The sequence below is a fragment of the Phyllobacterium sp. genome (assembly GCF_037994425.1).
Taxonomy (GTDB): Bacteria; Pseudomonadota; Alphaproteobacteria; order Rhizobiales; family Rhizobiaceae; genus Phyllobacterium.
Window position 1 is genome coordinate 1 of sequence record NZ_JBBNAM010000154.1, and the last position, 51,212, is coordinate 51,212.

50 protein-coding genes, 1 other RNA gene and 1 riboswitch are annotated in these 51,212 nt (G+C 58.1%); of the genes, 26 read left to right on the plus strand and 25 right to left on the minus strand.

Going from position 1 to position 51,212, the window contains the following annotated elements:
* The 8 genes from AAAB35_RS10915 to AAAB35_RS10950 all read right to left on the minus strand — a co-directional run.
* Nucleotides 1-631, minus strand: a 631-nt coding sequence (locus tag AAAB35_RS10915) for a DnaA/Hda family protein (RefSeq protein ID WP_340668348.1), incomplete at its 3' end; no start/stop codon positions are given.
* A gap of 898 nt (nucleotides 632-1,529) precedes the next feature.
* Entirely contained in the window at nucleotides 1,530-1,796 is a 267-nt protein-coding gene (gene rpsT / locus AAAB35_RS10920; protein WP_340668302.1) for a 30S ribosomal protein S20, read from the minus strand.
* A 155-nt stretch (nucleotides 1,797-1,951) separates the two neighbouring features.
* Nucleotides 1,952-2,725, minus strand: a complete 774-nt coding sequence (locus AAAB35_RS10925; RefSeq protein ID WP_340668303.1) for an enoyl-CoA hydratase — start codon at nucleotides 2,723-2,725, stop codon at nucleotides 1,952-1,954.
* A 22-nt stretch (nucleotides 2,726-2,747) separates the two neighbouring features.
* Complete coding sequence (gene mutM, locus AAAB35_RS10930; protein ID WP_340668304.1) at nucleotides 2,748-3,641, minus strand: bifunctional DNA-formamidopyrimidine glycosylase/DNA-(apurinic or apyrimidinic site) lyase; 894 nt, start codon at nucleotides 3,639-3,641, stop codon at nucleotides 2,748-2,750.
* Nucleotides 3,634-4,878 (minus strand): phosphopentomutase, encoded by a 1,245-nt coding sequence (locus tag AAAB35_RS10935; RefSeq protein ID WP_340668306.1) that lies wholly within the window; start codon nucleotides 4,876-4,878, stop codon nucleotides 3,634-3,636. Before AAAB35_RS10935 ends, mutM begins: the two co-directional genes overlap by 8 nt.
* An 87-nt stretch (nucleotides 4,879-4,965) precedes the next feature.
* The gene (locus AAAB35_RS10940; RefSeq protein WP_340668307.1) at nucleotides 4,966-5,586 is read right to left on the minus strand and encodes a TadE/TadG family type IV pilus assembly protein; all 621 of its coding nucleotides are present in this window, start codon (nucleotides 5,584-5,586) and stop codon (nucleotides 4,966-4,968) included.
* A 40-nt stretch (nucleotides 5,587-5,626) separates the two neighbouring features.
* A complete protein-coding gene (locus AAAB35_RS10945) occupies nucleotides 5,627-6,250 on the minus strand; it encodes a TadE/TadG family type IV pilus assembly protein (protein WP_340668308.1) in 624 nt (207 codons plus the stop codon).
* Between the two features lie 127 nt (nucleotides 6,251-6,377).
* Nucleotides 6,378-6,818: a pilus assembly protein N-terminal domain-containing protein gene (locus tag AAAB35_RS10950; protein WP_340668309.1), complete on the minus strand. Its 441-nt coding sequence runs from the start codon at nucleotides 6,816-6,818 to the stop codon at nucleotides 6,378-6,380.
* A 282-nt stretch (nucleotides 6,819-7,100) separates the two neighbouring features.
* Here AAAB35_RS10950 and AAAB35_RS10955 point away from each other — a divergent pair, with 282 nt between their 5' ends.
* The 9 genes from AAAB35_RS10955 (at nucleotide 7,101) to AAAB35_RS10995 (ending at nucleotide 16,000) form a co-directional block, all read left to right on the plus strand.
* A complete protein-coding gene (locus AAAB35_RS10955; protein ID WP_340668310.1) occupies nucleotides 7,101-7,301 on the plus strand; it encodes a Flp family type IVb pilin in 201 nt (66 codons plus the stop codon).
* A 6-nt stretch (nucleotides 7,302-7,307) separates the two neighbouring features.
* A complete protein-coding gene (locus tag AAAB35_RS10960; protein WP_340668311.1) occupies nucleotides 7,308-7,832 on the plus strand; it encodes a prepilin peptidase in 525 nt (174 codons plus the stop codon).
* A gap of 171 nt (nucleotides 7,833-8,003) precedes the next feature.
* Nucleotides 8,004-8,807, plus strand: coding sequence for a Flp pilus assembly protein CpaB (gene cpaB / locus AAAB35_RS10965; RefSeq protein WP_340668312.1), 804 nt, complete (start codon nucleotides 8,004-8,006; stop codon nucleotides 8,805-8,807).
* A gap of 4 nt (nucleotides 8,808-8,811) precedes the next feature.
* Nucleotides 8,812-10,419 (plus strand): type II and III secretion system protein family protein, encoded by a 1,608-nt coding sequence (locus tag AAAB35_RS10970; RefSeq protein ID WP_340668313.1) that lies wholly within the window; start codon nucleotides 8,812-8,814, stop codon nucleotides 10,417-10,419.
* Between the two features lie 14 nt (nucleotides 10,420-10,433).
* Nucleotides 10,434-11,123 carry a CpaD family pilus assembly lipoprotein gene (locus AAAB35_RS10975; protein ID WP_340668314.1) on the plus strand — a complete coding sequence of 230 codons (690 nt, stop codon included), beginning with the start codon at nucleotides 10,434-10,436 and terminating at the stop codon, nucleotides 11,121-11,123.
* Nucleotides 11,124-11,151: 28 nt separating this feature from the next.
* Nucleotides 11,152-12,429 (plus strand): CpaE family protein, encoded by a 1,278-nt coding sequence (locus AAAB35_RS10980; RefSeq protein ID WP_340668315.1) that lies wholly within the window; start codon nucleotides 11,152-11,154, stop codon nucleotides 12,427-12,429.
* An 18-nt stretch (nucleotides 12,430-12,447) separates the two neighbouring features.
* The gene (locus AAAB35_RS10985) at nucleotides 12,448-13,917 is read left to right on the plus strand and encodes a CpaF family protein (RefSeq protein WP_340668316.1); all 1,470 of its coding nucleotides are present in this window, start codon (nucleotides 12,448-12,450) and stop codon (nucleotides 13,915-13,917) included.
* 21 nt (nucleotides 13,918-13,938) lie between these two features.
* On the plus strand, nucleotides 13,939-14,952 hold the full coding sequence (locus AAAB35_RS10990) for a type II secretion system F family protein (RefSeq protein WP_340668317.1): 1,014 nt from the start codon (nucleotides 13,939-13,941) through the stop codon (nucleotides 14,950-14,952).
* 22 nt (nucleotides 14,953-14,974) lie between these two features.
* Nucleotides 14,975-16,000 carry a type II secretion system F family protein gene (locus tag AAAB35_RS10995; RefSeq protein ID WP_340668318.1) on the plus strand — a complete coding sequence of 342 codons (1,026 nt, stop codon included), beginning with the start codon at nucleotides 14,975-14,977 and terminating at the stop codon, nucleotides 15,998-16,000.
* Between the two features lie 66 nt (nucleotides 16,001-16,066).
* Here the strand turns inward: AAAB35_RS10995 and AAAB35_RS11000 are convergent, their stop codons facing one another.
* Entirely contained in the window at nucleotides 16,067-16,855 is a 789-nt protein-coding gene (locus tag AAAB35_RS11000) for a tetratricopeptide repeat protein (protein ID WP_340668349.1), read from the minus strand.
* Between the two features lie 181 nt (nucleotides 16,856-17,036).
* Between AAAB35_RS11000 and AAAB35_RS11005 the strand changes: the two genes are divergently transcribed.
* The 3 genes from AAAB35_RS11005 (at nucleotide 17,037) to AAAB35_RS11015 (ending at nucleotide 19,699) form a co-directional block, all read left to right on the plus strand.
* Nucleotides 17,037-18,407: a leucyl aminopeptidase family protein gene (locus AAAB35_RS11005; protein ID WP_340668319.1), complete on the plus strand. Its 1,371-nt coding sequence runs from the start codon at nucleotides 17,037-17,039 to the stop codon at nucleotides 18,405-18,407.
* Between the two features lie 66 nt (nucleotides 18,408-18,473).
* Nucleotides 18,474-18,824: a MarR family transcriptional regulator gene (locus tag AAAB35_RS11010; RefSeq protein WP_340668320.1), complete on the plus strand. Its 351-nt coding sequence runs from the start codon at nucleotides 18,474-18,476 to the stop codon at nucleotides 18,822-18,824.
* A gap of 68 nt (nucleotides 18,825-18,892) precedes the next feature.
* Nucleotides 18,893-19,699, plus strand: coding sequence for an NlpC/P60 family protein (locus AAAB35_RS11015; protein WP_340668350.1), 807 nt, complete (start codon nucleotides 18,893-18,895; stop codon nucleotides 19,697-19,699).
* Between the two features lie 44 nt (nucleotides 19,700-19,743).
* On the opposite strand, the gene AAAB35_RS11020 is transcribed toward AAAB35_RS11015, so the two are convergent.
* From AAAB35_RS11020 to AAAB35_RS11055, 8 genes are all read right to left on the minus strand, one after another.
* A complete protein-coding gene (locus tag AAAB35_RS11020) occupies nucleotides 19,744-20,235 on the minus strand; it encodes a 6,7-dimethyl-8-ribityllumazine synthase (protein WP_340668321.1) in 492 nt (163 codons plus the stop codon).
* A gap of 80 nt (nucleotides 20,236-20,315) precedes the next feature.
* Nucleotides 20,316-20,479: riboswitch (FMN riboswitch) on the minus strand.
* Nucleotides 20,480-20,532: 53 nt separating this feature from the next.
* Entirely contained in the window at nucleotides 20,533-21,492 is a 960-nt protein-coding gene (locus AAAB35_RS11025) for a glyoxylate/hydroxypyruvate reductase A (RefSeq protein ID WP_340668322.1), read from the minus strand.
* Nucleotides 21,489-23,117: an ABC transporter ATP-binding protein gene (locus AAAB35_RS11030; protein ID WP_340668324.1), complete on the minus strand. Its 1,629-nt coding sequence runs from the start codon at nucleotides 23,115-23,117 to the stop codon at nucleotides 21,489-21,491. The genes AAAB35_RS11025 and AAAB35_RS11030 overlap by 4 nt, the downstream gene beginning before the upstream one ends.
* On the minus strand, nucleotides 23,114-24,253 hold the full coding sequence (locus AAAB35_RS11035) for an ABC transporter permease (RefSeq protein WP_340668325.1): 1,140 nt from the start codon (nucleotides 24,251-24,253) through the stop codon (nucleotides 23,114-23,116). The genes AAAB35_RS11030 and AAAB35_RS11035 overlap by 4 nt, the downstream gene beginning before the upstream one ends.
* Complete coding sequence (locus AAAB35_RS11040) at nucleotides 24,253-25,356, minus strand: microcin C ABC transporter permease YejB (protein ID WP_340668326.1); 1,104 nt, start codon at nucleotides 25,354-25,356, stop codon at nucleotides 24,253-24,255. Before AAAB35_RS11040 ends, AAAB35_RS11035 begins: the two co-directional genes overlap by 1 nt.
* 189 nt (nucleotides 25,357-25,545) lie before the next feature.
* Complete coding sequence (locus AAAB35_RS11045; RefSeq protein WP_340668327.1) at nucleotides 25,546-27,417, minus strand: extracellular solute-binding protein; 1,872 nt, start codon at nucleotides 27,415-27,417, stop codon at nucleotides 25,546-25,548.
* A complete protein-coding gene (locus AAAB35_RS11050) occupies nucleotides 27,414-29,246 on the minus strand; it encodes an extracellular solute-binding protein (protein ID WP_340668351.1) in 1,833 nt (610 codons plus the stop codon). The genes AAAB35_RS11045 and AAAB35_RS11050 overlap by 4 nt, the downstream gene beginning before the upstream one ends.
* Before the next feature lie 191 nt (nucleotides 29,247-29,437).
* A complete protein-coding gene (locus tag AAAB35_RS11055; RefSeq protein WP_340668328.1) occupies nucleotides 29,438-30,127 on the minus strand; it encodes a cytochrome c family protein in 690 nt (229 codons plus the stop codon).
* 259 nt (nucleotides 30,128-30,386) lie between these two features.
* Here AAAB35_RS11055 and AAAB35_RS11060 point away from each other — a divergent pair, with 259 nt between their 5' ends.
* Together AAAB35_RS11060 and AAAB35_RS11065 are read left to right on the plus strand one after the other, a co-directional pair.
* Nucleotides 30,387-31,127, plus strand: coding sequence for a 3-deoxy-manno-octulosonate cytidylyltransferase (locus tag AAAB35_RS11060; RefSeq protein ID WP_340668329.1), 741 nt, complete (start codon nucleotides 30,387-30,389; stop codon nucleotides 31,125-31,127).
* Nucleotides 31,124-31,993 carry a prephenate dehydratase gene (locus tag AAAB35_RS11065; protein ID WP_340668330.1) on the plus strand — a complete coding sequence of 290 codons (870 nt, stop codon included), beginning with the start codon at nucleotides 31,124-31,126 and terminating at the stop codon, nucleotides 31,991-31,993. Before AAAB35_RS11060 ends, AAAB35_RS11065 begins: the two co-directional genes overlap by 4 nt.
* Before the next feature lies 1 nt (nucleotide 31,994).
* On the opposite strand, the gene nudC is transcribed toward AAAB35_RS11065, so the two are convergent.
* Nucleotides 31,995-32,927: an NAD(+) diphosphatase gene (nudC, locus tag AAAB35_RS11070; RefSeq protein ID WP_340668331.1), complete on the minus strand. Its 933-nt coding sequence runs from the start codon at nucleotides 32,925-32,927 to the stop codon at nucleotides 31,995-31,997.
* Between the two features lie 55 nt (nucleotides 32,928-32,982).
* Nucleotides 32,983-33,387, minus strand: a complete 405-nt coding sequence (locus AAAB35_RS11075; RefSeq protein WP_340668352.1) for an HIT family protein — start codon at nucleotides 33,385-33,387, stop codon at nucleotides 32,983-32,985.
* Nucleotides 33,388-33,456: 69 nt separating this feature from the next.
* On the opposite strand from AAAB35_RS11075, the gene ffs reads away from it, so the two are divergent.
* The 10 genes from ffs (at nucleotide 33,457) to AAAB35_RS11125 (ending at nucleotide 43,922) form a co-directional block, all read left to right on the plus strand.
* An RNA gene (ffs, locus tag AAAB35_RS11080) (signal recognition particle sRNA small type) lies at nucleotides 33,457-33,553 on the plus strand.
* A gap of 89 nt (nucleotides 33,554-33,642) precedes the next feature.
* Nucleotides 33,643-35,478: a DNA polymerase III subunit gamma/tau gene (locus tag AAAB35_RS11085; RefSeq protein ID WP_340668332.1), complete on the plus strand. Its 1,836-nt coding sequence runs from the start codon at nucleotides 33,643-33,645 to the stop codon at nucleotides 35,476-35,478.
* 17 nt (nucleotides 35,479-35,495) lie between these two features.
* Nucleotides 35,496-35,819, plus strand: a complete 324-nt coding sequence (locus tag AAAB35_RS11090; RefSeq protein WP_340668333.1) for a YbaB/EbfC family nucleoid-associated protein — start codon at nucleotides 35,496-35,498, stop codon at nucleotides 35,817-35,819.
* A gap of 406 nt (nucleotides 35,820-36,225) precedes the next feature.
* Entirely contained in the window at nucleotides 36,226-36,831 is a 606-nt protein-coding gene (gene recR / locus AAAB35_RS11095; RefSeq protein ID WP_340668334.1) for a recombination mediator RecR, read from the plus strand.
* A 14-nt stretch (nucleotides 36,832-36,845) separates the two neighbouring features.
* Nucleotides 36,846-38,096 carry a lytic murein transglycosylase gene (locus AAAB35_RS11100; protein ID WP_340668335.1) on the plus strand — a complete coding sequence of 417 codons (1,251 nt, stop codon included), beginning with the start codon at nucleotides 36,846-36,848 and terminating at the stop codon, nucleotides 38,094-38,096.
* Nucleotides 38,097-38,177: 81 nt separating this feature from the next.
* The gene (ilvD, locus tag AAAB35_RS11105) at nucleotides 38,178-39,851 is read left to right on the plus strand and encodes a dihydroxy-acid dehydratase (protein ID WP_340668336.1); all 1,674 of its coding nucleotides are present in this window, start codon (nucleotides 38,178-38,180) and stop codon (nucleotides 39,849-39,851) included.
* A gap of 113 nt (nucleotides 39,852-39,964) precedes the next feature.
* Complete coding sequence (locus AAAB35_RS11110) at nucleotides 39,965-40,963, plus strand: glutathione S-transferase family protein (protein WP_340668337.1); 999 nt, start codon at nucleotides 39,965-39,967, stop codon at nucleotides 40,961-40,963.
* Nucleotides 40,964-41,080: 117 nt separating this feature from the next.
* Nucleotides 41,081-41,635, plus strand: coding sequence for a MaoC family dehydratase (locus AAAB35_RS11115; RefSeq protein WP_340668338.1), 555 nt, complete (start codon nucleotides 41,081-41,083; stop codon nucleotides 41,633-41,635).
* Nucleotides 41,632-42,789 carry a CaiB/BaiF CoA-transferase family protein gene (locus AAAB35_RS11120; protein ID WP_340668339.1) on the plus strand — a complete coding sequence of 386 codons (1,158 nt, stop codon included), beginning with the start codon at nucleotides 41,632-41,634 and terminating at the stop codon, nucleotides 42,787-42,789. The genes AAAB35_RS11115 and AAAB35_RS11120 overlap by 4 nt, the downstream gene beginning before the upstream one ends.
* A gap of 20 nt (nucleotides 42,790-42,809) precedes the next feature.
* Entirely contained in the window at nucleotides 42,810-43,922 is a 1,113-nt protein-coding gene (locus AAAB35_RS11125; RefSeq protein WP_340668353.1) for an extracellular solute-binding protein, read from the plus strand.
* A 300-nt stretch (nucleotides 43,923-44,222) separates the two neighbouring features.
* On the opposite strand, the gene AAAB35_RS11130 is transcribed toward AAAB35_RS11125, so the two are convergent.
* Both AAAB35_RS11130 and AAAB35_RS11135 read right to left on the minus strand, forming a co-directional pair.
* Complete coding sequence (locus AAAB35_RS11130) at nucleotides 44,223-44,588, minus strand: hypothetical protein (protein ID WP_340668340.1); 366 nt, start codon at nucleotides 44,586-44,588, stop codon at nucleotides 44,223-44,225.
* A gap of 90 nt (nucleotides 44,589-44,678) precedes the next feature.
* Nucleotides 44,679-45,605, minus strand: a complete 927-nt coding sequence (locus AAAB35_RS11135; RefSeq protein ID WP_340668341.1) for a transglutaminase family protein — start codon at nucleotides 45,603-45,605, stop codon at nucleotides 44,679-44,681.
* A gap of 260 nt (nucleotides 45,606-45,865) precedes the next feature.
* Here AAAB35_RS11135 and AAAB35_RS11140 point away from each other — a divergent pair, with 260 nt between their 5' ends.
* Nucleotides 45,866-46,057, plus strand: a complete 192-nt coding sequence (locus AAAB35_RS11140) for a hypothetical protein (protein WP_340668342.1) — start codon at nucleotides 45,866-45,868, stop codon at nucleotides 46,055-46,057.
* A gap of 8 nt (nucleotides 46,058-46,065) precedes the next feature.
* On the opposite strand, the gene AAAB35_RS11145 is transcribed toward AAAB35_RS11140, so the two are convergent.
* Nucleotides 46,066-46,272: a hypothetical protein gene (locus tag AAAB35_RS11145; protein ID WP_340668343.1), complete on the minus strand. Its 207-nt coding sequence runs from the start codon at nucleotides 46,270-46,272 to the stop codon at nucleotides 46,066-46,068.
* 140 nt (nucleotides 46,273-46,412) lie between these two features.
* On the opposite strand from AAAB35_RS11145, the gene AAAB35_RS11150 reads away from it, so the two are divergent.
* Complete coding sequence (locus tag AAAB35_RS11150; protein ID WP_340668344.1) at nucleotides 46,413-47,792, plus strand: FAD-containing oxidoreductase; 1,380 nt, start codon at nucleotides 46,413-46,415, stop codon at nucleotides 47,790-47,792.
* 20 nt (nucleotides 47,793-47,812) lie between these two features.
* Here AAAB35_RS11150 and AAAB35_RS11155 read toward each other — a convergent pair whose 3' ends face one another.
* The 3 genes from AAAB35_RS11155 to AAAB35_RS11165 are packed head-to-tail and all read right to left on the minus strand — an operon-like array spanning nucleotide 47,813 to nucleotide 51,036.
* Nucleotides 47,813-49,366 (minus strand): DHA2 family efflux MFS transporter permease subunit, encoded by a 1,554-nt coding sequence (locus AAAB35_RS11155; protein WP_340668345.1) that lies wholly within the window; start codon nucleotides 49,364-49,366, stop codon nucleotides 47,813-47,815.
* Entirely contained in the window at nucleotides 49,359-50,579 is a 1,221-nt protein-coding gene (locus tag AAAB35_RS11160) for an HlyD family secretion protein (protein WP_340668346.1), read from the minus strand. The genes AAAB35_RS11155 and AAAB35_RS11160 overlap by 8 nt, the downstream gene beginning before the upstream one ends.
* Nucleotides 50,572-51,036, minus strand: coding sequence for a MarR family transcriptional regulator (locus AAAB35_RS11165; protein ID WP_340668347.1), 465 nt, complete (start codon nucleotides 51,034-51,036; stop codon nucleotides 50,572-50,574). Before AAAB35_RS11165 ends, AAAB35_RS11160 begins: the two co-directional genes overlap by 8 nt.
* Between the last annotated feature and the right edge of the window lie 176 nt (nucleotides 51,037-51,212).

Consider the following 51,212-nt stretch of genomic DNA (forward strand, 5'->3'; position numbering starts at 1 on the left):
CCTCGGCGGCGATTGCCTGCAAAAGGTGGGTCTTGCCGAGGCCGACTGACGCATGGATGAAGAGCGGATTGAAGCGGACAGCGCTTGCACCGGCATCGGCGATGGTGCGCGCAGCAGCGAGTGCGACGCGGTTGGGCGTGCCATCGACGAATGTCTCGAACGTGTAGCGTGGATCAAGCGGCGACCCGAAGACCGAATTCTGCGAACGATCGGCAAAATGCGCAGGCGCCTTCTTTTCCTGCGTTGTGGTCCCGACCGGAAAGACGGGCTTCTCGCGAGCAAGAGCCCGCGTTTCGGCGCGCTGCGGCGCCTCGGCATCACAGGTCGGACGGGCGGCGCGGCTGGCGCTGCGGAAGACGATCTCGACCTTGAGGATCTGTTCATCCTCTTCGCGCCACAGTGCGGTGATCATGTCGGAATAATGATTGTTGATCCAGGAGCGCAGGAACGCGGTAGGCACTGACAGTCGGACGATACTCTTGGAAGTTTCGTCGAGCTTCAGCCGGCCGAACCAGCTCGAATAGACCTCGCCGCCAAGTTTCGCCTTGAGCTTGCTTTTGACGCGCTCGAAAATCATCTCGCCACCGGCCGAAGCCATGTCTTTCCCCTCATCCACATGGAGCGGGACCATGGCATTTGTGCCGTTTTCCATTATTCCGCTGGTCATTGTCATCGCCTCATCCTGGTATTTCATTCGGGTCGTTGAGACGCCCGTGTTTTATATTTGCCGACGTTTCACCGTCCGGCAGTGATGACCGACGAGCCGCCCCAGTGGCCCGCCTGGTTAACTTCGTAGCTAACAGATTGAGGATTTAGCGATCACGCAGTGTTGGACTGAATATATCTTGTTCAGAATTTCGTTCACAACCACGTTCGCATCCCTCTCGTTAGGCGCGTAAAGCCCTACGCCCGGCTCACGCCAGCGTCGCCAACCCGCTCGATTTATGAAACAACCCAAGCCCGTTGAACTTGAGTACTGACAAAAACCACTCGTTACGCAAACGGTCAAATCTGCGCCCGAACCCACAATTTTATAAGCCTGTTAAATGGGTTTTGCCCACCCCTTCGATGTCTTGGACCTTACAAAAACCTTTGCAGGAAGAGCAAGTCCGGCCCAAGGGTTTTTTGATGAATAAAAGGTTAATGGATTTCCATTTTTTTTAAGCGTCCCCAGCTTAACTTGGAAAAACCGTTCGGATTCAAGGCTTTTTTTGGGGCTCAGATTTTGTTGCACTGCGACCGGACGAGAGGAAAAAAAAATTATAAATTTTCGCTTGACAGAGGCTGTGGTCGGAGATTCCACACGGCACCCCCGAGTTATAATTACTACCTTCTATAAGTCATTGAAAATAAATGAAAAATGATGATTGACGCTTTTTGTCCTAATCGATTTGTGACTGTCAGATGTCATGGTTTTGATATGCCACAATCTTTTCCAGGAGAAACGAATTTATTCCCAGAATCAGGCCCAAATAAAAAAACCCGGCTAAATAGATGCCGGGTTTTCAAATATAAATATGAAGGTCTGATTAAGCAGACATGCCCTTCAGGCGAGCCGAAAGACGCGATACTTTGCGCGAGGCAGTATTCTTGTGAAGGACGCCCTTCGATGCTGCACGCATGACTTCCGGCTCAACAGCCTTGAAGGCGAGGGTGGCAGCAGCCTGATCACCACTTGCGACCGCATCTTCGAACTTGCGAAGGACCGTGCGCACGCGCGAGCGGCGGGATTTGTTGACTTCGGTGCGGGCTTCGATCTTGCGCGCCGCTTTCTTGGCCGAAGGAGTGTTGGCCATGATGCCTCTCTTTTCTGTCAGCTAATCGGCAGCCTGAAAGCAGCCGTCACAAAATAATAGGGTGGCCGAGGGGCCACCGAACGTTGGGGGGCTTATAGATGACGTTTGCATTTGCGTCAACTTGGAATCGCTGATGAATCCGGGGATATTTTCGCTCACCGGTTTTTGAAGGAGGGCGTTCGCTTTTCGGCAAAGGCCGCCATGCCTTCCTTCTGGTCGTCGAGGGCGAACATCGAGTGGAAGACCCGGCGTTCGAAGCGCAAACCCTCCGACAGGGTCGTTTCGTAGGCACGGTTGACCGTCTCCTTCGTCATCATGGCGACCGGCAGGGAGAAAGACGCGATTTTTGCAGCTGCCTTCACGGCTTCCGCCACGAGATCTGCCGCCGGGACCACCCGGGAAACCAAACCGCAGCGCTCTGCCTCGGCAGCGTCCATCATGCGCCCGGTGAGGCAAAGGTCCATTGCCTTCGACTTGCCCACGGAGCGCGCGAGGCGTTGCGATCCTCCCATTCCCGGCATGACGCCAAGCGTGATCTCGGGCTGGCCGAATTTGGCCGTGTCGGCGGCGATGATAAAGTCGCACATCATCGCCAATTCGCAGCCGCCGCCAAGTGCGTAGCCTGCCACAGCCGCGATCAACGGCTTGCGCAGGCGGGTCACCCGCTCCCATTCGCTGAAATAGTCGCCGAGATAGGCATCGGCGAATGCGAGGGTCTGCATCTCCTTGATGTCGGCGCCTGCGGCAAAGGCCTTCTCGGAGCCCGTAATCACGATCGCACCGACGGCGTTATCCTTGTCGAAGCCTTCGAGGGCGGACGCAAGTTCGGCCAGAAGGGCCGAATTCAGCGCGTTGAGAGCTTGAGGCCGATTGAGCTGGATGAAGCCCACCCGTTCGCGTGTATCGACGATGATGTTTTCATAGGTCATGGATGGTCCTCCTCAATCGCAATCAATGCTGGCAGACAGGGCAGTAGAATGTCGAGCGCCCACTTTGGACGATACGCGACACCGTGCCATTGCAACCTGTCCGCGGGCAAGGGGCGCCTTCGCGGTCGTAGACTGAAAACGAATGCTGGAAATAGCCGAGTTCGCCGTCGGCTTGACGGTAATCCTTTAGGCTCGATCCACCCGCAGCGATCGCATCGGCAATGACGGATCGGATCAACGTTGCGAGGCGCTCGGTATTCTCGGTTGAGGCCCCGTCCGGGCCAGTGATGCTTCGAGCGGGCCGCAATGGCGACAGTTCAGCGCGCCACAGCGCTTCGCAGACATAGATATTGCCAAGTCCGGCTATCAACCTCTGGTCGAGTAGTGCCGCCTTGAGCGGCGCCGCCTTGTTATGGAAAAGCCTGGCAAGCAAGGCGCCATCGAGGCGATTGCCCGTTGGTTCGGTGCCGAGACCCTTTAACAAAGGATGGGTATTGAGTTGCCCCGGCTCGGCAAAGAGCATGAAACCGAAGCGTCGCGGATCATTGTAGATGATGCTGCTCGTCTGCCCATCCTTGCCGCCTAGCCGCAACACCACATGGTCGTGCAGCGCGTTCTTCGACCGCTCATGTGTAAAGTTTCCCGGCGCTTGAGCCGCTTCGCCCTGCTCGATCCGGTAGGAACCGGACATGCCGAGGTGACTGATGACGCCAAGACCGTCGTCGAGATGAAGGATGAGGTATTTGGCGCGCCGTTCGAGCGCTTCAATGCGCCGGCCGGTCAATCGCTCGGCAAAGCGGTCAGGGAAGGGAAAGCGCAGGTTGGGGCGCCGCTGCTCGACGGCAAGGATCGTCGCACCTTCCATGAAGGGCTGAAGGCCCCGCCGGACAGTTTCAACCTCAGGTAGTTCAGGCATCGGGACCGCGCTCCCCCGTTCCCTTGAGGAAGCTCTTGCCGTGGGAACCGGAAGCAATGCCGAGATGGGCGGCAACAGTCTCCCCAATGTCAGCGAAGGTCGGGCGCACGCCCAAGGACCCCTTCGGCAAATCCGGGCCGTAGCAAAGCACGGGTACCCGCTCGCGCGTATGGTCTGTGCCCTTATAGGTAGGGTCGCAGCCATGGTCGGCGGTAAGGATCATAAGATCGCCGGGACGAAGTTTTGCGATGGCCTCGGGCAGGCGCCTGTCGAAAGCTTCGAGCGCAGCTGCATAGCCAGCAACATCACGCCGGTGACCGTAGAGCATGTCGAAATCGACAAAGTTGGTGAAGACCAGATCGCCGTCCTGCGCATCGTCCATGGCGACCAGTGTTTCATCGAAGAGCGCCATATTACCGTTGGCCTTGCGCACCTGACTGACGCCTTGATGCGCATAGATATCGCCGATCTTGCCGATTGCGATGACCATCCGGCCTGCCTGGGTAAGTCGGTCGAGAAGCGTCGCTTCAGGCGGCGGCACCGAATAGTCGCGGCGATTGCCGGTGCGAACAAACGTTTCTCTCGTCTCGCCGATGAATGGCCGGGCAATGACGCGTCCGATGTTCAGCGGATCGACCAATTCCCGCACAATTGCACAGAGCTCATAAAGGCGGTCGAGCCCGAAATGCTCCTCATGCGCGGCGATCTGGATGACGGAATCAGTGGAAGTATAGAAGATCGGCTTGCCGGTGCGGATATGCTCCTCGCCAAACTCTTCGATCACGTCTGTTCCAGAAGCATGTTTGTTGCCGAGAATGCCTGGAAGTTCCGCACGGCGAACGGCGTCGGCGATCAGGGTATCGGGGAATGTCGGAACAGTTTGCGGGAAATAGCCCCAATCGAACGTTACCGGCACGCCCGCAATTTCCCAATGGCCCGAGGGTGTGTCCTTGCCCTTCGAGGTTTCTTCCGCCGCGCCCCATAGACCGGCGGGGGCGTGCATCCGTGATGGCATTGCAAATTCAGAGGCGAGATTGGCCGCATGAAACAGACCTAGCGAACTCATATTTGGGATGAGCAGTGGCCCCTGCCGCTGACCTTCCCTGTCGGCCTCCCCGGCAGCGCAGCGTTCTACTATGTGACCAAACGTGTTTGAACCTTCGTCACCGAAGGCCTCTGCATCGGGTGCGCCGCCGATGCCGAAAGAGTCTAGAACGAAAAGGAAAGCCCGAGCCATGCGACACTCCGAGTAAATCAGACATCACAGATAGGTCAAACTATGCGCCGTGACAAATCAATGGTGCGGCAGGCTCTGTTTCCGGGCTTATGGGCAGTTGGTGCAGATGACGGCGTTAGAACCTTGCCGTATGCGGCCATAGGATGTCTTGGACATGGGAATCCCGATGATTGATGCGCCGGCGGCGGTGTTCGTCTTCCCTGTGATCGTCCAGGGAACGCGGGGCGCATAGGCAAGCTTCATCTCTACCTGGACGACCGTGGTGCTTGGTATGCGCAAATTGGCGTCCAGAGTTATGGCGCTGCCGGCATTGTATGGCCTGGTCTCGCTTCCGTTCACAAGCCGCCGCGACCAGATGACCGTCGGGTTGCCGGCAGCGGAAATATTGATGGAGACTATGGTGATCTGGGGCGTGTCGCGGCGATAGGGCAGGAGGGTGGCTTGGCCGATCTTCATAATGTTGCTGAGATCGCTGACCGTGACAGTCGTCTGTTGCGTGACGAGGTCAGCGACCATGCTTGTAGCGCGGCCGAGGTTCTTATTGACATCGACACCGTCTGTCATCTCGACCGTGCCGAGGTAGAGCAGTATGAGAACAGGTGCAATGAGTGCGAATTCGAGCGCAGCTACGCCGCGTTTGTCACCGAGGAAACGCCCCGCGATCTTCGATAAGTATTTCGCCGCCTTTTCTTGTCTTTGATTGTTCATGCGTCACACTTTCGAGGCTTTGCGGATGGTCTGACCAGCGTCAGACGAAGGGTTCGTTTTTCCAGGTCACGGTTGAGAACAGCAGGGTGCGGCCCGTTCCGTCGATGCTCTCGATGCGATTGCGCATCAGATTGGTGAGGATAGGCCAGCGATAGAAAACACGCAGCTGGTTGATCGTGCTCGCGCCACCGACATTATTCTTGAATCCGGTCGCATTGACGTCACCGTTCGGCTGCAGCGGAATGGTGACGGGCACGTTGGTGAACGTTGCATAAGTCTGCAGATCTACGACGAGGTTGGTACAGCCCGCCTCAGGCATGAAAAGCTCTGCGCAGATGCGGTCACGCAGCTGGTTTCCCGAAATGTTTGCCGCCCGTAACTCGCCGGTTCGCAACCGCCTCGCAATTTCGTCGGTGGCGTTGGCCATGACTTGCTGAGCCATGAAACTCAACCCGACCTCGATGATGGCGAAGATCAGCAAGAAGAAGGGCAGGGCAATCATTGCGAATTCGATCGCAACCGTGCCGCGTCGATTGCGTCGAAAACGGGCCAGCAGCGCGATGAGTGGGCTTTTCCTTGCGGTGCCTTGATATGCGGCGCTTTGAGATGCGGCGCCGGCGTCGCCACTTTCATGCGAATTTTTATTCTCGTTGCTATCGTACATGGATGGAAATTCCCCGCACCACTTAAGGTCAGGGAATTCCTAGCATTCAGAAGTTAGAATCCGGTTGGAATGAGGCTCGAAATTGCAGTGAATTCATTCACAGTTTTTCAACCGTGAGCTTGTGTGGTCAATTACCGCCAATTTCCTGATCGGACTTGCTCTCCGCGTCAGTTTTCTGCGCCGTTTCGCAATAGGGCGTGCACGAAAGCGTTTGGACGAAGGCGCGGCGGTAGACGCGCGTGGTATTGGCGACACTGCGGCGGACCATGACCTGGTCATCGACGATCGCGCCTCCGTCCGCGTCGAGAATGACGATATTGGTAATACCGAAACCCTTGCCCGTCAAAACGACTGTGCGCGCATCCTTGACGACCGCATCGGCAATGGCGGGGTCACCGACAACGACGGTATCGGCGGGACGCGCGAGCCTGAGGATCCTTGCCTGATTCATGATCACGTGAATGCCGGTATCTGCGTTCGCCGGGGCCGTTGCTTGCGCGATGGCAGCCAATGCCATGGCAATAGTCAATCCGTAAGTGCGGATATAATGGAATTTCTTGCCAAACATGGAGGAGCCTCTCGAAACGAACGCTTCCTAAACATGGCTTGGATTGGTGAAGGAAAGCTTAAATCTGCCAACCTTTCATTAAGTATAAACGGGCGAAGAACACACTCTCTTAAAAAGGTAAAATTTGAAGAAAATTCTAACAATCCGATTTACCTTTCGGATACCTCTATTTGGACTTGCCAAAGTTTTACTCTTTTGTAACGGTATTCCTTAAGATGAATGAAATTCGCCGTCGCTAGCGTTCAAATAAGCGCAACAAGTGGTACGAGCGAGGAAATTGACATGACACGCACGATGAATGCGATCCTCGACGTGTTCGCTCGCTTCCTTCATAGCCGATGCGGCGCTACGGCAATCGAATACACACTTATCGCCTCGATAATCAGCATCGCTATCATGGTCGGAGCAGGCATGCTCGGAACGTCGACTCGAACGCTGTTCGGCTTCATCGCCACCGAAGTTTCCCAAGCGACAAACAGGTAATGGATCATGATTGAAGCCGCCATATTGGTAATCTTTCCGTTTGCAATGGCGTTCGCGGGAATCTCCGACCTCCTGTCGATGACGATCCAAAATCGTGTATCGCTCATCCTAGTCGTGTCATTCGTGATTCTCGCACCGCTTACCGGCATGGCCTGGGACGCCTATGCAATGCATTTTGCTGCAGGGGCGGTGGTACTCACTGCTACGTTCGCGCTCTTTGCTACGGGTACGATGGGTGGCGGTGATGCCAAACTCATGTCGGCGACGGCCCTTTGGCTCGGATGGAACATGGGCCTGGCTCAATATTTGTTGGTGATGTCTTTGTTTGGCGGTCTGCTGACCCTCGCAATCCTGAACTATCGCAATTCCCACACGGCAATATTGTACACCGACCGAATAGATTTCATGCGGCGGTTGGCGCGCAAGGAGGAAGGCGTACCTTATGGCATCGCACTCGGCGCCGCCGGCCTGATGGTATTTCCTGCCTCGCCTCTTTGCCAATGGGTGATCGACCGCCTGGCCCAGCTCTGATCGGGACTATCCAAACCGTGCTCAGTGTTTGACAATATATATAGGTCGAAAGTTTGATGGTTAAGCGCTGTTAATCATAGATTTAAGCAATGCGTTAACCATAATTACACGATTAACAAGTCAATGTGCAACCGTGGGTAATCTTAGACGAAAGTCTATCGGGGTGCATTGATGCAAAAAGCACGACTTGTCATTTTGACCGTCGCGGTCGCCGCCGCGGGCGCTGCGGGCTATATCGCGACGCAGATGAGGCCCGACGTGAACGTCGTGCAATCCGAGCCCCAACCTCAGATCAAATTGCAGGATGTTTTGGTCGCCACAGAGAATCTTGGCGTCGGGACGGAAGTGAATAGTCAGATGCGCTGGCAATCCTGGCCCGTTGACGCCCTGGCGGATGGCTACATCAAACGATCTGACCGGCCGAACGCCACGGAAGAACTTAAAGGTTCGACCGTTCGCTTGCGCATATTCACGGGCGAACCCATTCGCGAAGCAAAGCTGATCGGCAAGGGCCAAAGCTTTATGTCGGCACAGCTTCCTGCCGGCATGCGGGCCGTCGCGACGCAGATTGCGGCCGATACGTCCGCAGGCGGCTTCATTCTTCCGGACGATTATGTCGATGTCATCATGGTCCACGAGATCGAGGTTCAGAACCAACCCAAGCAATTCATCACCGAGACCGTTCTGCGCAATATTCGGGTACTGGCGGTCGATCAGACCATCCAGGAAGATGAAAATGGTGAGAAGACCAAGATCGGTTCCACGGCAACGCTCGAACTAACGCCGGAACAAGCGGAAGTCATTGCCGTCGCCCAGCAGATGGCAGCTCGGCTGTCCCTCGTCCTGCGCTCGGTTCAGGACGCGCAGGAACAAGCCGGACCCGGCGCGCAATACCTCGTCAATTCGCCGGGCCGCAACGGCAATGTGAAACTGATCAAGTCCGGGACCATGGTCGAAATCATGGGCCGGAAATAAAGCAATGGGGCACGAAACCAACATCATGCAGCTCAAATGCGCATCCCCAATATCGCCGACGCAGAAGGTGGCGACGTTCCTTCTCGGCTGCAGCCTTGCCATTCTGCCAGTACCTGACAGGGCTGTTGCCGAGGAGAGCGTCATAAAGCTGAACCAGAGCCAGAGCACAGGCAAGCGCATCAACCTTGGATTGAGCAAGTCGCTGGTCGTCGATCTGCCGTCCGATGCCTACGATATCCTGGTCGCCAATCCGACCGTTGCCGACGCCGTCACCCGCACCGCCCGACGCATCTATCTTTTCGGCAAGCAGGTGGGGCAGACAAATGTTTTCGTCTTCGGACCGAACGGAGAGCAACTTGCCAGCTTTGATCTCGTGATCGAACGCGACGTGGCCGGTCTTGAGGAGAGTTTGAGGAAATATATTCCTGATTCCGACATCAAGGTCGAGCTGATGAATGATAACGTCATCCTCACCGGAACAGTACAAACGCCCCTCGACGCCAAGCGCGCAAGTGATCTCGCCAACCTCCTCGTTTCAGGCGGTGAGGCGACAACGGGGCAATACGCGCTGACGGCATCCGGCCAAGGCGGCACGAATGGCGGCGGCGGATCGGACGTTGCCATCAGCGATCCGGACGAGGCGCGTCAGAGAAGCAAGATCGTCAATTTGATCCAGATCGCAGGAGACGATCAGGTGACGCTGAAAGTGACGGTGGCCGAGGTCAGCCGCACGGTTATGAAGCAGCTCGGCGTCAACCTTGTCGGCAAGACGAAGTCGGACGGCATCTTCTTCAGTTCGACAAATATCGCGTCACTGGCAGGCAAGAGCCTGACAACGTCGGGCATTACTGCTCCGATTTCGATCGGCAGCGCAACGATCGATTCCTATCTGAATGCGATGGAACTTGCCGGGGTGATGAAAACCCTTGCGGAACCATCGCTGACTGCCGTTTCCGGCGAACAGGCCCAGTTCAAGGTCGGTGGTGAATTCAACATGATTACCGCGCAGACGCAGAATGCGCAGGGAACGCAATACCAGGTCACCAAGATAGAATACGGCATCGGCCTTGAATTTGTACCTGTGGTGCTTTCGCCGGGCCGCATCAGCTTGAAGGTGAGGACGTCCGTTTCCGAACCAACTCTTGAAGGTTCAGTTACGCTCGGCGCGGGGGTCAATCCGACCTTCAACGGCACCACGAACAAGAACCAGGCGCAAAACCTTTCTACAAATTTGATTTCACTGCGCAAGCGCCTCGCCGATACGACGGTAGAATTACCCTCTGGTGGTTCGATGATGATCGCTGGATTGATGCGCGACGAGAACCGCTCGGCCATCTCCGGCCTGCCCGGAATCTCCAAGATACCGGTGCTCGGGACTCTGTTCCGCAGTCGCGAATTTGTGCGCAATGAGAGCGAACTGGTCATCATAATAACGCCCTATCTCGTGCGTCCGGTCGCCCGCACGGCGCTTGCCAGACCCGATGACAATCTCAATCCAGCCAGCGACGCCGCCGGCATCTTCCTCGGCAAGGTCAATCGTGTCTATGGCACGAAGGAGGCCAGCCTGCCGGAGGGTCGCTACGAAGGCACTGTCGGTTACATTTACAAGTAAGCAGGGACGCGGTCATGCCAGACACAAATCACATTCGTCGTATGAAGCCGGTCCTTGCATTGCTGGCTATATCGCTCCTCGCCGGTTGCGCGCAGCGCCAAATGACAGGCAGCATTCCAGACGATTATCGGACCAATCATCCGATCGTCATCTCAGAAAAAGAACAGGTCTCGGACATTCCTGTCGGTCACGCGGACACCAAGCTCTCAATCACGCAGCGCAGCATCGTTGAGCACGTTGTCGCAAATTATCGCGCCAACGGATCGGGCATGATCCACATATTGCTGCCCGCCGGCTCACCGAATGAACGGGCTGCCGCGCGGTTGCGCGATGATATCACGGCCGTGCTGCGCAAGGGCGGAGTGAAGCCGTTCAATATCTCCAGCGAGCGCTACGGCGCCAGCCCATCGGACTCAGCCCCGATAAGGCTCTCCTATACGGCAATGACGGCGTCGACCCATCCATGTGGGCAGTGGCCGAAGGATCTGCTCGAAACGGCGGATAACCGCCATTACGCGAATTTCGGCTGTGCGAACCAGAATAATCTGGCAGCCCAGATCGCAAATCCGGCCGATCTTCTTGGACCGCGGGCTTCCTCGCCGATCGATGCGGAGCGGCGCAACATTGTCATCGAAGACTACCGAGGTGTTCCTTCTGACAATCCGCACACGCTCGGTGCGCAGGAAGTCGACTATTCGTGGTGACCAACTCCTTGAAACGCGGAATGCTAAGATGAGTTTACTGGCCTTTGAAACAGAAGATGACATCGGGGATGGCGCAGGGCGGTCGACCGACCTGCACGCCTTCCGGCCGGTTCCTCGCATATCAATCCAGGCATTCTGCGAGACGGACGCGGTCGCAAAGCAGATTGCCCGCGCCAACGAGGACCGGAGGATGGCAAAGACGCATGCCCAAATCCATATGGGAGGTGTCGAGACCGCCGTCGAAATGTTCCAGACCGTTCCGACACCCAATCTGATCCTGCTCGAGACGTCGGCAGCGCCTCGCGACATGCTGCAAAGTCTCTCCACCCTTTCGGAAGTGTGCGACCCCAGCACGAAGGTCGTCATCATCGGGCACTTCAATGATGTCTGGCTCTACCGCGAACTCATTCGCAACGGTATTTCCGAATACATGATCGCGCCCATCGAACTTGCCGATATCATCGGGGTGATCGGCGCCCTTTTCGTGGATCCGGAAGCAAAGCCGCTCGGCAACGCCGTTGCCTTCATTGGCGCAAAGGGAGGCGTTGGCGCCTCGACGCTCGCCCACAATGTTGCATGGTCGATCTCCTCGCTGTTCAAGAGCGAGGTCGTCATCGCCGACATGGACCTGCCTTACGGGACCGCGAACATCAATTTTGACCAGGACCCCGCGCAAGGCATCGCCGAAGCCGTGTTTTCGCCAGAGCGGATCGACGACGTCTACCTCGACCGGTTGCTCGCACAATGCGCTGAAAATCTTTCGCTCCTAGCAGCCCCGTCGACGCTGGATCGGGTCTTCGACTTCCGCGATGACTCTTTTGCCCATCTGATCGACGTGGTGCAGCGCTCGGTCCCGCATGTCATTCTCGATGTACCCCACTCCTGGAATGGATGGACACGCACAACGCTGACCCGCGCAGACGAGGTTGTGATTGTTGCCTCGCCGGAATTGGCAAATCTCCGCAACACGAAGAACCTGCTCGACACGCTCAAGCAGCTTCGGCCGAACGATGCACCACCCCGGCTCATTCTCAATCAGGTGGGCGTGCCGAAACGGCCCGAAATCGCGCCGGTGGAATTCTGCGGCCCGCTTGGCATCCCGCCGATGGCGACGATTCCCTTCGACCCGGCGCTCTTCGGCAGTGCCGCCAACAATGGGCGGATGCTGGCCGAGACCGACGCAGCCAATCCAATTGTTCAGACCATCAACGAAATGGCCCATATTTTGACAGGCCGCATAACGCTGAAGACGAAGAAGAAGCCGGGGCTAAAAGCCGTCTTCTCGAAGCTCAAGCGCAAGAAATAGCGAGATCGAAGGGGCATCATGTTCGGTAAGCGTGGCAACGCCGGGGGAAACCAACAGGTCCAGGAATTTCGCGGCCTGGCGATGGAAGCGGCACTCCCGCTCGGTAACGCGGCGGCTGAGTCATCCCGTTTGCCGCGCGATATATTGGAGGCGAAGCGCCAGCCAGCGGAAGCGGCAAAGCCGGTCATGGTGCTGCGTGAGAAGAACGAAGCCTATTACGACACCAAATCCCAGGTCTTCACGGCGCTGATCGATACGATCGATCTTGCGCAACTGTCGAAACTCGACCCCGAGGTCGCGCGTGAGGAAATTCGCGATATCGTCAATGACATCATCGCGATCAAGAATTTTGCCATGTCGATTTCGGAGCAGGAGGAACTGCTCGACGACATTTGCAACGATGTTCTCGGCTACGGCCCGCTGGAGCCATTGCTGGCGCGCGACGACATCGCAGATATCATGGTCAATGGTGCGCGCAAGACCTATATCGAAGTTCAGGGCAAGGTGCAGGAATCGGGCGTACGGTTCCGTGACAACCAGCAACTCCTTAACATATGCCAGCGCATCGTCAGCCAGGTCGGGCGCCGCGTCGATGAATCAAGCCCCATATGCGACGCGCGCCTGCCTGATGGTTCGCGTGTCAACGTCATTGCACCGCCGCTCGCGATCGACGGGCCAGTCCTGACCATCCGGAAATTCAAAAAGGACAAGCTGACGCTCGATCAGCTCGTCCGTTTCGGTGCGATTTCGCCGGCGGGCGCGGAACTCCTGCAGATTATTGGCCGTGTCCGCTGCAACCTTGTCATCTCGGGAGGTACGGGTTCAGGCAAGACCACTCTGCTTAACTGCCTTACCAACTACATCGACAAGGATGAACGCGTCATCACCTGCGAGGACTCGGCTGAACTACAATTGCAACAGCCGCACGTGGTCCGTCTCGAAACGCGGCCGCCCAATCTTGAAGGCGAGGGCGAAGTCACGATGCGCGATCTGGTCAAGAACTGTCTGCGTATGCGCCCCGAGCGGATCATCGTCGGCGAGGTGCGCGGGCCGGAGGTCTTCGACCTGCTCTCCGCAATGAACACGGGCCACGACGGTTCGATGGGCACGATCCACTCCAACAGTCCGCGCGAATGCCTCAGCCGTATCGAATCCATGATCGCTATGGGCGGCTTTTCACTGCCGCAAAGAACCGTCCGCGAAATCATCGTCGGCTCGGTTGATGTCATCATCCAGGCTGCCCGACTGCGTGACGGATCGAGGCGTATTACGCACGTTACCGAAGTGATCGGCATGGAAGGTGATGTGATCATCACGCAGGACCTCGTCGTCTACCAGATCACCGGCGAGGATGCGAATGGCCGGCTCATTGGTAAACATGTTTCGACCGGCATCGCCCGGCCGCACTTCTGGGAGCGTGCCCGCTATTTCATCGAAGATCGCCGCCTCGCCCAGGCACTGGATTCCATGGAAATCATGCAGGGATGATGAAGCGGGGGGAGATCAACGATGTTCGGGCTTAGCCTTCCGCAGATCGTCTTCGTCGCCCTGGTGGCGCTGACTTTCGCTGCTCTTGCCTATGTCTTCTTTTTTGATTCGATTGCTTCGCAAAAGCGGTCGGACGAGCGCCTGAAATCCGTGAAGCTGTCGGCCAGCGAAAGCATGGGCAAGCATGTAGTTCGCGACAAACTCGCGGAGGCGCAGAAGCGTCGCAGGTCGGTTCAGGACACGTTGAAGGATATCGAACAGCGTCAGAAACTGCGCGACAAGAACATCAAGTCACCACCCTTGAAGATGCTGCTCGTTCAGGCCGGAATGAAGGTTACGGTGCAGCGCTTCTATATTTACTCTGCCGTGGTCGGAATCATCGTCGCGCTGCTGGGGCTCTTCCTCGGCTCTCCGCTCTATCTGGCACCAGGATTGTTGCTGGCCGGCGTCTTCGGACTGCCGCGCTGGTTTGTCTATTATCGTCGCGGACGCCGCGTAAAGGCGTTTCTCAAGGAATTTCCGAATTCCATCGATGTCATTGTGCGTGCCCTCCGTTCCGGCCTGCCGCTCAATGACGGAATCAGGCTCATCGCCCAGGAAGCGCAGGAACCGGTTCGTGCCGAATTCCGTCGCATGGTCGATGGGCAGCAGGTCGGCATCAGCATCCCGGAGTCGTCGATGCGTATGTCGGAATATATGCCTTGCCCCGAAGCAAGTTTCTTCGGCATCGTCATCCAGATCCAGTCGCAGGCCGGTGGCAATCTTTCCGAGGCACTCGGCAATCTCTCGCGCGTGCTGCGCGACCGCAAGAAAATGGCGGCCAAGGTCCAGGCGTTGTCCATGGAAGCCAAGGCCTCCGCCTACATTATCGGCTCGCTGCCATTCGCGGTCGCCCTGCTCGTCTATCTGTCGAGTCCGGGCTACATCATGGTCCTGTTCACGACCGACACAGGTCACGTCATCATGGGCTGCGCGGCTGTCTGGATGTCACTCGGCATCATCGTCATGAAAAAAATGATCAACTTCAAGTTCTGAGCGGGAAGGTCAAGGCTCCAATATGATCACCACCATTGCCAAAGCCATGCACAATCCCACATTCATCTTTGCGGTGCTTGTCGGCGTCTCAATCTTTGCGACACTCATGACCTTTTTGATGCCCATGTTTTCGGGTTCCGACCTGAAAACGCGAATGAAATCCGTTGCGCTGGAGCGCGACCAGATCAGGTCGCGTGAGCGCGCCCGGCTTGCGGCGGATGCCGAAGCGCGGCGCAAGAATGGATCTGGTTCATTGCGCATGACGGAGCGGCAGGGCGTTAGGCAACTCGTCGAGCGGCTTGATCTCCAGCGCGCCCTTGCGGACGACAACACGGTCAACTCGCTGCGGATCGCCGGCTTTCGTGGCCAGAACGCCCTGAATATCTTTCTTGCGGCCCGCTTTGGCCTGCCATTCGTGACACTCGGAATGACGGCATTCTGGATCTTTGGCATGGGCGGCCTTGCCGACAAGCCAACCATGATCCGGATGGCCGCCTGCTTTGCCGGCGCCTATGTGGGGTTCTACCTGCCCAACGTTTATGTGAGAAACTGCGGCTCGAAGCGTCAGCAGTCAATCAAGATTGCCTGGCCGGATGCGCTCGACCTGATGCTGATCTGCGTGGAATCCGGCATGTCTATCGAGGCGGCATTCAAGAAGGTTTCCGAGGAAATCGGCGCCCAGTCTGCGGAACTTGCCGAGGAACTGGTACTGACGAATGCCGAATTGTCATTCCTCCCGGAACGCCGGCAAGCCTATGAGAACCTTGCGAACCGTACAGGTCTCGAACCGGTAAAGTCAGTCGTGCAGGCGCTGACGCAATCGGAGCGCTACGGCACGTCCATCGGCGGCGCTCTTCGCGTCCTATCCGACGAAAGCCGCGAAGCGCGCCTGATGGAAGCGGAAAAGAAGGCAGCCGCACTTCCGCCCAAGCTGACCGTGCCGATGATCGTGTTTCTTCTGCCGGTCCTATTCGCCGTCATTCTCGGCCCCGCCTTTATTCAGATTGCTGCGCAGGGCGGCATCTTCGGTGACGCGACACCGAAATAGGCCAAACGCAGCCAACGAAAAAGCCGCCCTGTTTGGCGGCTTTTTGTTTTGTCGGACCGACGGCGCTCAGCTCTTGGGCTTTGCCTTGTCCTTGTCTTTCAACATGGACCATGAGTTCTGCTGTGCCAGCATCGAGCGTAGATATTTGACATTGGCCTGCGCCTGTTGCGGCGACAACTCTTGCTTGGCGATGGTTTCGGCTTCGTCGAAACGGCCCTGAAGCCCGACGACCAATGCCAGGTTCTGGCGGACGCGGCTATCGGAGCCGGGTGCCTTGACTGCCTGACGCATGTAGTTTTCGGCGCTGGCGAGATCGCCCGAGAGCACATAGGACATGCCGAGGTTGGAAAGGATCGACGCTTCGTTGGAGTTGATCTGGAGGGCCTGCCTGTAAAGGTCACGTGCCTCGTCGGCCTTTCCCAGCTGGTCAAGAATGGCGCCCTGTGCCGATAGCAGCTTCCAGTCCGGATATTCGGGCGTCTGAGCACGCCGCAGCGCATCGAGAGCCGCTTCGAACTCGCCGCTGCTCGCCAGAGCCTTGCCGTAGGCGGCGAGAACCTCCCGATCTTGTGGATAGGCGATTGCAAGGCTACGCATGACGGCAAGGGCCTGATCGCTGCGATTGGTCATCCTGAGGACGGTCGCAAATTTCATTGCCGCCGTCTTGTCCTTTGGATTGGCCTGATAGCGCGAACCGAGGCTGGTCGATGCCTGCATCAATTGCTGCTCGTTCATCTGGTCGAAATCGTTGGCGGCGGGTGTTGTCGCTGCACTCACGACGGCGGGAGCGATAGAACCCGTGGTAGTCTTGTCTGTCGTCGTGCAGCCGGATATGCCTGCCACGAGCCCCGCCATCGCCACAGAAAAAACGATGCGGCGATTACGTTGAATAATGCCTGCGCTTACCATAGTTTGCCCCGTACCCACACAAATCAGCTGTGTAACCCAATCCCAGGATTAGAAATATTCTGTTAACCCTAACGGACCGTTAACGACGTGCGGTGCAGAACAAGAACGACCAAGGAGAACCTCCCCGATGCCGATTGAAATCAAAGGCAAAATGCCGGATGGCAGCAGGCCCGTCTGGCTGGTGCGAAACGGCGGGTTGGACGAGGCCGGGCTCGACGACCGTGCGCTGAGCTGGGCCAGGGCAAACGGCTTTGATGGCCAATCTGCACGCCTTCTCATCGTCCCCGATGAGAAGGGTGAGGTTGCGGGCGCTTTGTTCGGCACCGGAAAGGACGAGACACCCCTCATTGCCGGTAAACTCGCGACAGGGCTTCCGAAGGGCAGCTGGCATTTCGCCAACGTGGTAGGCGAGCCCGATCTCGCAGCACTTGGCTTCCTTCTCGGCGGTTACAAATTTACCAGGTATGGCAAGAAGGACGAGTTGGATGTGAAGCTTGCCTTGCCCGCAGGCGCGGACAAGACGGACGTTAGGCGGCTTGCAAAAGCCGTGACGCTGGCGCGGGACCTTATCAATACGCCCACCAACGATATGGGACCGGACGCGCTTGAACAGGCGGTCCGCAACGTTGGCGAAGCTTACAAGGCATCGGTCAATGTGGTTAAGGGTGATGCCCTTCTGAAGCAGAACTTCCCGATGATCCACGCCGTCGGCCGGGCGGGAAGCGAGGAGCCGCGTCTGATCGACCTTGAGTGGGGCAAGAAGGATGCGCCGCGAGTGACACTCGTGGGCAAGGGGGTCTGCTTCGATACCGGCGGGCTCGATATCAAGCCGTCGAGCAGCATGCTGCTGATGAAGAAGGATATGGGTGGAGCTGCGAACGTATTGGCCCTTGCAAGCCTCATCATGGATGCCAAGCTCCCGGTGCGGTTGCGGGTCCTCATACCGGCGGTCGAGAACTCGATCTCGGCCAATGCGTTCCGTCCAAGCGATATCCTTGCAAGCCGCAAGGGATTGACGGTTGAGATCGGTAATACCGATGCGGAAGGACGTCTCGTTCTTGCCGATGCCCTTGCGCTCGCTGATGACGAGGAGCCGGAGATCCTGATCGACATGGCGACGCTGACGGGCGCGGCGCGCGTCGCGCTTGGTCCTGACCTTACGCCGTTCTACACCAATGACGACGCATTCGCGGCCGAGGTTGCACGGGCTGCGGAGACCGTCGCCGATCCGGTCTGGCGTATGCCGCTCTGGCAGCCCTATGAGACCAAATTGTCATCGCGCGTGGCCGATACCAACAACGTGACCACCGATGGCTTTGCCGGATCGATCACCGCCGCGCTCTTCCTGCAGAAATTCGTCAGCAAAGCCAAGATCTGGGCGCATTTCGATATTTTTGGCTGGAATCCGGTCGAGAAGCCACATGCTCCAGTCGGCGGGGAGGCGCAGGCGATACGCGGCCTTTACCATCTTCTGAAGCAACGCTACCCCACGCAATGAACAGCTTGCGCGGCCCAAACAAGGCACTAGAATGGAACGGAACCGAAATGATCGCGGATACCGTCGATGTTCATCGAACTGAAGCCCATTCAGGCGTTGACCTTGTGGAAGGAAATCGCGATCTCCGAGGTGCGCGATGATGCGCACGACCTCACCATCCGGCAAATGGCCGTACTGTTGACGGTCTATCTCGAGCCTCCGCCGCACACGATACGTGGCATGGCGGCCAAGCTTGGTGTAACGAAGCCGGTCATCACCCGAGCTCTCGATACGATGGGAGGCTATGGTCTGGTCGATCGGCATCGCGACGAAAAGGACAGGCGCAACGTCCTCGTCAAGAGAACGGTAAAGGGTGCGCTCTATGTTGAGAAGCTTGGCGATCTCGTCATTGCCAAGGCAAGAGGATTACCGCTTTGACTACTACCCAAGATGCACTGCTCGACAAGCGACTGAACGCGTACCGGCCTGATCTTGCCGATGACAACATGCGTGGACTTGTCGAGGCGCACCGCTTCGTCACCGGCAGGCCCATGCGCGTTGCAGACCCCGTCATTGACGTTCGATCCGAGCCGCGTGGGGACGCTGCGATCACAACGCAATTCCTGTTTGGTGACGACGTGCTCGTCTTCGAGGATGACAATGGTTGGTGCTGGGTACAGAACGAGCGCGACGGCTACGTTGGCTATGTGGTGGATACGGGACTCGACCGCCGTGCCGCCGATCCGACCCATATCGTCATCGCTCCACGAACGTTCGTCTACCCCGGATCCGATCTGAAATTCCCCCGTACGAAAGCTCTGTCGATGGGGTCCCTCGTCACCATTACCGGTGGCGAGGAAAGGCGCGGCACGCTCTACGCCATGATGCCGAGCGGCGAAGCGATCATCGCCAAACATCTTGTGCCGATCGATGAGGTGGCGGAGGATCATGTGGCCGTCGCGGAAACCCTGATGCATACGCCCTATCTCTGGGGCGGCGTCTCGGGATTCGGCATTGATTGCTCTGGGCTCGTTCAACTCGCCTTGCTCATGACCGGGCAGGGTGTGTTGCGCGACTCCGACATGCAAGCCGCTTCGATTGGCGAACCGATCGAGGCGGACGCGGATTATCACAATCTCAAGCGCGGGGATTTCGTCTTCTGGAAAGGTCACGCCGCCATTATGGCGAGCCATTCGACGCTTCTCCATGCCAGCGGTCATACGATGAGCGTGACGCTTGAACCCTTGCGTGACGCGATCGAGCGCATCGCCTATCTCTATGGCAAGCCGACCGCGGTGCGGCGCCTGGGATAAGGTGCCCGCCGCCTGCGCCGCGGGCACCTTGCGCCTGAACAGAATCAGGCCGCGGAGAGTTCGGCAACCTGACGTAATGTGCCGATGACATGCAGGCAGGCGCGCGCTGCCTCCTCACCCTTCACGAGAAAATGCCGGGCGAAAAAATCGATATGCTGTTCGGTCTCCTGGAACTGATGCGGCGTCAGGACCGCCGATAGCATCGGCACGCCCGTTTCCGTCTGGGCGGTGAGCAGAGCAGCGACGACTGATCCGGCGACGAAATCGTGCCGATAGATGCCGCCATCGACGACGAGCCCGGCGCAGATAATAGCATCGTAACGGCCGGTTTCGGCGAGCTTCTTGGCGAGGAGTGGAATATCGAACGAACCCGGCGCATCGAACACGTCGAAGCGAGCCGGTTTCACGCCTTGCCGCCGCAACTCCTGTTCGAAGCCGACACGGCATTGATCGACAATGTTCGCATGCCAGCGCGCTTGTATGAAGGCGATGCGGGGAGCGGGAAATTGGGGATTACTATTCTGGAACTGATCCATGTCTTTCTCCTTCGAGTGGACGTGAATCAGGGCACAACCAAAAACGGCAGAAGGCCGACCTTATGGCAACCTTCCCTTTCAGTTGTTCTCTTTCATCCGGACTATACCGTCGGCTTCGGAATTACACCGAAATCTGCTGACCCTTCCGGCTAACCGGAAGGCGCTCGCGGGCTCGCATCGGGCGCTTTGACGACGCCGGATTATTACCGCCGGTGGGGAATTTCACCCCGCCCTGAGAACACTTAACGGTTGCACCGTAGTAGATTGGCTTTAGCGGTCAAGCCCGGACTTTTACGACTAGTACTGCGCGGCGCGATCGACGATGTTTTTCAGAGGCTCGCCACGTTCGAAAGACTCGATTTGAGCGACAATCTCCGGCACGAGCGCCTGCGGGCTCGAGCTTGCGGCAGCGTGAGGGGTGATCGTCACCTGAGGGTGCGTCCAGAGCGGGCTGTCCTTTGGCAAGGGCTCGCGGTTGAACACATCAAGCGTCACTGCCGAAAGCAGTCCGCGGTCGAGCGCCGCCAGGATATCCGGCTCGTTCTGCAGTCCGCCACGCCCTGCATTGATCAGCGTTGGCGCACCGAGCGGCCCGTGCTGTTTCATCTGCGCGAACATGGTCATGGAGAGGATGCCCTTCGTATCCGGCGTCAGCGGCAACAGGCAGACGACGATGTCGACATCCTTGAGGAAATCCTTCAGGCCATCCTTACCGTAATAGGTGGTAATGCCTTCCATGGTCTGCAGGCGCCGGCTCCAGCCGCTAACGCGGAAGCCGAGCATGCGCAGCTTTTCCGCGGCATCGCGGCCAAGCACACCAAGACCCAGAATGCCGACATTCACCTCGTGCGCCGCGGGCTGGCGCCGGTCCTCGTGCCAGATGCGTTGGCCCTGCTGCTGGCGATAGCGCAGCCCGAGTCGGTGATGGTCCAGCACTTGCCAGACCACATATTCGTTCATGCGCATGGTCAAATCGGGCGAGACGATACGCACAATCGGTACGTCCGGTATCTGTTGATCATGGAAGATATGGTCGACGCCCGCGCCAAGCGAGAAAATGACCTCGAGGTTCGGCAAACCGGCAAGTGATCCCTGCCGCTGCTTCCATACGAGCGCATAGCGGATCTTATCCTTGTCCGTCGTGGAGTCGAGAACGAGTTTGCGTTTCGGCGCCGCCTTGGCAAATTCGGATAGCCACACGCCGGGGTCCCATCCGGTTACGGCCAGAAGAATCGTATCGCTTGCATTGCCAGTCATTCACTAACCGCTCCCTGTTCGGCAGTTTCTATCCTGAAGGCCGCCGCCATCAGGGCTTTCGTATATTCGGTCCTTGGCCGCGCAAAAATCTCCTCCGACGGCCCGTATTCAACAGCCTTGCCATTGCGCATCACCAAAACCTCGTTGGCAAGCGCCTTCACCACCTTGAGATCATGGCTTATGAAAAGATAGGCCAGATTGTGCTTCTGCTGCAATGAGCGCAAAAGGTCGACCACCTGCGCCTGTACGCTCATGTCGAGCGCGGATGTCGGCTCGTCGAGCATCACGAAGCGCGGATTGAGGACCATGGCGCGCGCAATGGCGATACGCTGCCGCTGGCCACCCGAAAACTCGTGGGGATAGCGGAATCGGTTCTCGGGGTCGAGGTTCACTTCTTTCAAGGCGGCCACGACCCGGGCGTCGCGCTGGTCGGCGGTGAGCTTTGGCTCGTGCACTTCAAGGCCCTCCGCGATGATGTCGGCCACCGACATGCGCGGCGACAACGACCCATAGGGATCCTGGAAGACGATCTGCAACTCACGGCGCAGCGGTCGCATTTCTCGAAACGAATATTGGTTAATGTCCGTCTCGCCAAAGCGGATGATGCCTTCCGAAGAAATCATCCGCGACAGGGCGAGGCCCAGCGTCGTCTTCCCGGAACCGGATTCGCCGACGACGCCAAGGGTCTGGCCGGCGCGAATCGTCACGTCGATACCGTCGACAGCTTTTACGTAGTCCACGGTCTTGCGCAGGAATCCCTGCTTGATCGGAAACCATACTTTTACCTGTTCGCCGCGCATGACGGGCGCCGCCGCAGCGTTGGCCGCCGGCGGATTGCCCTTGGGCTCCGCAGCGAGAAGGTGGCGCGTGTAAGGATGCTGCGGGTTCCTGAATATCTCGCTGGTCGGCCCGGTTTCGACGATCTTGCCGCCCGTCATGACACACACGCGGTCGGCTATCTTGCGCACGATTCCAAGGTCATGGGTGATGAACAGCATCGACATGCTCTGCGCTGCCTTGAGCTCAGCCAGCAGCTTCAGGATCTGCGCCTGCACGGTGACGTCGAGGGCCGTCGTCGGTTCGTCGGCGATCAGGAGCTTGGGCTTGTTGGCGAGCGCCATGGCAATCATGACGCGCTGGCGCTGACCGCCCGACAGTTGATGCGGATAGGCGTTCAAGCGCTTTTCGGGATCGCGAATGCCCACTTCCTCTAGCAGAGAAAGGGTGCGCTGGCGCGCCGCCTTTTCGGCCATGCCCTGATGCAGCTTGAGGATTTCGCTGATCTGGTCCTCGATCGTATGGAGCGGATTGAGCGAAGTCATCGGCTCCTGGAAGATCATCGTGATGTCGTTGCCGCGCACGCGGCGCAATTCGTTCTCGCTGCTGGAAAGAAGGTCCTTGCCGTCGAAAATGATCTGCCCGGACGGATGCGATGCCGGCGGATAGGGCAGCAATTTCAGGATCGACAGGGCGGTGACCGACTTCCCCGAGCCGGACTCGCCGACAAGCGCGACGGTTTCGCCCTGATCGATTTCGAAAGAGATATGATCGACGGCGAGCGTGTCTTTGCCACCTTGCGAGAAGGCAACGGAGAGATCGCGGACGGAAAGAAGCGGTGCGCTCATTTGAATGCCTTGCGGGGATCGAAGGCATCTCGCGTTGCCTCGCCCACGAAGATCAGCAGCGACAGCATCAGCGATATCACGATGAACCCCGTCAGCCCGAGCCACGGCGCCTGCAGATTATTCTTGCCCTGCGCCAGAAGTTCTCCGAGCGAGGGGGATCCGGGCGGCAGGCCAAAGCCAAGGAAGTCGAGAGAGGTCAATGTCGTGATCGATCCATTGAGAATGAAGGGTAGGAAGGTCAGCGTCGTCACCATGGCGTTCGGCAGAAGGTGCCGGAACATGATGGTCCGGTTGCGCACGCCGAGCGCACGGGCCGCGTTGACGTATTCGAAGTTGCGAGCGCGCAGAAACTCGGCGCGGACAATGCCGACGAAGCTTACCCACGAGAACAGCAGCATGATGCAAAGCAGGATCCAGAAGCCCGGCGGCAGGATCGACGCCATGATCAGAAGGAGATAGAGCGTGGGGACGGAGGACCAGATTTCGATGAAACGCTGCGCGATGAGGTCGAGCCAGCCACCGAAATAACCCTGCAATGCGCCGGCTGTGACGCCGATTACCGCGGAGGCGGCAGTCAGGATCAGGCCGAAAAGCACCGAGATGCGAAATCCGTAGAGTGCCCGCGCAAAGACGTCCCGCGCCTGATCGTCGGTGCCGAGAATGTTCATGTTACCGAAGATGCAATTCGGATCGCTGACGCCTTGCGGATAGCGCGCGCAACGTTCCTCCGGCGTAAAAAGCCAGAACGGCTTCGAAGGCGCCGTATCGGGTAGCTCGTTGTTGACAGTCCGGTAGGAGTAGCGGACCGGCGGCCAGATCGCCCAGCCATTGGCGTTGATCTCGTCCTGTATGACGGGATCGCGGTAGTCGGTCACTGCGTAGAAGCCACCGAATTTCTCTTCCGGATAATCGACAAGGACCGGAAATAGGATCTCGCCCTTGTAGGATACCATGATCGGCTTGTCGTTGGCGATGAACTCGGCAAAGAGCGAAGCGACGAACAGGAACAGGAAGATCCATAAAGCCCACCAGCCGCGCCGGTTCGACTTGAAGTTCTGCCAGCGACGCGCATTGAGCGGCGAGAGGCGTGGGCGTTTGACGGGTAATGCGGGCGTGGTGCCGACAACATCGGTCATCAGACATCCCTCCGCTCGAAATCGATGCGCGGATCGATCCATGTGTAGAGAAGATCGGAGAGCAGGCTCACGACCACGCCGACAAGGGCGAAGATATAGACCGTCGCGATCACAACCGGATAGTCGCGGTTGATGATCGATTCGTAGCCGAGGAGGCCGAGGCCATCGAGCGAGAAGATAGCTTCGATGAGCAACTGACCCGTGAAGAAGATCGAGATGAAGGCGCTCGGGAACCCGGATATGACAATGAGCATCGCGTTGCGGAAAACATGGCCATATAGGATCCGCCGCTCGCTCAATCCCTTGGCGCGTGCGGTCGTCACATATTGCTTGCGGATTTCATCGAGGAACGAGTTCTTGGTCAGCAGTGTCGTTGTTGCAAATGCCGACAGCAGCATGGCAGCGAGCGGCAGCACAAGGTGCCATGCATAGTCGAGGATTTTGCCACCGAGCGAAAGCTGCGCGAAATTGTTAGAGGTGAGGCCGCGCAGCGGAAACCAGTCGAAGAATGACCCGCCGGCAAAGAAGACGATGAGCATGATGCCGAACAAAAAACCCGGTATCGCGTAGCCAACGATGATGACACCGCTTGTCCATATGTCGAATGTAGAGCCGTCCTTGATGGCCTTCCGGATCCCCAGCGGAATTGAGATCATATAGGATAGGAGCGTCATCCACAGGCCGAGCGATATCGAAACGGGCAGTTTCTCCTTGATCAGGTTGACCACGCTGATATCGCGAAAATAGCTCTTGCCGAAGTCGAAGCGCACATAGTTCCACACTAACAGTCCGAACCGCTCCAGCGGCGGCTTGTCGAGGCCGAACTGTTTCTCAAGGCTGGCAATGAATGCCGGGTCGAGCCCTTGCGCGCCTCGGTACTTCGAATTTCCCTCGCCGAGCCCCAGTTGTTCCTGGGATTGACCGAAATCCGTGCCACCACCACCAATACGGTCCATGGCATTGCCGCCCTGGCGTGTGAGTTGGCCGATAATGCGCTGGACGGGGCCGCCGGGCACGAATTGCACGATCACGAAGCAGACAAGCAGGACGCCGAAGAGGGTGGGGACCATCAATAGGAGTCGGCGAAGGATATAGGCAGCCATTAGAAGGGAACCCCTCCCGGCCGCTTCGCAGCCACCCTCCCCACAAGGGAAAGGTTGGAAACCGCAATAGCGACTGTGATTGAACTATGGTGACCGGCGATGAAGGACACGTTGCTTTCCCTCGCCCTTGTGGAGAGGGTGGCTGCGAAGCAGCCGGGAGGGGCATTATGTCCCCGCATGCAGCTTGAATTAACCCTTGCCAATAGCCTTTGCCTTTGCTTCGTCGAACCACCACAGCGTCTCAACCGGGAAGCCGTAATCGGGCTTGGGCTCCTTGAAGCCGAATATGTCCCAATAGGCGACGAGGTGATTCGCTGAATACCAATTTGGAATCCAGTCGCGTCTTATACGCAAGAGTCGATCAAGAACACGCATGACTGTAACCAAATCGTCGCGGGAATGCGCTTCGCTGACTTTTTGGATCAGCGCGTCGATGACGGGATCGGCAATACCGGGAAGATTGTAGGAACCCGGCGCCGAGGCGGAGCGCGAGCCGAACATCGCCTCGAGCGATTCCCGCGTTGGCGTTGCGCTCAGCATCACCGCCACCCCTATGATATCGAAATCGAAATCCTGGACCCGAAGCTGGTATTGTGCTGGGTCAACGAGGCGCAAGGATGCATTGACGCCAATCGCCTGGAGATTATTGATGAAGGGCGAGTACGCGCGGGTAAAGACCTCCGCCTGGATCAGCATTTCAAGGTCGAGCGACTTACCGGCACTGTCGACGAAACGGTTATTGTCGCGCTTGAATCCCGCCGCCTGCAGCAGCTCCACGGCGCGACGCAGGTTCTTGCGGTCTCGCCCGGAACCATCGGACGTCGCCTGGATCACCGCCTCGCCAAAAATTCCCTCCGGCAGGCGATCACGCAGGGGCTCCATAATGGCAAGCTCCTGCGGCGAGGGTTTGCCACTGGCGCGAAAGTCCGACATTTCGAAAAGCGACTGCGACTGCTCGTACATGCCATAAAAGAGGTTCTTCCGGGTCCACGTGAAGTCGAAGCACAGCGCGATGGCTTCGCGCACCTTGGGGTCGCGAAAATGCTCGCGCCGCTGGTTGACCGCCCAGGCCTGAAGCTGCGGTCGCTTCTCGTCAGGAAACTCTCGCTTGATCACGCGCTTCTGCTCGATCGCCGGAAAATCATACTCGGTGATCCAGGTCTTGGCCGTGTGTTCCATGCGCCAGAATATGTCGCCTTTCTTGAAGGCTTCGAATTCGGGCTGCCGGTCTCGGTAGAGTTCGATCTTGATCGTATCGAAATGATTGAGGCCGCGCTGGACGGGCAGGTTTTTCGCCCAATAGTCCTCGACGCGCTCGTATTCGATGCCTTTGCCGGGAGCCATCCTGCCGACGCGATAGGGGCCAGAGCCGAGCGGCGCCTCAAGCGTCGATGCATCGAATTCACGGTCGCTAAACCACGCCTTCGACAAGATTGGCATGGCGCTGGCAATGTCGAGGATCGCCCGATCGGAATGCTGTCCGGTAAAGGTTATTCGGAGCGTATGGTCGTTCTCGGCGACGACCTCCTTCATTTGGGTCAACAGGAGGAGAAGCTCGGGGTGACCCTTCTCCTTGATCGACTGGAGGCTGAAGACGACGTCGTGGGCCGTAAGCGGCGATCCGTCATGAAAACGCGCCTCATGGCGCAGATTGAAAATGAAAGTGTTGCGGTCGGCGGCCGCTGTTACGCTTTCTGCAACAAGCCCGTAGATGGAGTCCGGCTCATCGAGCGCCGACTCCATCAGCGTGTCGTAGCAGATTTCCATGCGCGGCGGTGCGTCGCCCTTGGCCGAATAGGTGTTCAGCGTATTGAAGGTTTGCGGAGACTGATTGTAGAGCCAGTTCGGGGGTGAAAAGGCAAAGGTTCCGCCTTTCGGCGCATCGGGATTGGCATAGTCAAAATTCTTGAAATCCTTGGCGTACTTCAATTCACCAAAAGCGGAAAGCCCGTGCAGCGGCACACCCGTCGCCGTGTCAGCCAAGGCGAAACGAGGCGTGAGGGCCGTCAGGAATGTCGCGCTCGAAATCTTGAGGAGATCGCGCCGATTGAGTTGCGTCATTCGGCGCGTGCTTTCAATGCCTGCTCCTTGGTAGTGTCGATCCACCAGGAAAACGGGTCGATACCGGCATAATCCGGCTGCTTCTCTGGCATGCCGAACTTGTTCCAATAGGCGATCTTGATCCGATCGTCATACCATTGCGGGACGGCATAGTAGTTCCAGAGCAGCACCCGATCGAGCGCATGGGTTGCGGCAACGAGTTCGTCGCGATCCTTGGCGAATATGATCCGGTCGATAAGCTTGTCGACAGCAGGGTTCTTGATGCCCATATAGTTGCGGCTGCCGGGCGTGTCCGCCGCGCCAGAACCCCAGAAATCACGTTGCTCGTTCCCCGGGGAAAGGCTCTGGGCGAGGACGACGTTCGGCGTGGTGATGTCGAAATCAAAATCGTTGACGCGCGCCGTGTACTGGGCGTTGTCAACGACACGTATCTGCGCATCGATGCCAAGCTTGCGTAGGCTAGCCATGTAAGGCCCGACGAAGCGCTCATCGGATGGGTCGTCCGCCAGGAACTCTATGGTGAAAGGCTCGCCCGTCTTGGCGTTGACGAGCTTGCCGTTTTTCTGCTCGTAGCCCGCGTCGCGCAAGAGCATGACGGCCTGACGCAGATTGTCCCGCTGCGATTGCGGCGTATCGTAGACCGGCAGCTTGAACTCCTTGGTGAATACCTGTTCCGGCACGTCGCCTTTCACAGTTTCGAGGATTTCAAGCTCCTTGCCCGTCGGCAATCCGCTTGAAGCAAGTTCCGATCCGGAGAAATAGCTGTTGATCCGCTTATATTGGCCGAAGAACAGGTTCTTGCTCATGCTTTCGAAGTCATAGGCCGAGGTCAGAGCCTGGCGGACCCGCGGGTCCTTGAATTTGTCGCGCCGGGTGTTGATCAGGAATCCCTGCATGCGTCCTGATGACCGCAAGGGGAACACGGCTTTGACCACATCGCCGCGCTGGAAGGCGGGGAAATCGTAACCGCGCATCCATTTGCCGATGCTGGCCTCAGGGCGGTAGTCCTCGAAGCCGCCCTTCTTGAAGGCCTCCCATTCGGCATTCTGGTCGCGGAAATATTCGTAGCGGATACGGTCGAAATTGTTGCGACCAACGTTTGTAGGAAGGTCCTTGCCCCAATAATCCGCGACGCGGCTCCAGACGACGGTCTTACCGGGGCTGACGCTCTCGATCTTGTAGGCGGACGAACCAACCGGGATTTCAGTCGTGGGCTTGCTGATATCGCGCTTTTTGCCACTTGGGTCGGTCCCTTCCCACCAATGCTTCGGCAGGATCGGAAAATCACCCATGATGCTTGGCAATTCGCGATTGCCGCCACTGGCAAATGTGAACATCACCTCGTGGTCGCCGGTTTTCTCCGCTTTCGTCACATCATGGTAGTATTTGTTGTAGAGCGGACTTTGCGCTTTCAGCGTATCGAACGACCAGATGACATCGTCTACGGTGAGAGGCTGGCCGTCATGCCACTTCGCCGCCGGATTCAGACGAAACTTGACCCAGGAAAAATCATCCGGATAGGCGATCGCCTCGGCAATGAGGCCGTAGTTCGTTGCAGGCTGATCAAGCGCCTGGCTGAGCAGCGTATCGTAGAGCAACCCGCCGCCGACCGTACTCGGCAATCCTGCCGCAGGTGTTCCTTGCACGACAAACGGGTTGAGACTGTCGAACGAACCGTATGCAGTCTGATTGAGCGTGCCACCCTTCGGCGCGGCAGGGTTGACATAGTCGTAGTGCTTGAAGTCGTCGCCGTACTTGGCCTCACCAAGGACACTCGCCGCCTTTCGCCATTCTGGTTCTGCGGCCTCGACAGTCTGATAGGTTGTGATCGTGACGGTGGCGAGGAAGGCAAAGCTGGCAACAAGGGGGCGAAATCGCAAATCAGGTCTCCACGGGTTCTCTTCAATCTCAACTCTAAGAGAAAATGCGGCGGAGAACAGGCCTTCACGCAAAAAACACGGGGTGTTGATACAAAAAGCCGGGCATCGGCCCGGCTTTTCGACGTGCAAATCGCCGTAGATTAGTTCTTTGGCGCTTCCTGACCTGCGGGTGCGGCCGGAGCTGCACCTTCTGCAGGCTTCTCGCCAGCAGGAGCAGCGGGAGCGGCACCATCGGCCGGCTTGGCGGCATCGCCGCCAGCGGGAGCGGCATCAGCGGTTGGAAGCGGCTTCGGACTGTCGGAAAGCGTGCGCAAATAGGCGATAAGGTCCGCACGCTCATTGTCCTTCTTGTCGCCGGCAAAGCCCATGGCCGTGCCCTTGATGTAACCCTTCGGAGAAGTCAGGAAGTGATTGAGGTGGTCGAAAGTCCACTTTTCCTGGCCGCCCTTGGAGAAGTCCTTGATGGCGGAGGAATAGCTGAAGCCTTCATGCGTTGCGATCGGACGGTCGACGATGTCCCAGAGGTTCGGACCGACCTTGTTCGGGCCGCCCTTCTCGCCGGTATGGCAGGCAGCGCAGCGCTTGAAAACAGCTTCGCCGCGGGTCGCGTCGGCAGACGCAAGGAGCGTCGCGATCGGCACGGCTTCAGCCGCCGGAGCAGCGCCACCGGCTTCGGCTTCGCCGCCGGCCTCAGCGGCCTGGATGATGAAGCCGGGCTTTTCGGGGGCATGGGTGTCAAATATAGAATCAGACAGGATACCCGCCGTCATGACAACGAATACGGTCGCCAGAAACGCCATGGCATATTTGTTGAACGGGGTCGATTCCATCGTCGATCATTGCTCCACTTGTGTACTGTTCAAGTGCGCTCAACATGAAGTCCAATCTCGCGCTTGCCGGAGCAATTGCAGGGCTCGATGTTCAGCACACTTGCAGAGGTTCCCAATATCTGGTCAATGCAGGTCGCTGCATTTCTTGACAAGAGTCCCCTCGTGATCGCGCGGAAACTAGGTCTTTTGCTGGAGACTTGCAACACATATAAGGGCGGTTCTGCCTGAGACTTTTTGACACCTTAGACTGTTGTGAACGATGAAAATATTGACCCTGATACCTGCCCGAATGGCCTCGACCCGGCTGCCCAACAAGCCGTTGGCCGATATAGCGGGAAAGCCGATGATCGTTCACGTCGCCGAGCGGGCGATGGCGGCCGGCCTCGGACGAACCGTGGTTGCGACAGATAGTCCCGACGTCAAGTCGGCCGTGGAATCGCACGGTATCGAGGCGGTGATGACCCGTGCCGACCACGAATCGGGTTCGGACCGCATTCATGAAGCACTTCTTGCGCTCGATCCCGATGGAAGTGTGGATGCAATCGTCAACGTCCAGGGTGATCTTCCGACCATTGAAGCCAATATCATCAGGCGCTCGTTGCTGCCCCTGCAGGCTGGCCCCGCCGATATCGCAACGCTCGGCGTTGAAATCCACCGCGAGGACGAAAAAACCAACCCGAACGTGGTGAAGATCATCGGATCGCCACTTGGCCCCAACCAGATGCGCGCGCTGTATTTCACACGCGCTACAGCGCCTTGGGGTGAGGGGCCGCTTTACCACCATATCGGGCTTTATGCCTATCGCCGCGCTGCACTTGAGCGTTTCGTCAGCCTTGGCCCATCGCCGCTTGAGCGACGCGAACGGCTCGAACAGCTGCGCGCGCTCGAAGCCGGCATGCGCATCGATGTCGAGATCGTCGATTCCGTTCCACTCGGGGTAGATACGCCGGAAGACCTCGAACGGGCGCGCGAAATTCTTAACTCCTCAAAAGGCAAATGACGATGGCAACAACCAACCGCATCTCGTTCCAGGGCGAACCCGGCGCAAACTCCGATACGGCATGCCGTAATATGTTTCCCGAGATGGAACCGATGCCGTGTCCGACCTTTGAAGATGCGTTCAACGCCGTCGAGAGCGGCGCTGCCGATCTCGCCATGATCCCGATCGAGAACACGATCGCCGGGCGTGTAGCCGACATCCACCATCTCTTGCCGGAATCGCGCCTGCATATTGTCGGCGAATATTTTCTGCCCATCCATTTTCAATTGATGGCGCTGCCGGGAGCCAAGCGCAGCGATATCACCTCGGTCCATAGCCATATTCATGCGCTGGGCCAATGCCGGAAATACATCCGCAAGAATGGCTGGAAGCCGGTGATTGCGGGTGACACGGCGGGTGCTGCACGGCTTGTAGCCGACGTAAAGGACAAGTCGATGGCGGCGCTCGCGCCGCGCTTGGCGGCGACGCTCTATGGCCTCGACATTCTGGAAGAAGATGTCGAAGATACTGAGAACAACGTCACGCGCTTTGTGGTCCTCAACAAGACCAAGAAGTGGGCGCCGCGCACATCCGATGAGCTGATGATGACGACGTTCGTCTTCCGCGTGCGCAACGTGCCTGCTGCGCTCTATAAGGCGATGGGCGGATTTGCCACCAACGGCGTCAACATGACGAAGCTGGAAAGCTACCAGATCGACGGAAAATTCACCGCTACCCAGTTCTACGCCGATATCGAAGGCCATCCGGACGACAAGAACGTTGCGCACGCGCTCGACGAGCTTGAATTCTTCTCGAAGGAAGTACGGATTCTCGGTGTATATCCCGCCGATACGACCTTTCGCAGCGCGCAGGCTGAGGAAGAATAGATTATATTCCGGCCTCCACCCAACTGCGGATGAGGTGCGCAGCAATGGCGCCAGGTGGGGGCGTCATCAGCCCACCTGGGTGGGTGCGGTCAAGCATGGTTAAGACTTCCTCGCGCGAGAACCAGCGCCCATCCTCAAGCTCGGCACGATCGAGGGTGAAGTCATCTGAAAGTGCCTCGGCATGGCAGCCAATCATCAGCGAATAGGGAAACGGCCAGGGTTGGCTCGCGTGATAGAGCACGCGGCCGATCTTTAGGTTCGTCTCTTCGAAGGTTTCGCGCCGCACCGCATTCTCGATGGTTTCGCCAGGCTCAATAAAGCCGGCAAGGCAGGAATACATGCCCGGACCGAAATGCGGCCCGCGTGCCAAGAGGCATTTGTCCCGGCGCACCACCATCATGATCGCGACGGGATCAGTCCGGGGAAAGTGTTGAGCCTCGCAATTCGGGCAAGTACGCCGGTAGCCGCCGTCGCGCATCAGTGTTTCGGTGCCGCAGCGCCCGCAGAACTTGTGAGTCTCGTTCCAGGTAAGGAGCGAAATTGCCTGCGCCATCGCGCCGAGCTGGTCCGGCGGGATGATGCCCTGCGTATAAACCGAACGGTAGTCGATTGCCCGAATCGCCTCGGGCAGTTCCGCGAAATCGACGCCGCTTGGCGCGGCGAGTACGGGTACGTCATCCTGCATCCCGAGGTAAATGGTGGAGGCTGCGGTGGGCAAATATTTTGCCGCCTCCTCCAGCTTGAACAAGGCATTTCCCTCAACCACCAGCACTTGGCCCTGTCCGATCAGGAGGATGCGCGCATTGGCGTTGGCGAGTGCGACGGCCACGGCATCATCGCTGCGTTTTTCCGCGTGGCGATTGATCCGGTTGCCGGCAAAGCCGACAAAATGGCTGGGTTCCGTCTCAGGGACATCGAAAAGACGAAACGGCATAGGTGGAACTCCAGATTTGGGTCCGGCGGGACAGGGTGATGACAAGGTTGGTGGATTAAATAGCCTTGAGTATGGCGCTGGCAAAGGCCCTGGCATCTTTTTCGCCATAGGGCTCGCGTGTACCGTGGCCCCAGACAGGGCCGGGCCATGCCGGGTCGCCGGTGTTGCGCGCGATAACGTGGACATGCAGCTGGCGCACGATGTTGCCGAGCGCCCCGGTATTGATCTTCTCGCAATCGACGATGGCTTTCAGAGCTTGGGCGGCGATGCCCGCCTCAAAAGTCAGCATCGTCTGGTCAAGTGGCGTCAATTCGTGAATCTCGCATATGCCGGGCCGCTGCGGCACGAGAATGAGCCACGGCCAGCGTCGGTCATTCATCAGGCGCAGATCACAGAGGCCCAGCCTTGCAATTGAATAAGTGTCTGCTGCAAGTTTGTTATCGAGTACAAAGGTCATGATCGATAAGAGATAACAGTTTTTTCGCGGTTCCGCTTGCTTTTTGCGCGCGGATTGACGATATGAACCCCGGGAGGTTGGTGGTGGACGAGCCACTCGCCAACCGGGTCAGGTCCGGAAGGAAGCAGCCCCAACGAGCTAGGCACGGGTCGCCGTGCCAGCCTCCCACCTTTTTCCTGTCGCCTTGTCTGTGTCAAAGCCTGTTCGCGCATTGACGCTGCGGCCCATGCGGTTAGACTTCGGTTGCGGGCAGGTCAGGTGCCTAGTTCAGGAGCCAAACGGGACGCGATGGATACAAGAACGCCAGACAGCGCCTACCGCGTGCTCGCCCGCAAATACCGCCCACAGAATTTCAACGATCTGATCGGCCAGGAGCCGATGGTCCGCACGCTGACCAATGCGTTCGAAACGGGGCGCATTGCACAGGCCTGGATGCTTACGGGCGTGCGTGGTGTCGGCAAGACCACGACGGCTCGCATTCTTGCCCGCGCGCTGAATTACAAGATCGCCGAAATCGACAAGCCGACAATCGACCTGAGCATTCCCGGCGAGCATTGCCAGGCGATCATGGAAGGCCGCCACGTCGACGTGATCGAGATGGACGCTGCGTCCCATACGGGTATCGATGACATTCGCGAGATCATCGAGCAGGTGCGGTACCGCCCAGTATCGGCTCGCTACAAGGTTTACATCATCGACGAAGTACACATGTTGTCGAACCAGGCCTTCAATGGCCTGTTGAAGACGCTTGAAGAGCCGCCGCCGCATGTCAAATTCATCTTCGCGACGACTGAAATCCGCAAAGTACCGATTACCGTCCTTTCCCGTTGCCAACGGTTTGACCTGCGCCGCATCGACACCGGGGTCCTCGTCCGCCATCTGCGCAGGATCGCCGGTCTCGAATCGATTGCCGTCGATGATGTGTCGCTCAGCATGATCGCGCGCGCCGGCGAAGGGTCGGTCCGCGATTCGCTCTCGATCTTCGATCAGGCAATCGCCCATGGCGCGGGTAGCGTCGAGGCGGAGGCGGTACGTTCCATGCTCGGTCTCGCTGACCGGGCGTGCATCATCGATCTTTTCGAGATGCTGATGCGCGGGGATGTTGCATCGGCACTACGGGAGTTCCGCGCCCAGTATGATGTTGGGGCCGATCCTGCGGTTGTCCTGACAGATCTCGCGGATTTCAATCACCTGGTGACACGCATCCGTTTCACGCCTGATGTCGCCGACGATATTTCGCTGTCGGAAGACGAGCGGACACGCGGCAGGGATTATGCTGAAAAGCTCTCTATCCGCGTTCTTTCGCGTACGTGGCAGATGCTGCTGAAAGGTATTGCTGAGGTCGAGGAGTCCAGTCGTCCAGTTCAGGCGGCAGAGATGCTGCTTATTCGTATTGCCCATGCCGCCGATTTGCCGACGCTCGATGAAGCGCTGAAATCACTTGAAGAGGGAGGCGTGTCTACCACGCCCGCACGTGGCGACGGTCCTCGCCCAGGAAATGGTGGTGCCACGGCCACGCGCGCAGCCCAGATCGACGCCGTTTCATCGCAGCGCGGTGCGGTACCGTCCAATGGTGGCGCGACCATGCGGCTCGTTGAACCTGCCGCCAAGACGGAACCAAGCATTGCTCCGGCGGTTGTGGAGCAACCGCAAGCTCCGGTCGTTCCCGTAAACAGCGTCGAAGATATCGTTGCCCTTGCCGACAAGCACCGCGACATGCAGTTCAAGATCATGGTCAAGAACTGCGTGCGCCTCGTCGGCATCAAGCCGGGGCGGCTCGAGATCAACCTGACGGAAAACGCACCCAAGACATTGCTGACCGATCTTTCGCAGAAGCTCAGCGACTGGACAGGCATTCGCTGGATGGTCTCGTTGTCGCGGGAAGAGGGAGGCGCTACCGTCAACGAGACAGAAACAGCCAAGCGGGATACGCTGCTCAGCGATGCGCGGTCCGATCCGGATGTCGCGGCGATCCTGGCAAAGTTTCCTGGCGCCAAGATCATCAACGTGCGAATTACGGCGCCGGCCGGACAGGTAGACGATGCGGTTGCCGCGGGCGATGATACGCTTGCACCCGTCGAAGAAGACGATTGACGAACAGGAGTTTTTCCATGCGTGACATTATGGGCATGATGAAACAGGCCAAGGAAATGCAAGCCAAGATGGCGGCGATGCAGGAGGAGATCGCGGCGCTCGAGGCCGAAGGTCATGCAGGCGGCGGTCTCGTCACCGTCAAGCTTTCCGGCAAGGGCGCGATGACGGCCCTCAGCATCGATCCTTCGCTTTTCAAGGAAGACGATATCGAAGTCATCGAAGATCTCATCATCGCTGCCCACAATGAGGCAAAGGGGAAGGTCGAGGCGATCATGGCCGAAAAGACCCAGGCTCTGACGGCCGGTTTGCCTATACCTCCGGGCTTCAAGCTTCCGTTTTAAACCACAACCGGAAGGTTATTGGAAAACGGCTTCGAATTGGCTATTTTAAAAAAATGGGATGGGAACGAGCTTTCGCCCGTCCCCGTCTTCTTACTTTGCGAATTGAACCCGGGCGGTCCATGACCAGCTCGTCCGGGTTCGTTTCACAGTGAGACCGATACTCCACGGAAGTCTCCGCATCGTTCACTCCAAATTCGCAGGCAAGGCTGTTGCCGCGGTCGGGTAGCCCATTCTCCCGATGCGCCGGCTGGTGCGGTGCTGCTGCTTTCGCCTTCGAACCCGCGCATCATCGCGGCGCAGGCTTCAAGTGATAACGAATCCAGGGTTGCGCTGTCTTGGCAGTCGGAACGCCGAGGTTGTGCGCTCGCCAATTCCATAAAAGGGCAAATTGCTCTAAACCGACGCTATGTCGAAACGAATCGCCGGCCCTGAAATTGAACGCCTGATACAGCTCCTCGCCAAGGTGCCAGGGCTTGGTCCACGCTCGGCGCGAAGGGCAGCCCTTCATCTCATCAAGAAGAAGGAAGCCCTGCTGATCCCGCTGGGCTCGGCCATGCAGGATGCCGCCGACAAGGTACGCGTCTGTTCGACCTGCGGCAATGTCGATACCGCCGAGCCCTGTATGATCTGTACCGATCCGCGCCGCGAGCGCGCGACCCTGATCGTGGTCGAGGACGTCTCCGATCTCTGGGCGCTGGAACGGGCGGGTTCGATGAACGTGCGCTACCACGTGCTCGGCGGGCGTCTTTCGCCGCTGGATGGAATCGGACCCGATGACCTCAATATCGCGACTCTCGTCGGGCGCGTTGCGGAAGGCGAAATCAAGGAAGTCATCCTCGCGGTGAATGCGACTGTCGAGGGTCAGACCACGGCTCATTACATCACCGACCAGCTTGCTGGTTTTGATGTCCGCATCACCCGTCTCGCACATGGGGTACCCGTCGGCGGTGAGCTGGATTACCTTGATGAAGGAACACTGGCTGCGGCATTGCGGGCTCGAACTTCGCTATAGGAGATGAGTTGATCATGCGCCCATGGAGAACTGCCCTCGGGGCGCTGATCGGCCTGATCCTTGCGCTGCATGCGACCGCAAGCTTCGCGGCTTCCAAGCCCGAGATCGAAGCGCAGTTCCAACAATGGCTCACGGATGACCTTTGGCCGGAAGCCAAGGCGAAGGGAATATCCCGGGCGACTTTCGATCAGGCATTCAAGGACGTCACGCTCAATTTCGACCTGCCCGATCTGGTAATGCCCGGCGAGAAGGCAAAAACGCCACAAAAGCAGGCGCAGAGCGAGTTCGGCTCACCCGGCAAGTACTTCAACGACAAGACCGTAAACAATGTCACTTCGGGCGGCAGTGCTCGCGCCGGCCAGTATGTAAGGACATTGAAGGCGGTCGAGCAAACCTATGGTGTGCCGGGCGAAGTCGTACTTGCCATATGGGGACGCGAAAGCGGCTTTGGCAGCGTCAAGATACCCTATAATGCCTTCGCCGTGCTCGGGACCAAGGCTTTCCTGGCGACACGCAAAGACATGTTCCGCAAGGAACTCATCGCGGCGCTCGAGATCGTGGAGAAGGGCTACATCGGCGCGTCAAGCATGAAGAGTTCATGGGCCGGTGCCCTCGGCCAACCGCAGTTCATGCCGACATCCTATCTCGAACATGCGGTCGATTTCGACGGCGACGGCAAGCGCGATATCTGGAATTCTGTCCCCGACACGCTCGGTTCAATCGCTCACTACCTCGCGCAGTACGGCTGGCAGCGCGGCAGGGACTGGGGCTATGAGGTGAACGTACCCGAGAGTGTAAGTTGCTCGCTGGAAGGTCCGGACCAGGGCAAGCCATTCTCTGCATGGGAAAAGCTCGGGATTGCGCGCGTCAACGGCAAGCGGTTTCCCGCCGACGAGGCCAAGCGTGAAAGCTTTCTCCTGATGCCGGCAGGTCGGCATGGTCCAGCCTTCATCGTGACCAAAAACTTCTACGTCCTCAAGGAATACAATATGAGCGATCTCTATGCGCTGTTCATCGGCCACGTCAGCGATCGCATTGCGCGCGGGGCGACAAACTTCACCGCCGGTTGGGGCGATGTCGGCGGGCTCTACCGTTCCGATATTGCCGGGCTGCAGCGGGCACTTGAGAAAAAGGGATATGACGCCGGCGGTGCCGATGGCTTCCCTGGCTTCAAGACACGCCGCTCGATCGGCGACTGGCAGTCGAAGCAGGGCATGTCGCCCACATGTTTTCCGGATAAGGCGCTGGTGGCGGCGATCCGCTGATCATCGCCGGTCGCTTGATCTCGCGTTTGACAGCCATACCCAAGCGGCGTCAAATTGCTGGCATGAACAGGAGGTCCGGTCATGCCATCCAATGAGCGTTCGAAGCACATCACCGAAGGCATCGCACGATCGCCCAATCGCGCCATGTATTATGCACTTGGCTATGAGAAGGCGGATTTCGCCAAGCCGATGATCGGTATTGCCAATGGCCATTCGACGATTACGCCATGCAACGCCGGCCTGCAGCCGCTCGCCGATGCGGCAATTGTGGCGGTCAAGGAGGCAGGTGGCAATCCGCAGGTTTTCGGCACGCCGACAATTTCCGACGGCATGGCGATGGGCACCGAGGGCATGAAATATTCGCTCATCTCGCGCGAGGTCATTGCCGACTGCATAGAGACCTGCGTCAACGGCCAGTGGATGGATGGCGTGCTGGTCATCGGCGGCTGCGACAAGAATATGCCGGGGGGCATGATCGCCATGGCACGTACGAACGTGCCGGCGATTTATGTCTATGGCGGCACGATCAAGCCCGGCAAATGGAAGGGCAAGGACCTCTCCATCGTCTCCGCCTTCGAGGCGGTGGGCTCGTTCATGGCCGGCAAGATGAGCGAGGAGGACTTCGAAGGGATCGAGCGGTATGCTTGCCCGTCGACAGGTTCTTGCGGCGGCATGTATACGGCGAACACGATGAGTTCAGCTTTCGAAGCGCTCGGCATGTCGCTGATGTCCTCTTCCACCATGGCCAATCCAGACGCGGAAAAGGTCGACAGTACGGCAGAATCGGCACGCGTTCTGGTCGAGGCGGTACGCAGGAACATCCGTCCTCGCGATATCATTACCCGCAAATCCATCGAGAATGCGGTCGCATTGATCATGGCGACGGGCGGCTCCACGAATGGCGTCCTCCATTTCCTCGCTATTGCCCATGCCGCGGAAGTCGAATGGACGCTCGACGATTTCGAGCGGGTGCGCCGCAAGGTTCCGGTAATATGTAATCTTCGACCTTCTGGACAATATATGGCAGTCGATCTGCACAAGGCCGGCGGAATTCCGCAAGTCTTGAAGATCTTGCTGAATGCCGGCCTCTTGCACGGCGACTGCCTCACAATCACAGGACGCACATTGGCCGAGGAACTCGCCAACGTTCCAGACGTGCCTCCCGCCGACCAGAACATTATCCGGCCGATCGACAGGGCGCTCTACAGCGAGGGTCACCTTGCCATCCTCAAGGGAAACCTGGCCACAGGCGGATCAGTTGCCAAGATCACCGGGCTGAAGAACCCAGTCATCAAGGGGCCGGCGCGGGTCTTTGACGACGAGCAATCGGCAATGGATGCCATCCTCTCGGACAAGATAAAGCCCGGCGACGTTCTCGTTTTGCGTTATCTTGGGCCGCGTGGCGGTCCCGGCATGCCGGAAATGCTGGCGCCGACCTCCGCAATCATCGGCCGTGGGCTCGGGGAGAGTGTCGGCTTCATCACGGACGGACGGTTTTCCGGCGGGACCTGGGGCATGGTCGTCGGACACGTGACGCCCGAGGCGTTCGAGGGTGGAACGATCGCCCTTGTCGAAGAGGGCGACGCGATTACCATCGACGCGCACAAGCAGCTGCTTCAGCTCGAGGTGAGCGATGCCGAGCTTGAACGGCGCCGCCGCAACTGGAAGCAGCCGCCACCGCGTTACACCCGCGGCGTCCTGGCGAAATTTGCACAATTGGCAAAATCGGCAAGCGAAGGCGCGGTAACGGATTAGCGCCTGTCGTCATTGTCGTTTACGGAAATACAGTCTGTCAAAGGCTCTCCGGTAGGAAACGGGCCCACGACATGCGATCCTGATTTCGAAACAGAAAGTCAGGATGTAGTCAGATGCCGGCATTGGTGAATGGAGAATGGGTAAAGGGCGATGTCGCCGCCAGCGAAATGAAGGGCGGTGCATTCCATCGCGAAGCGACACATTTCCACAACTGGATCACACCGGACGGCGCGCCGGGTCCCTCTCGCCAACCGTCGTTTCCGGCCGAGCCGGGCCGCTATCAGCTTTTCGTTTCCTATCTCTGCCCTTGGGCGTCGCGCACGCTGATTTTCCGCACCCTGAAGGGGCTGCGCGACATCATCCGCATTTCCATCGCCGAACCTGCGATCGGCGAGAATGGCTGGACGTTTGCCGAACCCCAGGACGCGGGGCCAGAGGCGCCGCCCATACGTTATCTGCACCAGCTCTATACGGCGAGCCAGCCGAACTATACAGGCAAGGTTTCGGTGCCCGTCCTTTGGGACCGCAGGGAGGGCCGCATTGTCAACAATGAGTCGGCCGATATCATCCGCATCCTCAATACGGCGTTCAATCACATCACCGGGGATCATCAGGATTTTTATCCAGAACATCTGCGTCCGGAAATCGACGGGTGGAACGAGCTCATTTACAACAACGTCAATAACGGAGTGTATCGCGCTGGCTTTGCCAAATCACAGGCAGCTTATGACGAAGCTGCTTCAGGTGTGTTCAGGGCCTTCAACCGGATTGAAGCCCATCTCGCCGACCACCGCTATCTGGCCGGACCGTATATCACGGAGGCGGACTGGCGTCTGTTTGTAACGCTGGTGCGCTTTGATGCGGCCTACCATGGCGTATTCAAGTGCAACATCCGCCGCATGGCCGATTATCATAACCTGTCGAATTATTTGCGCGAGCTTTACCAATGGCAGGACGTGCGCGCGACCGTGAAGATTGACCACATCAAGGCCGGTTACTATTCGATCGCCCACATCAACCCGACCCTCATCGTCCCCCTTGGACCTGATCAAAACTTCGATGCGCCCCACGACCGGGAACGCCTCCTTGCCAAGGGCATTTTCAAGAGCTAGTCCACCACAGAGCTTGCCATTTCTGCTCATATGTGAAAATATTATTCACAAGAGAAGATATGGGAGGCAGTCAATGGGATCTTACGCAGGCAATTTGCACGTTGAAGGCGTGCGGAAATGAGCGACTTTCCGCCGACTGTGGGCGTGTCCTCCACACACCCAAAAAACATGCCGGAAGCCCACGCCACCTTGCCTGTGTGGAATGCCGAGAACTGGTTCTATGAAGACTGGCCGGTTGGTCAGAAGATACGATCGCTGCGGCGGACGATTTCCGAGAGCGACAGCCATCTCTTCAACGTCCTTGTCACCGACATACATCCTTACGTCCAGGATCAGATGTTCGCCGAGAGCGAGGGCATTTTCGGCAAGCGTCTCGTTGCCGGCGCATTCGTCTTTTCCGCTGGACTTGGGCTGGTGGCGACCAATTGCGTCAATGCTTTTTCCTACGGCTACGACAAGCTGCGCTTCATCAAGCCCGTCTTCCTCAACGATACGATCTATACGGTCCGCACGAACCTCGACAAGCGGCCGCGTTACAAGGAGTTGGGGCTCATCCGTGCCAGCTACGAAGTATTCAAGAATGAGGGCGAGCTCGTTCTCTACTGCGAACACCTGCAGACGGTGAAGTATCGAAACTCTGCTGATTTCATTGGAAAGACCGAGAAAGAATGACTGCGAATGAATTGCCGCTAACGGGCCTGCTTGTCGTCGATATGAGCCAGTTCCTGTCGGGACCCTATGCCTCGCTGCGCCTGATGGATCTTGGTGCGCGCGTCATCAAGGTCGAACGCCCCGACGGCGGCGATCTCTCCCGCCGTCTCTATCTGAGCGACACCGAGATAGGTGGGGATTCGACCATCTTTCATGCGATCAACCGTGCCAAGGAAAGTCTCGCGATCGATCTCAAGAACGAGGCCGATCTGAAGACATTGAAGGCGCTCCTCGCCAAAGCCGATGTCTTGATCCAGAATTTCAGACCGGGCGTTATCCAGCGGCTCGGCCTCGACTATGAGGCGGTAAAGGCGATCAATCCCCGTTTGGTCTATGCCGGCATAAGCGGCTACGGCGAAGAAGGCCCGTGGGTGTCACGTCCTGGCCAGGATCTGCTGGCGCAGTCGCGTTCCGGCCTGATGTGGCTTAACGGCGATGAAAGTCAGGGGCCCGTACCTTTTGGCCTTGCCGTCGGCGATATGCTGGCGGGCGCCGCGACCGTGCAGGGTATTCTGGCGGCTTTGGTGCGGCGTGGCATCAGCGGCGAAGGCGCGCACATCGAAACCAGCCTGATGGAATCTTTGATTGATTTCCAGTTCGAGGTGCTGACGACGCATCTCAATGATGGCCGCCGCTTGCCGAAGCGCTCAGACTTCCGCAGCGCCCACGCTTATCTTTCGGCGCCCTATGGAGTTTACCAGACGAGCGACAGTTATCTGGCGCTCGCCATGACCCCGTTGCCGAAGCTGGCTGACCTTCTCGGGCTCGATGCGCTCGGTCCCTATCGCGACAAGCCCGCCACCTGGTTTACGGCGCGCGACGAGATCAAGCGCATTATCGCCAGTAGGCTTGCGACACAACCAACCGATCATTGGCTCACAATCCTCGAACCCGCCGATATCTGGTGCGCCAAGGTACTGAACTGGGAGGAGCTTCTGCAAAGCGAAGGTTTCAGGGTCCTCGATATGCTGCAGACGGTCGAGCGCGAAGATCAAGTCTCGATCCTAACGACCAGGTCGCCTATCCGCGTCAACGGCAAACGCGCGAAGTTCGATCGCGCTGCCCCGCGCATCGGCGAACATAGCGAAAGTATCCGCAAGGAGTTCGGCCTGTGAGCGGGCCTCGATTGAAGGGGATGACCTGGAGCCATCCGCGCGGGTATGACCCGATGGTCGCTTGCTCCAAGCTTTGGAAGGAAAAGACCGGGACGACCATCGAGTGGGAGAAGCGCTCGCTGCAGGACTTCGAATCCTATCCGATCGATGAGCTTGCACGGGCCTATGATCTGATCGTCATCGATCACCCGCATGTCGGGCAGATCACGGCGGAGGGTTGCCTCCATCCGCTTGATATTCCGGGGCGGGGGGCCGAGCGAGAGGCATTAATCACGGGCAGCGTCGGCCAATCCTATCAAAGCTATTGCTGGGAGGGCCGGCAATGGGCTTTCCCCGTGGATACAGCAAGTCAAGTTTCCGCATGGCGGCCAGACATTCTTGATCGCGCCCCCAGGACATGGGACGAGATCATGTCACTTGCCCGGGAGGGCAGGGTGCTACTCCCGCTGCGCCCGCCCCATTCGCTGATGACGTTCTATACGCTTTGCGCAAATCGGGGTTCGCCCTGTGCCACTGCTTTTGGCGATCTCGTCTCACCGGATGTCGGCGTTCGAACATTCGACATGATGCGGGACATTGTGGCGCTCATCGATCCGGCCTGTTTCGACATGGATCCGATCGCAGTGCTGGACAGGATGTCGCAAGGAAAGGCGGATATCGCCTGTTCCCCACTGATTTACGGCTATGTCAATTATTCTATCGAGGGTTTCAGGCCGGCTTTGGTCGCCTTTGCCGATATTCCCGACGCGGGCGGCAACGGTCCCATCGGGTCGGCGCTCGGCGGCACGGGTATTGCCGTGTCCGCCTTTTCACCTCATCGCGACGCGGCGAGTGACTTTGCCTATTGGATTACCAGCGGCGATGTGCAGCGCGGCCCCTATGCCATGGCCGGCGGGCAACCGGGCCATGCAGCGGGCTGGGACGATGCAGCGGTCAACGCAAGGACAACGGACTTTTACACCGCGACCCGAAAAACCCTGGAATCTGCCTGGGTCAGACCCCGTCACGATGGCTATATGGCGTTTCAGCAGAAAGCCTCGCAGCGGATCAATGCAGGGCTTGTCCAAGGTCATGAACCGACAGGTGTCGTCGATGATCTGAACCGACTTTTCCGGGAAAGCTTTGCAGATTAGGCGGTGCTAGATGTTCCGGCGCATTTGACCGGCTCGACCGTATACGCCGGGGCAGACGCCGATGCCTCGCTGGCAGTCGACCGGGCTTGATTGGGAAACGTCCGGTGGACGCGGAGACCAGGACCCATAACCGCCGCCGCCGCAAGCGCTCAAGGCAAGACTGCTCAGCAAAATGGCAAGGGTCATGAATTTCATTCTCGGCCTCGGCTGCAAAATTGATTGCAGCCTGATAGCCGGAAACGGGTCTGAAAGTCAAAGTTGTAAATCGGCGTCAGGGCCTCTAATGACGGTTTTGGAGGCTCACGCCACGCGTTGTTCTCCGCTGTCCTTGGGGCCACGCACCGTCGGATGCGAATTCACCGCGATCACAACCGCCAACGCCGCAAGCGAATTGATATCGCGGTTGCCACGATTGAACGCCGTCATCACGGTTTCGGCGATGACCTTCGCCTCCTCATCCGAACTTGATTTCACCACAAGGGTTGCCGCCGCCTTGTCGTAGGCAGCTTGCATGATGTCCCAATCATCTTGCGAGTACATCGGATCTAAGGGGTTATCGAAAGCCATGGAGATGTTCCTCTTCATTATTATTGCTCCAGAGACGACCAGAATCGTAGTCGCTGGAATGTGGCATGGCAAATCGAAACGGATTTTCAGGCTATTCAAAGGGCTTACCGCAAAGCAGCAATGGATTTTCATGCCGGAAATGTGGCAAAACCTATTATCAATCGAATTGATTAGATAATCCGGCAGGCACTAAAGCGTGGGCTCTGCTTCGCTTCGTTCACGGATAGCACGGGACAAGCGCGACCATCGTGGACTGAACCAAGGCGTAAGCAAGGAAACTTTCTCGAAGCTTTGGCGATTGAAGGAAGGGTCATGTTCCTCAAAGGTCCACACCTTAAAATTCGTCAATTCATGCGGTCCGAACGTGTGGATCAGGGGAATATCAGCCGCGTCGCGGCCGCGAGCCACGACAATACGCCCAATGCGGCGCTGATTATGCCGCGCATCGAAGGTATGCCACCTGTCCCCGAGAAACACCTCGAACCAGGCATTGAAATCCATTGGAGCGGGATCGGCCGGAACGCCAATATCCCCCATATAGCCATTCACATAGCGTGCGGGAATGTTCATGCAGCGGCATAAGGCGACCGCAAGGTGCGCGAAATCGCGGCAGACCCCGACCCGCTCTTCATGCGCCTGGGCAGCGGTGCGCGTTGCCCGGGCAAAACCGTAGCTGAACGTAAGGCGCTGGTTGACATAGTCGCAGATTGACTGGACGCGGGTCCAGCCGGGTTTGATATGCCCGAAAAGGTTCCAGGCAAGTGGACTTAACTCGTCGGTTTCGCAGTAGCGGCTGGCGGAGAGATAGGCGAGACACTCGGTCGGAAGCTTGTCGACGGTGATCTCCCCAGCCTCTTCCGCGACCGGATCCGGCATGCCGTCATCCTTGACGACCGCATCATACGTCAGGGAGAGATTCCCGGCCGGCGCGAGGAGCCGTATTGCAGTATTGCCAAACAGATCGATGAACTTTTCAAGCCGCAGATCTGGGGAGGCGACCGGTCCGTTCTCACACTTGATATCGGCAATGCGCGCCGATTCGAGATTGAGGTAGGTGGTCATGGGGGTGGGCTGCGTGCACCTAATGGCAATCTCATAACCGACGCGAATCAACATGGGCAGTATCCTTTAATGTTCTGAGGACAACGCCGCGTCACCGTTAGAGTTCCGCACCCGAAAATTTTAATGCAATGGCAAGCTGATGCGCGGATGCGGCTCGGTTTTCGGCCCCGCCAGCTAAATTCAGCATTTGTTGACCATAGACCCATAGGATTTGAAACAAAAGTCCTTCGCCCTCTTTGTAGGACCATAGATGCCGAGGCTTGGCGACGCGAAACTGATGGCAGCCGCCGCTTCAAAGTCGATTGGAAAAAACCATGACTGCAAAACGTGTGGCCCAGCGTCAACCCACGGCAAGCGTCGTCCGCGATCAGATCCAGCGCCCGGAATTCCAGCAGGCCGTTCGCTCAACAAGCACGGCCAGGGTCGACAAGAAGACACCCAAGCAATTTCTCGATCTGCTCGAGCAACTCGAAATTGCCGAAGCTCGCACCAAGAAACGAAGGTGATCGCTGTCCTACCCCTGGCGGTAGACGAGGTTGCCGTGCACGTCCGGATGCGCCAACCGGCTTGATTTTGCATAGTTGACGAAACTGCCAAAACCCAAAGCGAAGGCAAGGAAGATGGCAAACACGATGCCAAGACGCTGAACAAGCATGACGAATTCCCCAATGACCTGCTTGAGGATGCGTGACGGCGGCTGAACGTCGCCTGAACCGGCCATTCACCCGAGCGTTCGATTCATTACCGGATTCTTTCCCGCATTTATCGCGGCCATGGTGACGCTGAACGCCCACCGTTCTATGCTTCGCGCCACGGTTGTATGAGCCGTCGCTACGAAGCCCAAAAAACGGAGGTTTTGGCATGAGCAAGCCTTTCGACGCCATCGTCATAGGGGCGGGACAAGCCGGCCCGTCTCTCGTCGGACGATTGACCGGAGCCGGCATGAAAGTCTTGATGGTCGAGCGCAAATTTTTCGGCGGAACCTGTGTCAATACCGGCTGCATGCCGACCAAGACCCTCGTCGCCAGCGCCTATGCTGCTCATGTTGCCCGGCGGGCCGCCGATTATGGCGTTTCGGTCGGCGCGGAAGTTGGTATCGACATGAAACGGGTGAAGCAACGGGCTGACAAGGTTACCTATGATTCGCGTACCGGATTGGAGAAATGGCTGCGCGGCATGGAAAACTGCACGGTGATAGAGGGACACGCCCGCTTCACCTCACCGCATGAGATCGAGATCGCGGACGAGGTGTTCACGGCGCCGCGCATCTTCCTCAATGTGGGTGGCCGCGCCAACGTACCCGACATGCCCGGGATCAACGACATCGATTATCTGACCAACACCTCGATCCTGCAGCTTGATAAGGTGCCCGAGCATCTCGTGGTTGTCGGCGGCAGCTATATCGGCCTCGAGTTTGCGCAAATGTACCGCCGGTTTGGCGCCAAGGTTACGGTGGTCGAAAAGGGACCGCGCCTGATCAGCCGCGAAGACGAGGATGTCTCTGATGCCATCAAGGATATTCTCGAGGCTGAAGGCATTGCCTGCAGGCTGAATGCAGAATGCATTTCGTTCAAAGCCCACGCGGACGGCGTCGAGGTCGGTGTGGATTGCACCAGCGGCGCTCCTAGTATCGTTGGGTCCCAAGTGTTGATGGCAATCGGCAGGCGCCCCAATACTGACGATCTTGCCCTGGACAAGGCCGGTATCGACGTGGATGAGCGCGGCTACATCAAGGTCGGTGACGACCTGGCGACAAATGTAGAGGGAATTTGGGCGCTCGGCGATTGCAATGGCCGAGGAGCATTTACCCACACCGCCTACAATGACTACGAGATCGTCGCGGGGAATCTCCTCGATGGTGAGCAACACAAAGTCAGTGATCGCATCCTCGGTTACGCCCTTTATATCGATCCGCCGCTCGGCCGTGTGGGCATGACCGAAACCCAGGCCCGCAACACCGGAAGACCCCTGCTCGTTTCCAAGCGCCCGATGACGCGCGTCGGGCGTGCGGTGGAAAAGGACGAAACGTTAGGCTTCATGAAGGTTGTTGCTGATGCCGAAACGCAGAAGATCCTTGGTGCGGCCATTCTAGGCACCGGCGGCGATGAGGCGATCCACGGTATCCTCGATACGATGAATGCAGACGTCGGCATTCCGAAGCTCAAGTGGGCAGTGCCGATTCACCCAACCGTGTCGGAGCTTATTCCGACACTCCTTGGAGACCTGAAGCCCGCTGTTTAGAACAGGTAACGCGAATAGCATCACTCCATCACGGCGCTATGATCAGGCGGAGCCGCGTTTGGGGCCGGCTTACGCAATAGCATGACAAGCGGAATGGAAATGATTGACATGATCATCAGCAGCTTGAAATCGTCGATATAAGCGATGATGGTCGCCTGCTCGGTAATCATTCCGTCAAGCGCAGCGCGGCCAGCAGCCTTCATCGGGTCGAGATGCTGCATGATTGCCGGTGCGTTGAACGCATGGTTGAACGGCGTGACATAGGCAGCGATCGAAGCGTGGTTGATCTGCACGTTCTCCGTCAGGAGGGCCGCTACAATGGCAATGCCGACACTCGATCCAATGTTGCGCGACAGATTGTAGAGGCCGGTACCCTCGCCACGCATATGAGCCGGGAGGGTCGCGAAGGCAATCGTCGTCAACGGCACGAAAAGGAAGCCGAGCCCTGCACCCTGGATGAAGCCGACCGACACGATGGTCGACTGAGAAATGTCGGGGGTCCAGCCGGTCATGTCGTACATCGCCCAAGCCGTGAGGGAAAAGCCGAAGACCAGGAGCGCGCGCGTATCAACCTTGCCGATGAGGCGACCAACGATGAACATTGATATCATCGTGCCAACGCCGCGCGGGCCCATGACGATACCGGCCGTAATGACAGGATACCCCATCAACGTCTGCAGGTAAGGGGTCATCAAGGCAAGCGAGGCCAGATAGGTTACGCCGATGACGAAGATAAAGAAAATGCTGACGGAAAAGTTCCGGTCAAGGAACAGTCGCGGATTGACGAAGGATTTCTCTGCCGTGAACGTGTGAACGAGAAAGAGATAGAAGGCGGCTGCGCTGATCAGGGCTTCGATCTGAATCTCGCCCGACGAGAACCAGTTCAGTTGTTCGCCGCGGTCAAGAAAGAGCTGCAATGTCGCTATGGATAGGCTGAGCATGCCGAAGCCGAACCAGTCGAGCTTGGCGCCGATATCGCGCTTGGTTTCGGCGACGAAAGCGCCGATGCCGAAGAAGGCAAGCATCCCGATCGGGACATTGATATAGAAGACCCAGCGCCAGCTGATATTGTCGGTGAGCCAGCCGCCGATGACAGGACCAAGCACGGGGCCGACCATGACTGAGACGCCGAAGAGCGCCATCGCCTTGCCGCGCTCATGGACATCATAGATATCAAGCAGGATGCCTTGCGAAAGCGGCACCAGCGCGGCACCAAAAAGGCCTTGCATCAGGCGAAATACCACGATCTGCGGCAGCGTTTGGGCAAGGCCGCACAGGACCGACGCAACGACGAAACCGACGATGGCGGTCAAGAGGACGTTCTTGCGACCGAAACGCGCCGCAAGAAACCCTGACGGCGGCGTCATGATGGCGGCGGCGACGATATAGGAGGTCAAAACCCAATTGATCTGGTCGGCGCTCGCCGAGACACTGCCCTGGATATAGGGCAGGGCGACGTTGGCGATCGTCGTATCCAGCGCTTGCATGACCACGGCAAGGATGACGCATGCCGTGATCGCTCCGCGGTTTGCCACCGCGGCTGCCGCACTCGGTATCGCAGCGGTGTTAGACATGGCTCTTTTTACCAAAGCCCCCAAAGAGATCTTCGATAAACTTCGGCATGCCGCGGGCGTGGCCGGTGTCGACGTCGGCCGTAACGCTCATGCCGACTCGTAGGGGCGGCTTGCCGGCCATGTCATCGATGCTTACGAGCATCGGGATGCGCTGGACAACCTTGACCCAGTTGCCCGACGTGTTCTGCGCCGGGAGCAGCGAGAAACTGGCGCCGGAGGCAGGACTGATGCTGGCAACCGTGCCCTTCCACTCAATGCCCGGATAGGTGTCAACGCTGATCGTTACAGGCTGGCCCTCCCGAACATAGGTAAGCTCGGTTTCCTTCGGGCTTGCCGCGACCCACACATGCGTGGTCGAGACGAGGCTGAAACCGGCCTGTGAAGCCTGCAGATAAGCGCCGACCTGCAGCGAGCTGACATTGGTGACGATGCCGTCGAACGGCGCGCGCACGACCGTACGATCGAGGTTGCGCTGGGCATTGTCCACGGCTGACTGCGCCTGGAGATAGGACGGGTTCTGTTCGACCGGCTGGCTCGGATCGTTGCCGAGCTGTGCCAGCGTGGCCGCAGCTTCCGCCTTGGCGACGTCGACTTTCTGCTGTGCAGCGTCGAGGTCGTGCTTGGCCTGGTCATAGGCGGCTTTCGACACCGCCGCGGTTGCGGTCAAATCCTGCTGACGTTGCAGGGTCTTGTTGTAGAACGGAATGTCCGCTTCGGCCTGCGTGATCTCGGCAAGCGATTGCTTGTAGCTCGCTTCGAGGTTCAGGATCTGATTGCGCACGACCCCAAGCTGCGCCTTCGCGCCTGCAAGCGCGATTTCATAGGCGCTTGGATCAAGCCGAAACAGCACGTCGCCTTGTTTGACCACCTGGTTGTCGTGAGCCTCGACCGACTGCACCATGCCGGAAACATCGGTCGAGACACCGACCATGTCGGCCTGTACATAGGCATTGTCCGTCGACATGACCTGACCGCCGGTGACGTAATAGTAGCCGCCTGCGATCAGGGCGAGCGGTAGCACTGCGAAAAGCAGTGGGCGCTTCAGGCTGCGGCGCGGGCGCGCCGGCGCCGAAGCCGGCGTCTCCTTTGTTACGGGGAGTGCAGGCGTCTCGATTGTCGTGTCGCGCTTTTCGAGGACCGTATCACTGCGCTGGGAAGGGGCAGCTGCGTCCGAATTGGCGGGGATGCGTATGGAACGTGAACCGTCAGCCATGATTTTTCTCTCTGTCATCGACCGGCGTCTGGCATGCGTCGATCAAATTCGTCTTCATAAGTGTAAGGGTGCGGATGAGGTGGTCGCGATCGGCCGCCGAAACGCCAGCAAGCGCTTCGCCTCGGGTCGCTTCGCCAATCACGCGCATGTCGGCGAGAAGAGGGCGCGTTTCCTCGCGCAGGAATAGCAGCCATATGCGCCGATCCGTCGGATGCCGGCGGCGCTCGATCAGGCCACGCTCCTCGAGCTTGTCGAGAATGCGAACAAGCGTGATCGGCTCGATTTCCAGGATTTCGGCAAGCCCTGCCTGATGGATACCCTCATTATTGGCAAGATATGCCAGGGTCTGCCACTGCGAGCGCGTCAATCCGAGATGCTTCGCACGCTGTTCGAAGCGCTTGCGCAACAGGCGAGCGACGTCATGCAGCAGAAAGCCAAGGGTCGGTGTGTTGTTCATGGGTGTGAAAGCAATTCATAAGGGTGCTTATTACATTGGTGCATATAACAACGATGCTAGGCAATAAAAAGATGACAGCTTGCCTCAGCCTGCAAAAATTTGGGCTTTGCCCTCAATTTGTTGTGAAAGCGGCCCGGGGGCTCGGACGGTCAGTCCTGGTGGAGGTCTAGCAGCCA

What these genes read in the sequence shown, in the direction of transcription:
- nudC (WP_340668331.1), bottom strand. Translation starts at nt 32,927, where the DNA reads ATGCCGTTTCGTCTTTTCGATGTCCCTGAGACGGAACCCAGCCATTTT.
- AAAB35_RS10935 (WP_340668306.1), bottom strand. Translation starts at nt 4,878, where the DNA reads ATGGCTCGGGCTTTCCTTTTCGTTCTAGACTCTTTCGGCATCGGCGGC.
- AAAB35_RS11020 (WP_340668321.1), bottom strand. Translation starts at nt 20,235, where the DNA reads ATGGATCAGTTCCAGAATAGTAATCCCCAATTTCCCGCTCCCCGCATC.
- AAAB35_RS10960 (WP_340668311.1), top strand. Translation starts at nt 7,308, where the DNA reads ATGATTGAAGCCGCCATATTGGTAATCTTTCCGTTTGCAATGGCGTTC.
- AAAB35_RS10975 (WP_340668314.1), top strand. Translation starts at nt 10,434, where the DNA reads ATGCCAGACACAAATCACATTCGTCGTATGAAGCCGGTCCTTGCATTG.
- AAAB35_RS11120 (WP_340668339.1), top strand. Translation starts at nt 41,632, where the DNA reads ATGACTGCGAATGAATTGCCGCTAACGGGCCTGCTTGTCGTCGATATG.
- AAAB35_RS11160 (WP_340668346.1), bottom strand. Translation starts at nt 50,579, where the DNA reads ATGGCTGACGGTTCACGTTCCATACGCATCCCCGCCAATTCGGACGCA.
- AAAB35_RS11110 (WP_340668337.1), top strand. Translation starts at nt 39,965, where the DNA reads ATGCCGGCATTGGTGAATGGAGAATGGGTAAAGGGCGATGTCGCCGCC.
- AAAB35_RS11060 (WP_340668329.1), top strand. Translation starts at nt 30,387, where the DNA reads ATGAAAATATTGACCCTGATACCTGCCCGAATGGCCTCGACCCGGCTG.
- AAAB35_RS11025 (WP_340668322.1), bottom strand. Translation starts at nt 21,492, where the DNA reads ATGACTGGCAATGCAAGCGATACGATTCTTCTGGCCGTAACCGGATGG.
- AAAB35_RS10995 (WP_340668318.1), top strand. Translation starts at nt 14,975, where the DNA reads ATGATCACCACCATTGCCAAAGCCATGCACAATCCCACATTCATCTTT.
- AAAB35_RS11035 (WP_340668325.1), bottom strand. Translation starts at nt 24,253, where the DNA reads ATGACCGATGTTGTCGGCACCACGCCCGCATTACCCGTCAAACGCCCA.
- AAAB35_RS11115 (WP_340668338.1), top strand. Translation starts at nt 41,081, where the DNA reads ATGAGCGACTTTCCGCCGACTGTGGGCGTGTCCTCCACACACCCAAAA.
- AAAB35_RS10980 (WP_340668315.1), top strand. Translation starts at nt 11,152, where the DNA reads ATGAGTTTACTGGCCTTTGAAACAGAAGATGACATCGGGGATGGCGCA.
- AAAB35_RS11055 (WP_340668328.1), bottom strand. Translation starts at nt 30,127, where the DNA reads ATGGAATCGACCCCGTTCAACAAATATGCCATGGCGTTTCTGGCGACC.
- AAAB35_RS11135 (WP_340668341.1), bottom strand. Translation starts at nt 45,605, where the DNA reads ATGTTGATTCGCGTCGGTTATGAGATTGCCATTAGGTGCACGCAGCCC.
- AAAB35_RS11000 (WP_340668349.1), bottom strand. Translation starts at nt 16,855, where the DNA reads ATGGCGGGGCTCGTGGCAGGCATATCCGGCTGCACGACGACAGACAAG.
- AAAB35_RS10925 (WP_340668303.1), bottom strand. Translation starts at nt 2,725, where the DNA reads ATGACCTATGAAAACATCATCGTCGATACACGCGAACGGGTGGGCTTC.
- AAAB35_RS11045 (WP_340668327.1), bottom strand. Translation starts at nt 27,417, where the DNA reads ATGACGCAACTCAATCGGCGCGATCTCCTCAAGATTTCGAGCGCGACA.
- AAAB35_RS10945 (WP_340668308.1), bottom strand. Translation starts at nt 6,250, where the DNA reads ATGTACGATAGCAACGAGAATAAAAATTCGCATGAAAGTGGCGACGCC.
- AAAB35_RS11145 (WP_340668343.1), bottom strand. Translation starts at nt 46,272, where the DNA reads ATGGCCGGTTCAGGCGACGTTCAGCCGCCGTCACGCATCCTCAAGCAG.
- rpsT (WP_340668302.1), bottom strand. Translation starts at nt 1,796, where the DNA reads ATGGCCAACACTCCTTCGGCCAAGAAAGCGGCGCGCAAGATCGAAGCC.
- AAAB35_RS10940 (WP_340668307.1), bottom strand. Translation starts at nt 5,586, where the DNA reads ATGAACAATCAAAGACAAGAAAAGGCGGCGAAATACTTATCGAAGATC.
- AAAB35_RS10970 (WP_340668313.1), top strand. Translation starts at nt 8,812, where the DNA reads ATGGGGCACGAAACCAACATCATGCAGCTCAAATGCGCATCCCCAATA.
- recR (WP_340668334.1), top strand. Translation starts at nt 36,226, where the DNA reads ATGTCGAAACGAATCGCCGGCCCTGAAATTGAACGCCTGATACAGCTC.
- AAAB35_RS10955 (WP_340668310.1), top strand. Translation starts at nt 7,101, where the DNA reads ATGACACGCACGATGAATGCGATCCTCGACGTGTTCGCTCGCTTCCTT.
- AAAB35_RS11030 (WP_340668324.1), bottom strand. Translation starts at nt 23,117, where the DNA reads ATGAGCGCACCGCTTCTTTCCGTCCGCGATCTCTCCGTTGCCTTCTCG.
- AAAB35_RS10950 (WP_340668309.1), bottom strand. Translation starts at nt 6,818, where the DNA reads ATGTTTGGCAAGAAATTCCATTATATCCGCACTTACGGATTGACTATT.
- AAAB35_RS11090 (WP_340668333.1), top strand. Translation starts at nt 35,496, where the DNA reads ATGCGTGACATTATGGGCATGATGAAACAGGCCAAGGAAATGCAAGCC.
- AAAB35_RS11150 (WP_340668344.1), top strand. Translation starts at nt 46,413, where the DNA reads ATGAGCAAGCCTTTCGACGCCATCGTCATAGGGGCGGGACAAGCCGGC.
- cpaB (WP_340668312.1), top strand. Translation starts at nt 8,004, where the DNA reads ATGCAAAAAGCACGACTTGTCATTTTGACCGTCGCGGTCGCCGCCGCG.
- AAAB35_RS11140 (WP_340668342.1), top strand. Translation starts at nt 45,866, where the DNA reads ATGACTGCAAAACGTGTGGCCCAGCGTCAACCCACGGCAAGCGTCGTC.
- AAAB35_RS11165 (WP_340668347.1), bottom strand. Translation starts at nt 51,036, where the DNA reads ATGAACAACACACCGACCCTTGGCTTTCTGCTGCATGACGTCGCTCGC.
- AAAB35_RS11015 (WP_340668350.1), top strand. Translation starts at nt 18,893, where the DNA reads ATGCGTGGACTTGTCGAGGCGCACCGCTTCGTCACCGGCAGGCCCATG.
- AAAB35_RS11010 (WP_340668320.1), top strand. Translation starts at nt 18,474, where the DNA reads ATGTTCATCGAACTGAAGCCCATTCAGGCGTTGACCTTGTGGAAGGAA.
- ilvD (WP_340668336.1), top strand. Translation starts at nt 38,178, where the DNA reads ATGCCATCCAATGAGCGTTCGAAGCACATCACCGAAGGCATCGCACGA.
- AAAB35_RS11155 (WP_340668345.1), bottom strand. Translation starts at nt 49,366, where the DNA reads ATGTCTAACACCGCTGCGATACCGAGTGCGGCAGCCGCGGTGGCAAAC.
- AAAB35_RS11065 (WP_340668330.1), top strand. Translation starts at nt 31,124, where the DNA reads ATGACGATGGCAACAACCAACCGCATCTCGTTCCAGGGCGAACCCGGC.
- AAAB35_RS11125 (WP_340668353.1), top strand. Translation starts at nt 42,810, where the DNA reads ATGACCTGGAGCCATCCGCGCGGGTATGACCCGATGGTCGCTTGCTCC.
- AAAB35_RS11040 (WP_340668326.1), bottom strand. Translation starts at nt 25,356, where the DNA reads ATGGCTGCCTATATCCTTCGCCGACTCCTATTGATGGTCCCCACCCTC.
- mutM (WP_340668304.1), bottom strand. Translation starts at nt 3,641, where the DNA reads ATGCCTGAACTACCTGAGGTTGAAACTGTCCGGCGGGGCCTTCAGCCC.
- AAAB35_RS11005 (WP_340668319.1), top strand. Translation starts at nt 17,037, where the DNA reads ATGCCGATTGAAATCAAAGGCAAAATGCCGGATGGCAGCAGGCCCGTC.
- AAAB35_RS10990 (WP_340668317.1), top strand. Translation starts at nt 13,939, where the DNA reads ATGTTCGGGCTTAGCCTTCCGCAGATCGTCTTCGTCGCCCTGGTGGCG.
- AAAB35_RS11100 (WP_340668335.1), top strand. Translation starts at nt 36,846, where the DNA reads ATGCGCCCATGGAGAACTGCCCTCGGGGCGCTGATCGGCCTGATCCTT.
- AAAB35_RS10985 (WP_340668316.1), top strand. Translation starts at nt 12,448, where the DNA reads ATGTTCGGTAAGCGTGGCAACGCCGGGGGAAACCAACAGGTCCAGGAA.